This window comes from Extibacter sp. GGCC_0201 (assembly GCF_017566055.1).
Taxonomy (GTDB): Bacteria; Bacillota; Clostridia; order Lachnospirales; family Lachnospiraceae; genus Extibacter.
On the sequence record NZ_JABFCH010000008.1, the window covers coordinates 115,343 to 160,329 of the forward strand.

Here is a 44,987-nt window from a genome sequence, read left to right on the forward strand (position 1 = left end):
AGCTTTGTCTGGAACCGTCCGTCCCACTTATAATATGCTCCCGCTATGGCAGGTGCCGTTGGAATCGAGGTAATCTCCCCGATGCCGATAGCCCCGTACGCAGCGGGCACCCCCGGCTTTTCAATAATGATGGATTTTATGTCCGGTACCTTGTCGGCCTTAAGAAGTCCGAGTGTTCCAAACTTTGACTTTGGCTCGCCGCCATCCAGCACGTATTGTTCTGTCAGAGCATATCCCATCCCCATGACGACTCCGCCTTCCATCTGTCCTTCCACGCTGATTGGATTGACTGCTTTCCCCACATCATGGGCAGCCGCCAGCAGCTTCACCGTACCGTCTTCGTTGAGGGCACAAAGTTGAGCCGCATAGCCATAAGCCACATGGGAGACCGGATGAGGAAGATCGCTTCCCATCTTATCGGTCCTTGCCAGATACTCTCCGTAATACTCTCTTCCTTCCAGTTCTTCCAATCCATATCGCCCTATGTCTGCGCGCAGCTCTTCTGCGGCTCTCCTTGCCGCCTCGCCGGTCACGAGCGTCTGCCGGGAGCCGGAAGTCGTCCCGGAGTCCGGTGCTTTGGACGTATTCGGCTGCTGATAAGAGATGTCGGCAAGCGGGAGACCCGATGCCTCTGAGACAATCTGGGTCAGTACCGTTCCAAGCCCCTGGCCGATGCAGGAAGCCCCGGAATGAATCTCCACCTTCCGGTTGTTGACAAACAGGCGGCACCGGCCCCAATCGGGAAGGCCGACGCCTACACCGGCATTTTTCATGGCACAGGCAACTCCCGCATATGGCTCCCTGTCATATATATCCTTTACCGCTTCCAGCGCTTCTGCCATCCCCGCAGACGCATCGGCAATCTGTCCGTTCGGCAGTACCTGCCCCGGCCTTATGGCATTCCTGTACCGGATTTCCCAAGGCGTGATTCCTACCAATTCTGCAAGCTGGTTCAGGTTCATCTCTGACGCGAAGCACGTCTGCGTCACTCCAAAGCCTCGAAATGCACCCGCCGGCGGATTGTTCGTGTAGACGGCCTTACCGTCGATGTCTATCGTCTGGAAGTTATAAGGCCCGGCCGCATGAGTACAGGCCCTTTGAAGCACCGGACCGCCAAGGGACGCGTATGCGCCTGTGTCCGATACGACGACCGCCTTCATCGCAGTCAGATATCCGTCTTTGTCACAGGCCGTCGTCACATCCATCCACATCGGATGCCGCTTCGGATGTATCAGGATACTTTCCTTCCTCGTCAGCTTCACCTTTACCGCACGCTTTGTCAGATAGGCGACCAAAGCGGCGTGATGCTGCACGGTCACATCTTCTTTGCCTCCAAACCCTCCCCCTACCAGCTTATTTTCTACAATTACCTTATCCCGCGGGATGCCGAGCATCGTCGCGCATTCATGCTGCGTATCATACGTACCCTGGTCCGAGGAATAGATGAACACTCCTCCGTCAAACGGCAGCGCTACTGCTGCCTCAGGCTCCAGAAACGCATGCTCTGTCCACGGCGTCTCATAATGGTTCGTCACCTTGTGGCAGGAAGCGGCAATCACTTCATCCGCATTCCCCCGCACGAGATGCTCATGGGCAAGTATATTGCCGTCATGATGCACCTTCGGTGCCTCCTCTTCCATTGCCGCGAAGGGGTCCAGCACTGGTACGAGCTTCTCGTATTCCACCTTCACAAGCCGCTTGCCCTCTTCTACGAGTTCCGGTGTCTCTGCCGCCACGATGCATACCGCGTCTCCGAGGTAATGCGTCTCTTTCCCGACCGGTATCATCGTGTCCCAGTCCTGCTTCAGATGGCCTACCTTTATACTCCCCGGTATATCTGCCGCCGTAAATACCCCGACAACGCCCGGAATTGCCTTTGCCGCTTCCGTATGTACCGCCAGCACTCTGGCCCTGGGATAAGCGGAACGCACCGCACTGGCATATATCATGCCATCCAGATACATATCATCTACATATTCTCCAGTTCCGAGAACTTTTTCCCTCGCATCAATCCTCTGTATCGCTCTGCCTGTCGGAACGCTCCCCTCCTCTTCCATCACGTCCAGACGGTTTCTCAGAATGTCTGCACTAAGCAGGATAGCATCGATAATCTTTTTATATCCTGTACAGCGGCATACGTTGTTCTTTATAGCCGAGACCGCTGCCAGCCGGGAAGGTCTTGGGTTCTCATCAATGAGCGCCTTGGCACACATGACCATACCCGGGATACAGAAGCCGCACTGCACTGCGCCTGCTTTTGCAAATGCATATCCGTACACTTTTTTTTCTCTTTCGCTTAAGCCCTCCACTGTTACTATCTCTTTCCCATCCATTCTGGACACGAGCGGGATGCATGCACGGGCCGTCTTTCCATCTATGATTACCGTGCACGTCCCGCAGGCCCCCTCGCTGCACCCGTCTTTGACGGAGACCAGGTGCAGGTCGTCCCGCAGGAACCGTATCAGTTTCTTATCTTCCTTGACCTTATACGTCTGTCCGTTGACCACTAATGTGTACATACGGCACCTCCCTACTGCCTGGCAGTCATTCTGTCAGGTCAGCTTTCCTGTCAATATCCCGCAACTCTTTCTTTTCTATATCTATCAAAATAATTTCTTCTGCATGTTTTTCCATTACAGGCCGACCGCCCTTATCTCCGTCCAGCGCAAGCAGCTCCTGTGCGTATCTTAAGTCCCACACGACAGGATTGCCACCCTGGCCGCCGTTTGCCGCCCGCACGACCCGGCCGGAGTTTCTCCTGGCCGCCTCAAGAAGCTTTAAGAAGGTACCGGCAGTCAGTCCAGGCTGGTCGCAGACTGTAAACAGGACTCCTCTCAGACAGGGGAGGGTGTCCAGACATCTTTTCAGCCCAAGCTGCATGGAATGGGAGCTGCCTTTTTCCGGCTCCCTGTTTTCCACTATGGCGAAGCCGCATTCTGCAGCGTACTGAGCCACAGGCTCATACCCCGTCACGACTGCTTTCCACACGTTTGGAAGCTTGACAAGCGTACCGAGCAGATGCGCATACAAAGGCCGGCCTTCTATCTCCTCCAGCAATTTGTTGCCGCCGAACCGGGTGCCCTGCCCTGCTGCCAGTACGACAATTGCGTATGCTCCGTAATACTGTTCGATGGCGTGCACAGCTCCGGCCCCGACACATCTTGCCTTGTCGGATACGGTGACACAGAAGCGGTAATCCGTTCGGGCATCGATATCACCGATCTTCATACCCTTCCGGACCTGCACGCCGTGCTGCAGCATACCTCTTACCATTCCGGACATCTTCGCATATACCGGTTCTCCTCCGGTCACTGCCACAATCTGCCCCTTTTCCACCTTGTCACCAATCGCCGCCTTCGGCTCCATCACTCCATCTTCCGCAGCCTGTATGAGCCGCTCTCTCGAGTAGCCGCCCACTTCTCCAGGAATTCCTGTGTTCGGGATAGCATTTCCTTCCCATATGACTCGCCCAAGCGTATCCCCCCGTTTTGTCTCTATGACACAATGACAGTCCACACCTGCCGTAAACCCCGGACCTGCTGCTATGACAAGCGGCGCGTCCTCCACAGATGTACCGGTGTTCCTCTTGGCAAGGATGGCATCGACAAGCACATCCGGACTGTATTCATTCCGAATGTCCGCGGCTTCATCCACTATCACTGCCACATCACCGTTGTCCATGACACCTGCCGCCTCTTTCATATTCCTGACAAGCACACCTGTCATGCCTTCCACCGTGGCCCTGCCATCATATACGGCACGGGACATGGCCACCGACCTTCTCACGGTGAGAGGCACAGATTTCTCCGTCATCAAGATTCTGTGTCCCTGCAGATGCAGTTCATACGCAATTCCTGTCGCCAGGTCTCCCGCCCCTTTAATCAGTACATTCATAGCTGCCTCCCAGTCCCGATGTAAGGACTACATTGTAGAACCCTTTCCCGGCAAACAGGCCGGCAATTCTTTCACCTATGCAGATGCGCTGCGCATCGTCCGCCTTGTTCAGGACGACATAAAACTTCATGAACGGATCCATAGACTTCTTCATACCCATGTCGCTCAACCCTATCTTGACGATATCTTCGCACTCCAGAATGTCTTCCACGCACTTGCCAAGAAATCTCGAAGCCTGTTCCGGGTGGTGGCAGACATCTTTGATCTGTCCGCCCACCGCATCAAGCCCCGCAACACCAAGCAGTACCATCGTCTTGCCCCAGAGTACAGGCTCATGCGCTACGGGCACTTTGACCGGAAGTCCTTTTGCCCCGTCCGCTTCTATGATGACCGGCACGGCAAGCATCCGGACCGCCTCGAGAAACGCTTCGGGAAATGCGCTCATCTTACCGTCCTGCTCCGGATATCCTGCCCACACCTGCCGTTTGTGTTTCAGCATCTGGTACAAAAGCTCCAAATCTGGAGACCTGAGATAAAACCCTCCGTCCGGCTGCCACATATGGGTCGTCGTCGTGACGATAACCGGCTGCCCCTCTTCTTCATATTCCCGGGCCAGCTTACGGATGACTGTCGTCTTGCCTCCTGCGCCTACAACTGATATGATGGGTGCATCAAATCTGGCCAGCGTAAGCGCTGACTTCAGGCTCTCCGTCTCGATTAGTCTGCTGTTTTCGTAACTTCGTATCATAATCCTGCCTCACATTATCTGATGTCTGTTCATTCCTGCGCGGTCACGTATCGTCCGCAATATTCTTTTATAACCTCTCCGTTTTCCGCAGCCAGTTCGCCCCGAAGATATACCTGCTCCGCACGTCCTCTGAGCACCGTGCCCTCCAGCGGGCAAAAGTCTGTATCCGACTTCTGCGTCTCTGCCGACAAGGTCCACTCGGTATCCGGGTTCCAGACGACGATATCCGCGTCACAACCAGGTGCAATCGCCCCTTTCTTCGGATACAGATGATATAGCTTCGCCGGATTGTACGCCAGATATCTGCACATCTGCTCCGGCGTCAGACGCCCCTGCCCCACGCCGAAATGGTACAGAAGCCCGGGCCGTTCCTCCGCTCCCGGCATCCCGCACGGCACGAGGGAAAAATCTTTCTCCCCCATCTTTTTCTGCTCAGTCGTAAAGCTGCAGTGGTCCGTGCAGACCGTCTGAATCTCTCCTTCCCGGAGCGCCTGCCAGAGTTCCTCCTGGTCTTCCTTCGACCGAAGCGGCGGCGCTATCATATAATTCCTGCCCTCATTATCCGGCAGGCAGTATCTGCTTTCGTCCATGACAAGGTACTGGGGGCACGTCTCTACATATACGGTCTGTCCGGCTTCCCTTGCCCTTCTGACTTCCATAAGCCCTTCCTTCGAGCTCAGATGCACTACGATAACCGGCGTGTCCACACATCTGGCTATCTTGAGAAGCCTTCCCACGGCCTCCGCCTCCGTTGCCGGAGGGCGCGTACCCGGATAATCCGATACGTCTTCCCGGTGTCCCTTCTCCTTCATCACCTCTGCCACCCGGGCATCTATAATGCCCTTGTTCTCGCAGTGCACCCCGGCAATAGCGCCAAGCTCTTTCAGCCTGGCCAGTATCTCGTAGATGGTCCTGTCATCCACCACCATAGCATCATAGGTCATATACAGCTTAAAGGAATAAATACCGGCTGCCGTTACTTGCGCCAGCTCTTCCGATACCTGTTCATTCCAGTCCGACATGGCAAGATGGAACGCATAATCGCAGGACGATCTGCCATCCGCCTTTCCATGCCAGCGCTCAAGCGCATATGCAAGGCTTTCGCCTTTGTTCTGCGTGGCAAAGTCCACGATACACGTAGTGCCCCCTGAAAGCTCAGCTTTCGTCCCCGTGTCAAACCCATCTGCGGTCACCGTGCCGGACACTTCCAGATCCATATGTGTATGGGCATCGATAAAGCCGGGAAACAGAAGCTTCCCCTCCACATCGATGACTTCCGCATCGGGGAAGTCAAGATTCTCGCCCATGGCCAGAATCTTTTCCCCCTTCACCAGAACATCTGTCTTCTTTGAACTCTCTGGGCCGACTACCGTACCGCCCCGGAATAAACGTTTCATACTGCCTGCCTTCTTTCTACTTGGCCGGAACCAGATATGGGTAATCTCTGCGTACCGTCTCCATGAGACGTACTACCCCTTCCGGAACCTCTCCCGCATCCTCCGCGTCCATCTTATGTATCTCGCCGAGATAACGCACGCAGCACAGGCCGGTCTCCATATCTGTTACCGTAAATCCATCGTTACTGCTTTCTTCCATGTCTGCTTCTGTTGCAAACAGGGTGAATTTATCAAGGTACGGCGCACTGTCATACGGGCAGAAGCACCTGCAGTTGCCGCATTCATTACACATATAGTCTACATGGATGACCTGTTCTTTTTCCATTCCGGGCACGTGCAACGAGATGTTGGCCCGGTTCGGACAGACATCCACACAGTTTTCACACACGGTAGAACAGCCCAGGCAGCGTTCTGCCTCCGGCTCTTCTGACGGCTCTTTCAGTATCCCTTTTCTGGCATAGATTCCGGCTTTCTCTGCCGGACTTCCCATGCTGCCGGTCACTGGCCCTCCGATGACTGCCTCTGCCGCTGTCATCGCCTGCGCCATACCCTTGACAACAAGAGAAGGGCCATACAGTCCGTCCCCGATGACGTACACACCAGGTACATTTGTCCCCAGACGGCTGTCTACCCTGGGCCGGCCTTTCTCATCCAAAGAGATGCCATTTGCCTCATAATATTCCGTCGGCACATTTTCCCCTACTGCGGCTATCACCGTATCCGCAGGTATCTTCTCTGTCTCCTCTGTCTCTGTCACGCCGGCACGTCCGGACGCGTCTGGTGCTCCGAGAACCGTCTTTTTACAGACCAGCATTCCCTCTTCCATGCGCTCAGGTGCCAGCAGCTCTCTGAACTCTACACCGTCTTCCACTGCCTGAAGAAGCTCATGTTCATCCGCAGGCATATAGCGTTTCGTCCTCCTGTATACAAGATAGACGTGCTCCACGCCCGGGCAGCGCATGGCAGCTCTTGCCGTGTCCATAGCCGTATTGCCGCCGCCGATCACCACGACATTTCTTCCGATTGGCAGCTTGCCCTTCTGTTCATTGAACCTTTCCAGGAACGCAAGCGCATTGACCGGCTCTCCTCCCGGAAGCGCGAGGCTGCTTCTCTTATATGCCCCGACTGCCAGAATCACCGAGTCATAACCCATGTCTTTTAATTCGCTGACAGACGGCGCCTCCGTATCGCATCTGATATCCACGCCAAGCTTCTTAAGAAATGACGCATCCTTTGCTATCACCGCGTCATCGATACGGAAATCCGGTATCACGCTGCTGACAATACCGCCAAGCACCGGGCGCTTCTCGAATATCGTCACTTCCGCACCGGCTCTCGCCAGGTAATATGCCGCCGCCATACCGGAAGGACCTCCACCAACGACAGCCGTCTTTATACCGCTGCTTCCCCTCCGCTCAAGTGTTGAGAGCGCATGTTCATAAGCGTTCTCCGCACATAACAGCTTCGTATTTCTTATCTGTACCGGCGATTCATAGAAGTTTCTCGTGCAGCGGCTCATACAGCCGTGTGCGCAGATGGTGCCCGTGATAAACGGCAGTGCGTTCTTATTGAGGATGACCTGCATTGCCTCCTCATATTTTCCTTCCCCGGACAGTTTCATATATGCCGGCACTTCCTGATGAATCGGACAGGCATCTTCGCATGGAGCGGTGTAACAGTCCAGAAGCGGTACTTTCTCGGCTGACTTCCTGGAAACCGGCATCTTCGCCGGCTTGATATGATGTCTGTCACAGACTGCATCCTTAGCCGCATCATCAAGCGCTGCCACATCGATTCCGTCAAACGGCTTCACTTGCCCGTCAAGCGCTTCCGCCATCTGAAGAAGCCTCTGGTAGCCGCCTGGCTTCAAAATGGTCGTAGCCACCGTCACCGGCCATACGCCGCATCCTGCGATGCGTCCTATATTAAATGCGTCCGCCCCTCCGGAATACGCAATCCTCAATCTGCCATCAAACGCTCCGGAAAGCTTTGCCGCCAGAGAGATGGACAGCGGATACAGCGATTTCCCTGACATATACATCTCATCGCTTGGCAGTTCGCCTGCCTTGACATCTACCGGGAACGTGTTCGTAATCTTGACGCCGAATTCAAGCCCTAGCCCTTCCGACAGCTCCATGAGCCTTTCAAGCATCGGTACCGCGTCTTCATACTGAAGGTCATCTTCAAAATGGAACCTCCCGAAAGCCACATAATCATACCCCATCTTATCCAGCGTCTGTCTCGCAAAATCATAGCCAAGAAGTGTCGGATTGCACTTGATGAAGGTGTGCATCCCCTTTTCTTTCAACAGATAGTCCGCTATGCTCTCAATCTCCTGGGGCGGACAGCCGTGCAGCGTGGAGATTGTCGCGCTGTTGCATATATACGGGGATATGTTACAGATATCCTCTTCTGTCATGCAGGTGAACTCATCGGCATGCTCCAGCAGATACTGCCTGCATTCCCGGAACGTATCTGTCTGTCCCGCATGTTTCATGTTCTCGATAAAGCTGTCGATCTTCGGGGACTTGATTCCTGCAAGGTCATATCCCACGCTGATGTTGAACTGGAAGCCATCCATGCCCCCGAGCCCATATTCCCTGGCCATAAAGGACAGAAGGAACCAAGCCTTAATATATTCATCCTGTGCCTGCGGCACATAGAGCTCCGTGGACCATTCGCAGTTATAGCACTCATCATCTGCTTTGATACACGGTTTGTTTACACAGGCGGCCAGCTCATCTCCGTCCATAATCTGCACGGTCTTAAGCTCAAAGAAGCGGGCCCCGGCATAGTAAGATGCCGCGATGTTCTGCGCCAGCTGGCTGTTCGGCCCCGCCGCGGGTCCGATAGGCGTCTCCAGCTTCCTTCCGAATATCATAAGAGAACGGTCAGCATCAGCCTGATAAGGGCGGTGGACGCCGAACACGGTTCCCGACTTGTCATGCTCTGACCGTATCCATTCCATCAGTTGGGAAAATGGCATACATGTCATCTTATCACTCATATCATTACCTCCTCATTATACATCACCCGTTAATGCTCTTCCATAGCTTATCGGACTGTTCCCGACACTTTTCCATCGCTTCTTCCACATCGATGACCTTTACCTCCCGGTCTTTCATAAGGATGCGTCCGTTTCCGACCGTCGTTACGACATCCCTGCCTGTCATGCCGAACAGTATGTGGCCGTATATGTTATCCTTCGTCAGCCGGGTAGGAGGATCATAATCCACGATAATCACATCGGCTGCCGCTCCCTCCTTCAGCACGCCGAGCGGTGCCTTGAAATAGCGGTTCGCTATGGCGGCGTTGTTTTCAAAGAGCATCTTCGGCACCTCGCTCCACGCCGCGTTCGGGTCGCACAGGTGATGCTTGTGCAGTACATTTGCAACTTTATACGACTCAGTCATATCGTGGGTATATCCGTCGGTGCCAAGTCCGGTCAGTATGCCTCTGCGAACGAGCTCCATCGTCGGAGGGCATCCGCAGGCATTGCCCATATTGGATTCCGGGTTATGTACGACCATCGTGTCTGTCTCCTTGATTAGATCCATCTCATGCTTATTGATGTAGATGCAGTGGCCAAGCAGCGTCTTCGGGCCAAGCACGTCATGATCCATAAGGCGGTCCACGATGCGTTTCCCATATTTCTTCAGACAGTCGTGCAGATCTTCTATCCCTTCCGCCACATGGATGTGGTAGCCGGCTTCATCGGGTATGCTCTTTGCCGCCAGTTCGAACGTCTCATCCGAAATCGTGAACTGGGCGTGCATCCCCATCATTCCCGCCAGCATATCCGTATCGTCCTTTTGCGCATATCGGATAAAGTCCGCATTTTCCTTCACGGCGGCCTTAGCCTTGTCAATGCCGTCCCTGTCAGACACCTCGTAGCAGAGGCAGGCCCGTATGCCCAGCTCCTTAGCCACATCGGCTATCGTAAACAAGCTGTCCGTAATATGTCCATAGCTGGCGTGATGGTCGAAGATTGTAGTCACCCCGTTCCTGATACAGGATATCATCGTGTCCACCGCGCTGTACTTCGTCTGTTCCAGCGTAAGATGGCGGTCAATCGTCCACCACTGTCCGTCCAGGATATCCAGGAATCCCTTCGGATTGTATCCTTTGATGCTCAGTCCCCTTGCCATGGCGCTGTAGATATGCTCGTGGGTATTGATGAATGCAGGCATGATTACCTTCCCCCCTGCATCTATGTACTCCGCATCCGGCCAGCTTTTCCTTATATCCTGCGTCGGTCCGACGGCGATGATACGGTTACCGTCTATGGCAGCCGCACCGTCTTCGATATAAGGATTCCCTGCATCTAATGTAATAGTCTTTCCGTTGCCTATTACCAACATAATGTCGCCTCCTCTTTTCGTTCCGTTCCAGAACTCTCAGCCGTTCCCATGGCGCCTGCCGATATTCCGGAACCTGTCTTTCTATAATTATGCTGCTCCTGCACCACGCCTGACAGGGAGACAGATCGTCCTGCGCGGTATCTTCTCACATCGGTTCTCCCATGTATGTCAATGTATTCCATGCAATTCTTGTATTTGAACATATTTCACATTCACAGGAGTCCATGCAACCGAATTTTTTCGTAAATTTTTAACAATCTATATGTGCGTTTTCTTTATTCTACCATCAATATATATAAATTGCAATGCTGCATACAAAATTATTTTTGTATGCTAAATATTTTTGTATTTTTATATTGCTTTTATTTTTTTCTGTGCTATGATGAGTGTAGGGAGACAGTTTTAAGTATAGGAGGAGGCACAGAAGAAAATGGCAGATTCCAGACTCGAAATGTTAAAACAGATAGCCGCAGGGATGGCCGCCCAGTTCGGCAGCAACTGCGAAGTCGTCGTGCATGATCTGACCAGAAGTTCCATCGACAGCTCTATCGTACATATAGAAAACGGGCACATCACAGGCCGCAGTCTCGGGGACGGACCGTCCGCCGCCGTCCTGAACGCGGTAAAGCACCAGGACGGACCGTTGAAAGATCATCTGGCCTATCTGATCAGGACAGAAAATGGGCGTGTTTTAAAATGCAGCACAATCTACATCAATGATGACCAGGGAAGGCCACGTTATATCCTTTCCATCAATTATGATATAACGAATCTGCTGGCACTGGAGGGTAGCATCCACTCTCTTACCAGCTGCCCGCAGAATGAGGCGTGTTCTGAAGCCGGTAATCCGCCGAAGAAAATCACCCATGACGTAAGTGAGCTTCTTGATGAGCTCATCGCAGAGTCTGTCGAGCTCGTAGGGGTACCCGCAGCACTTATGACAAAAGAGGATAAGATTAGAGCTATCAAATTTCTGAACGATGCCGGGGCGTTCCTCATTACCAAGTCAGGAGACAAAGTAGCCAAATACTTCGGCATCTCCAAATATACTCTATACAGTTACGTTGAAATCAACAAATAAGCAATTATGAAATGGAGGGTACGATACCGTGTGTAACTCAAGTGCAAATGGAATAAGATGGACATTGAACAACATGCCGAAAAGCGAGGACCTTCAGCTCGCCAACATGTCGGAGGAAGAGATGCGCAAAGCACGCAGCTTCCACGAGAGCTTTCCGCAGTACGGCATAACGCCGCTTACGAAGCTTCCCGGGCTGGCAGAATATCTCGGCCTTAACAGCCTGTACGTGAAAGACGAATCCTATCGCTTCGGGCTGAACGCCTTCAAAGTGCTTGGCGGCTCCTATGCCATCGCCAGATACATAGCGAAACAGCTCGGGAAAGACGTAAGCGAGGTGCCTTACAGCGTGCTCACCTCGGAAAAGCTGCGGGAGGAGTTCGGGCAGGCCACCTTCTTCACTGCTACAGACGGCAATCACGGACGCGGTATTGCCTGGGCTGCCAACAGGCTCGGGCAGAAATGTGTCGTACGGATGCCAAAAGGCACCACCCGGACAAGATTAGAGAATATCGCCAGGGAAAATGCGACGGTGACGATAGAGGACCTCAACTATGACGACTGTGTGCGCAAGGCAGCGAGGGAAGCCGAAGAGACCGAACACGGCATCATGGTACAGGATACTGCCTGGGAGGGGTATGAGGAGATTCCGACCTGGATTATGCAGGGGTATGGAACACTCGCGACTGAGGCCGCGGAGCAGCTTGAAGAGGACGGCGTGAAACGGCCGACGCATCTGTTCATCCAGGCAGGCGTAGGTTCCCTCGCAGGCGCTGTCATCGGCTATTTCGCCAACCGCTATAAAGAGAATCCCCCGGTGATGGTCGTCGTGGAGGCGAAAGCTGCCGACTGCCTCTACCGCTCTGCTTCCAAAGGAGACGGCAGCTGTATCGACGTGGACGGCGACATGCTCACCATCATGGCCGGCCTCGCCTGCGGGGAGGCCAACACCGTATCCTGGGATATCTTAAGGAACCATGCCGACGCCTTCGTCTCATGCCCCGACTGGGTAAGCGCCAACGGCTGCCGCATCTGTGCCGCCCCGCTGCGCGGCGACAAGCAGGTCATATCCGGCGAATCCGGTTCCGTGAGCATGGGCCTCTTAGCCGCACTCATGACCCGGCCGGAATACAACGAATTAAAAGAAGCACTGAAGCTTGATGAACACTCCGACGTGCTGCTCGTGTCATCCGAAGGCGACACAGACCCTGAGCGGTACCACGAGATAGTATGGGAAGGAATGTGCGGAACAGACAGAGCGCCATTTTCAGAATAGTCTTAAAATTAGCATAGGGGTCAGACCCCTGTCGTTAAAGGGGTCTGACCCCTATGAAAAAGGAGGAACTTTCATGGATTTTAATAAAATTAAAGAAACTGCGAAAAATTATGAAGCCGACATGAGTGCTTTTCTGCGGGATATCGTCAGGTACCCCGGTGAGAGCTGTGACGAGAAGGCGCACATCGAACGGATTGCACAGGAAATGCGTAAGCTTGCATTTGACAAGGTGGAGATTGACCCGCAGGGGAACGTCCTCGGCTATATGGGTACGGGCTCGACTTTGATTGGCTTCGACGCCCACATCGACAACGTTGGCATCGGAAATATAGACAACTGGGACTTTGACCCGTATGAAGGGTACGAGACGGAGACGGAAATCGGGGGCCGCGGCGTCTCGGATCAGTTAGGCGGCATCGTCTCCGCCGTGTACGGCGCCAGAATCATGAAGGATCTCGGCCTTCTCTCCGACAGGTACCAGGTGCTCGTGACCGGAACTGTGCAGGAAGAAGACTGTGACGGCCTCTGCTGGCAGTATATCATCAACGAAGACAAGGTGCGTCCTGAGTTCGTCGTCTCTACAGAGCCGACCGACGGCGGCATCTACCGGGGACAGCGGGGACGCATGGAAATCCGCGTGGATGTCCAGGGGGTATCCTGCCACGGCTCCGCACCGGAACGCGGCGACAACGCCATCTATAAGATGGCGGATATCCTGCAGGATGTACGTGCCCTGAACGAAAATGACGATGCGGACGAGTCAGAGGTCAAAGGGCTCGTGAAGATGCTGAACGAGAAGTACAATCCGCAGTGGAAGGAAGCTATCTTCCTCGGGCGGGGCACCGTCACGGTATCCGAAATCTTCTTCACCTCGCCGAGCCGCTGCGCGGTGGCAGACTCCTGCGCCGTCTCACTCGACCGCCGCATGACCGCCGGTGAGACGTGGGAAAGCTGTCTGGATGAAATCCGCGCGCTCCCGAGCGTGAAAAAGTACGGAGACGACGTAAAGGTATCCATGTACACCTATGACCGGCCTTCCTATACCGGCTGCGTCTACCCAATCGAATGCTACTTCCCGACCTGGGTCATCCCGGAGGACCACAAAGTGACAAAAGCATTGGAAGAAGCCTACAAAGGGCTCTACGGCGAACGCCGCCTTGGAAATCCGGAGACAGAGGCGCTGAGAAAAGACCGGCCGCTCACCGACAAGTGGACCTTCTCCACGAACGGCGTCTCCATCATGGGCCGCAACGGTATTCCATGCATTGGATTCGGCCCCGGTGCAGAAGCACAGGCACACGCCCCGAATGAAAAGACATGGAAAGACGATCTTGTCAGATGCGCTGCGGTATATGCCGCTCTCCCATCTGTATACTGCAAATAAAATATAAAAACGAGGAGGTAATAGATGATGAAATCATTACAGGATTACATAGACAGATTAAATGCACTGAACTTTAAAGAGATGTACAATGGGGACTTCTTCCTCACCTGGGAAAAGACGGACGACGAGCTGGAGGCCGTGTTCATACTGGCTGACGCGCTCCGCTTCATGCGTGAGAACAATATCTCCACGAAAGTCTTTGAAAGTGGGCTCGGCATCTCCTTGTTCCGTGACAATTCCACACGCACCCGGTTCTCCTTTGCTTCCGCCTGCAACCTGCTCGGTCTGGAAGTACAGGACCTAGATGAGGGGAAATCCCAGATCGCCCACGGGGAGACCGTCCGCGAGACGGCCAATATGATCTCCTTCATGGCCGACGTCATCGGAATCCGTGACGATATGTACATCGGAAAGGGGAATGCCTACATGCACGACGTCGTAGATGCCGTGACAGAAGGTAACAAAGCCGGTATCCTGGCGCAGAAGCCGACGCTCGTAAACCTGCAGTGCGATATCGACCACCCGACCCAGGTGATGGCAGATATGCTGCACATTATCCATGAGTTCGGCGGCGTGGAGAACTTAAAAGGCAAGAAGCTTGCCATGACATGGGCCTACTCTCCGTCCTACGGGAAACCGCTCTCTGTACCACAGGGCGTCATCGGCCTTATGACCCGTTTCGGGATGGATGTCGTTCTCGCGCACCCGGAAGGGTATGAAGTATTCCCCGAAGTAGAGGCCGTCGCCACAGAAAACGCAAAGAAATCTGGTGGTTCCTACACGAAGACGAATGACATGAAGGAAGCCTTCCGGGATGCGGACATCGTATATCCAAAGAGCTGGGCCCCGTTCGCAGCCATGGAAAAGAGAACGGACCTCTACGCCAAAGGCGACCAGGCCGGAATTGATGCCCTCGAAAAGGAACTTCTGGCACAGAACGCACAGCACAAAGACTGGGCATGTACGGAAGAGCTCATGCAGACGACAAAGGACGGCAAAGCGCTGTACCTGCACTGCCTGCCTGCGGACATTACAGGTGTCAGCTGCGACGAAGGCGAAGTGGACGCGAGCGTATTTGACCGTTACCGGGATCCGTTATATAAAGAAGCCAGCTTTAAACCGTATATTATTGCCGCCATGATATTTCTGGCCAAATTCGCAGATCCTGCCGACATCCTGAAGAAGCTTGAAGAAAAAGGAACTCCGAGAGTATTCAAGTAAGGGATGAGGAGGCATCATTATGACAAAAAAGAAAAGGGTAGTGATTGCTCTCGGCGGCAACGCCCTCGGCAATACGCTCCCGGAACAGATGGCTGCGGTCAAGATTACGGCCCGTGCAATCGTGGATCTGATTGAGGAAGGATGCGAAGTCGTCGTCGCCCACGGCAATGGGCCCCAAGTAGGCATGGTCAACAATGCCATGCTCGCCCTGACCCATGAAGACAAAGACCAGCCCAACACCCCTTTATCCGTCTGCGTGGCCATGAGCCAGGCTTATATCGGGTATGACCTCCAGAACGCTCTTCGTGAAGAGCTGCTGGACCGGGGAATCGACAATATACCGGTTGCCACAATGATTACGCAGGTACGGGTCGATCCAGAGGATCCTGCCTTTGGCAATCCTTCCAAGCCAATCGGCAAATTCGTGTCTGAAGAACAGGCCAAAGAGATGGCATTGAAATATGACTACGTTATGATGGAGGATGCAGGGCGCGGCTTCCGCCGTGTCGTCGCCTCTCCGAAACCGGTAGAAATCATCGAAATCGGCACGATAAAAGCTATGGTCGATTCCGGCGAGCTCGTCATTGCATGTGGGGGCGGCGGTATCCCCGTCACACGCCAGGGCAACCACCTGAAAGGCGCAAGCGCTGTCATTGACAAGGATTTCGCCAGCTGCCTGCTGGCAAAGGAGCTGGATGCTGATTTTCTGATTATCCTGACCGCTGTCGAGAAAGCTGCCATCCACTACGGACAGCCCGGAGAACGGTGGCTCGATCACGTATCTGTGTCCGAGATGAGGCAGTACATGGAAGAAGGACATTTTGCTCCCGGCTCCATGCTCCCTAAGGTTCAGGCCGCTGTAGACTTCGCCGCCTCCAAACCGGGACGCAGAGCGCTCATCACTTTACTGGAAAAGGCAAAGGATGGAATCAATGGTACGACCGGAACGCTCATCACCTTAGACTAAAGGAGGGGACGCATATGACAGACAAAGGGCGGACCCGCTCTTCCATATTTGATCTGAACGGCGTACCTGATATAAAGCAGGCTCTGCCGCTTGCCCTCCAGCATGTAGTAGCCATGATCGTAGGCTGTGTCACGCCCGCGATTATCGTTGCCGGTGTGGCCGGCCTGTCTGAAAAGGATTCTGTCATCCTCATTCAGGCGGCCCTGATCGTGTCCGGCATCTCTACCCTCATACAGCTGTTTCCATTTATAAGGACGCGATGGCTTACGATAGGCTCCGGGCTTCCAATCATCATGGGTATCAGCTTTGCCTATCTGCCCAGCATGCAGAACATCGCCGAAGATTTTGATATACCGACAATACTAGGGGCCCAGATAGTGGGCGGATGCGTAGCAGTATTGGCAGGCTTGTTTATTAAGAAGATCCGCCGGTTCTTTCCGCCGCTCATCGCAGGAACCGTCGTATTCACGATTGGACTCTCTCTCTATCCTACCGCTATCAACTACATGGCAGGAGGAGTGGGGAGCCCTGATTACGGATCTGCGAAGAACTGGATGATAGCAGTGGTCACGCTCGTAATCGTGACACTTTTAAATCACTTTGGCAGAGGTATCTTTAAACTGGCATCCATCCTGATTGGTATCATGGGCGGATATGCGGCGGCCCTGTGCATGGGTATGGTGGATTTCTCCCCCATCGCCCAGGCCTCTGTATTCCAGTTGCCGATGCCGCTTCACTTTGGCATCCGATTCGAGATATCGTCCTGTGTTGCCATCGGGCTGCTCTTTGCCATCAACTCTATACAGGCAATCGGGGACTTCTCCGCGACGACAAGCGGGGGGCTCGACAGGATGCCGACAGACAGCGAGCTCCAGGGCGGCATCGTCGGATACGGAATCACCAATATCCTATGCGCTTTCGCGGGAGGGCTGCCGACAGCTACGTACAGCCAGAATGTAGGCATCGTCGCCACGACCAAAGTAGTGAACCGCTGCGTCCTTGGACTTGCCGCTGCCCTGCTGCTGGCCGCGGGATTCATACCAAAGTTTTCTTCCCTCCTGACGACGATTCCTTACGCGGTGCTCGGCGGGGCTACGGTATCCGTATTCGCGTCGATCGCCATGACCGGGATGAAGCTGATCACTTCAGAAAACATGTCCTATCGGAATACATCCATCGTCGGCCTGGCGGCAGCGCTCGGCATGGGAATCTCCCAGGCAACAGACGCGCTTAACAGCTTTCCAGACTGGTTCGTGATGATCTTCGGCAAATCCCCGGTCGTCATTGCAACATTGATTGCGGTACTGCTGAATATCATACTTCCGAAGGATCTGGAGGCACGTTCCTGAGACAATAGCGCTCCGGGCGTCCTGAGAATCATGTTTCTGCCATGATTCCCAGGACGCCTGGAGCCTTCTTTATCACAGCCGGCAGCCACACAAGGCTATCATAATCAGATATTCTCTTTCAGCGAAGCAATCCATGTTTCAATAGTCTGGACGAGTATATACTGCTGCTGCAGCACTGCTTTCCCCGTCTCTGGAATCTTCGCACTGTTTTCTTTGATATCAATATTCTCTTCCAGGTACGTTTTCAGACTTTTCACATTCTCTTCTATCTGCGTCAGGCACAGGTTCCTGTTCTGTACCGGAAGCTTGTCAAGATTTACGACGACCGCATTAAAGTCCAGAAAGATGCGGACCGGTTTTGAAGATATATCCGACATAAGTCTGACAAATTCCTTCTCTCCCGCCTCAGTAAGAGAATAGATTGCCTTTTCCGGCATCTTCCCCTCTTTGACGATACTGCTCTTAACATATCCCTTCTCCTCAAGCTGGATTACTTTTTTATATATGGAAGGTGTGCTGATTTTGACCCACTTGGATATGTTGCGGTACTCTACCAGCTTCTGGATATCATAGGCGCTCAAAGCATCATCTTTCAGCATCCCAAGTACAATCAGATCTATCGTTGCCATAATCTTCTCCTTTTTGCATTTGACATTTACTATAATTTATAGTAGTATAATCGATGCACCTCTGTTATACTATAATTTATAGTATAACATCACATGGCTAATGTCAAGAAATGAAGGAGAATCAAGTATGAATAGTCAAAACAAGAAAATGGAACTGCTCGGAAGCGCACCGGTATCAAAGGCTCTTTTGGCACTCGGCCTTCCAACTATGATTGGTATGATGATTAATGCATTGTACAATCTGGCTGATGCATATTTTGTCGGGGGCCTTGGAACAAGGCAGATGGGCGCGATTACAGTCGCATATCCGCTCGGGCAGGTTGTCGTAGGGCTTGGCCTGCTGTTCGGCAACGGAGCGGCTTCTTATCTGTCCAGACTGCTCGGGCACGGCGATAAGGAAACAGCCGATAAAGTTGCCAGCACCGCCATATACAGCAGTGTCGGAGTGGGGGCCGTGGCCATCCTATGCTCTCTCATGTTCCTGAAGCCAATCTTAAGACAGCTTGGCGCGACGGAAAGCGTCATGCCCTATGCCATTACGTATACAGGTATTTACGTAGCTTCGTCCATCTTCAATGTATTCAACGTGACGATGAACAATATCGTATCGAGCGAAGGGGCCGCCAGGACGACAATGGGCGTATTGATGGCAGGCGCTCTGATCAATGTCATCCTGGACCCGGTCTTCATCTACTGCCTGGACCTTGGCGTAGCGGGTGCCGCGGCAGCCACCGCCGTCTCCCAGTTTGCTTCAACATTGATATATCTGGGATATATAGCCCGAAAAAAAAGCATATTCAGCTTCCATATCAAAGCATGCCGATTCACGAAAGCAATCATGTCCGAAATATTGAAAATAGGCATTCCCACATTAATATTCCAGCTGCTTACAAGCCTCTCCATCACTATGGTCAACGGGACCGCCAAAGCCTATGGTGATTCGGCACTTGCCGCTATGGGGCCTGTAACCAAGATCATGTCCGTAGGAAGCCTGATGGTATTTGGCTTTCTAAAAGGCCTGCAGCCGATTGCCGGCTATAGCTGGGGCGCAAAAAGATACGGCCGCCTGCGGGAAGCAGTCAGAACCTCCATCATCTGGTCTACGGTGTTCTGCACGGTCTTCGGACTGGCGGCCGCCATATTCTCTTCCTATATCATAGCTCAATTTACGAAAAACGATCTGGAGATGGTACGTATCGGCACGACAGCGCTGAGGGCAAATGGTCTCTCGTTCTTGTGTTTTGGTTTTTATACCGTATATTCCTCTCTTTTCCTTGCCATGGGCAAGGCAAAAGAAGGCTGCCTTCTCGGGGCATGCAGACAGGGGCTCTGCTTCGTCCCTGCCATCCTCATCCTGCCGGCTCTCTGGGGGCTGCAAGGGGTCCTTTATGCACAGCCGGCTGCCGATATCGTATCTGCCGCAGCTGCATTATACATGGCCATACGTCTTCATAAAGAATTGGAATCTGCGATGCCGTAAGGGTACCGCTTACTGCCGCCTCCTATTGCGCCAGCGCCTTATCCCTTTTACCACTTCCACCTGGGCGACCGTCAGCAGGGACAGTCCGGCGGTAACCCCCCACTGCAAGCCCGAGAGCGTAGTGAGCCTGAATGCGCTTTGCAGCCCAGGAATGAAAAGTATGCAGGCCATAAGCGCCGCAGAGACAGCGAAGGTGATAAACAGCCATGGATTCAGCCCTTCCGCCCTCACCCAGACAGGCTCCGTGTTGGACCGCTGGTTAAATGCACGAAGCATCTGGGAAAACGCCAGCGTGCAGAAAGCCATCGTCTGCCCTGCGGCATGAGTGCCTGTCGTCACCCCAATCCAATATGCCGCGGTCGTCATAGCTGCAACGAATACGCCCTGTGTCACAACCCGGCTGACAAGGTCCTTCTCAAACAGGGTACCCGATTTTACCGGATGGTGCTTCATGATATTCCTGCTGGCGGGATCCACTCCGAGCGCCAGCGCCGGCAGTGTGGCCGTAGCCAGATTCACCCAGAGGATATGCACCGCAAGCAGCGGAGCATCAAAGTTAAAGACAGTTGCCGCTAATAAGGTCAGAATCTCCGCAATATTGCCGGCAAGCAGGAACTGGATCACCTTCTGTATATTCCGGTAAACCCTTCTTCCTTCCTTGATGGCATATGCAATCGTAGTAAAGCTGTCATCGAGCAGAATCATGTCGGAAGCCTCCTTGGCCACATCCGTGCCTGCCTCTCCCATCGCCACGCCGATATCCGCCGCTTTCAGCGCAGGTGAATCGTTCACTCCGTCACCAGTCATGGCTACTACCTCTCCGGCACTCTTTAAGGCCTTAATGATGCGCAGCTTATCCGCCGGCGACACACGGGCATATACAGAAGCAGTCCGCACAGATTCCTTCAGCGCCGCGTCGTCCATAGCATCCAGCTCATCGCCGGATATGACCGTATCCCCGCTTTCATATATGCCAAGCTCCTTTGCTATGGCAAGGGCAGTCTCTTTATGGTCACCGGTAATCATGACCGTACGTATGCCTGCTTCCCTGCAGACGCGTACCGATTCCGCTACTTCTTTGCGCGGCGGGTCAATCATGCCAAGCGCGCCGACAAAGGTCATATTTTCCTCTACATTTACGTCGTCATCCGATGGTATGGAAGATAGTGTCCTCAGACAGATTCCGAGCACCCGCAGGGCTTCTTCTGACATTCCGTGGCAGAGCTCTGCTATGTTGTCCCTGTCGGCCTTCGTCATGGGCCGTATCCCACGGGACGTCAGCATATGGCTGCACAGCGGAAGCATCTCATCCACCGCTCCTTTCGTGTAGGCGATGCAGGAGCCGTCTATCTCGTGGACGGTCGTCATCCGCTTGCGCTCAGAATCGAACGGCTGCTCAAACAGACGGGGATATGCGTCCTCCAGCAATTCATGGTCAATGCCGAACTCCTGCGCCATATATATGAGTGCACCTTCCGTAGGGTCGCCGATGATCTCTCCGCTTCTGTCAGGATCGATGCTTGCGTCATTGCAGAGCGCAGCTGCGTACACCATCTCCCGGTACACTTCCGGATGCTGCCCTACAGCTTCCCTGATTGGAGTAGCCCTGCCGGACTCAAAGTCCCCGTTCACAGCGATATGGGTCACTGTCATCTTATTGAGCGTAAGCGTACCTGTCTTATCACTGCAGATAACGGTCGCGCTGCCAAGCGTCTCAACAGCGGGCAGCCTCCGTATAAGTGCATTCTTCTTTGCCATACGCTGTACGCCAAGCGCCATCACGATAGTAGCTGTAGCCGGCAGCCCTTCCGGAATGATAGATATGGCAAGAGAGATCGCCACGAGGAACTGCGGTATGAGCGGCCGCTCATATAGCGCACCGATGATAAATATGAGCACGCAGACGATAAGCCCCGCCACCGTAAGCGTCTTACCTGCGGCATTCAGCTTGCGCTTCAGCGGAGTATCCAGCTCATCCTCATTGTCGAGCATGCCTGCGATACCTCCGACTTCCGTATCCATGCCTGTTGCGACCACTACTCCACAGGCCCGGCCGTAAGTGACAATGGAGGAATGATAAGCCATATTGCAGCGGTCTCCGAGTACAGTTGCCTCCGGCAGAATAATATGTGCCTCTTTCTCCGATGGTACAGACTCACCGGTCAGCGAAGCCTCCTGCACTTTCAGATTGGCGGATTCTATCAGCCTTATGTCCGCCGGTACCTTGTCGCCGTCTCCCAGATGCACCACGTCCCCTATTACGAGCTCCGTCGCAGGGACGATGCTTTCCTCACCCTGCCGCAGGGCTTTAGCGGTGAGCGCGCTCATATTGCGGAGCGCTTCCATGGAAGACTGCGCCTTCTTCTCCTGCACGATACCGATGGCTGCGTTGATTACTACAATTGTGAAGATTACAACCGCCTCCGTCCACTCTCTGAGAACGGCTGAACATGACGCTGCCCCTATGAGTATGAGTACCATAGGGTCCATAATCTGCGCTTTGAGCATCTGCGCAATCGTCTTCGGCGGTTTCTGGCGCAGTACATTGCGCCCGTTCTTTCTTAACCTTTCGGCCGCCTCGGCATCGCTCAGGCCATCTGCTGAGGTATCAAGCTTTCTGTAAACCTCTTCCATCTGTTCTGAATGCCAAGGCATCTGTCTGTGATTATCCATATCGGATATACCACTCCCTTCTTTTTTTATTTATCTGATTGCCTTTACAGGCAGAATCAGCTGAAAAAAACACAAAAAGGCATAACCTGCCACTCCCGGTTAAGAAGCGCAGATTATGCCTGTTATCTCAGTCCATTTTTGAATCAAGCTATTATGATTAATACATTGTTCACCGTCGCTACTGTCAGCGTCGTCCATAGTATTGGCTCTATCCTTTCCCTGTAACATCACTCATAAAATTATATGTGCTTTATTATATGAGAAGAACACAGCAATGTCAACTACTTTTTACCTTTCTTTAGACGGACTTTTTCGCTTGCCTTTGGTTATACGCCGCTGGCATCGTTCAGTTCAAACAGATTGCCTTCCGGGTCTCTGAAATAGGTGCAGCGCATCCCCCATGCTTCGATATATTGAGGTTCGCCAAGAAACGGCACGCCTGCCTCTTTCAGGCGTAAGTAGTCTCCGTCCAGGTCGGTCGTAGGGATAACCGCTGTGACAGTGTCAGGCTGCGTTCCCGACTCCGGCTGTTCATATCCCTGGAACAGCGGCATCGCTTCTCCTGCAAATATAGCAAAGCACGGCGCTGCATCCTTGCTTGCCGCAAAAGAAGTGTAAGGTCCGTTCCTATCGCCCCATACCGGGATCAGGCCGATTTTCTCCGTGTAGAAGTCAAAACATGCCCCATAATCTTTCCGCACGAGGATGCGGATTGTCGTCTCATTAAATTTCATCTCTGTAGATCCTCTCTTTCTGTGATTCATTACAGAACTATTATAGATTTAATATTTGGCAATTTCACTGTAAAAATCGGACATGTTCGACCTGTATTCCTGCGGCGTTATGCCGCATACGAGCCTGAAGTCCTTTACTAAATGGGACACGTCATAATAGCCCAGCTTGTCACTTATGTATGCCAGGGCATAGCCCTCTTCATTCAGAAGCCGGATAGCTCTGTTTATTCTTACCAATCTGGAAAAGGATTTCATGCTCATACCGAGATATAGATTAAACAGCCTGTTCAGATGTCTGGGCGAATAATTAACCTTATCTGATATCTCTACAGAAGTCAGGATGCCTTCCATCCGGATGATGTCCCCAATCGCACGTGCAAGCTCCTCCGGGTATGGAAACCGGACACTCTGAATCAGCCTCTCTTCCATTCCACACAATAACCCTTCTACCGTCACAGATGTTCTGAAAATGTCCCTCATCTCCTTATCCATAGAGCTATCTACCTCTTTGAAGGGCACGATCTTGTCAGTCAGTTCATTTTGATTCCTCTTTTTAAAAGCGGAAAATCCTGCAGGCTGAAATTCAACGATGAATATGACGTCACATCTATTTGCAATGTCACCTACTCGGACCGGCTTCGTCGCCGGCCCGAATATAAAACTGTGAAGCTCAGTATGATAGTCAAAGAGCACAAGTGTAACGCTGCCATGGGGCATGACCGTATATGCGTCTGATATGGCCTGCCGGTCAGGAAAAGTGACCGTGAAATTGGATATCAGATTCCTGAGCTGCCCACATGGGAGCATGTATGCGAAATTTTCTTCGCGTATCAGAATCTCTCTCTTTTCATTTATATGCTGTAAACTGCTTTTATCTATCATGATTATCCTTTTTATGTCATCTCTGTCAGGTAGAAGAAAGCCGCTTTTTCATCGTCTTTTCCACTGCATTCAGTATATTTTCATAACCGGTACACCTGCACAGATGTCCCGACAGCTGCTTCTTAAGCTCCTCTCTCGTATATTCCCTGCCTGATTCGAGTATCTCGACAGCGCTCATAATGAATCCCGGCGTGCAGAAGCCGCACTGGACGGCAGCTTCGTCGATAAATGCCTGCTGGATATCAGACAGCTCTCCGCCCGGCCCCATAAGCCCTTCCAGCGTGCGGATATCCTTCCCGTCCGCCCACACTGCAAGATAGATGCATGAATTATAACACTCGCCGTCTATCATTACATTACAGGCGCCGCACTCGCCGACCTCGCAGCCTTTTTTTACGCTCGTCAGATGATAGTCGTTCCTCAACATATCCGTAAGAGACGCACGAACGTCTACCATGCTCTCCACTACTTTCCCATTGATCGTACAAGTCACAAGTTTGTACTGCTTGCCCGGAACGGCCCTGCTTTCGTTTCTGCTCATAACGCCTCACCTCCTGCCCGGTCTACCGCCTCTTCAATCGCTCTCCTTGCAAGCACCTGGGAGATATGCTCCCGGAACGCCCTGCTTGCCCTCCAGCTGTCTCTCGGGTGGATATCCTGCCGCACTTCCTGCGCAAACCGGCGGTATGTCTCATCAATGGCCTTCTTTCCTTTTGCCGCACGTTCTGCGGCCGGACAGCGAAGCGGCACAGGACCGGCCACGCCGAAGGCTATCCTCACATCTACAAGCTGTTTCTTATCTTCTGAAAGCTTTACGTTCACGGAACAGCCAAGCGTCGCGATATCCATGGCATTTCTCATGGCGTATTTGATATAATGTCCTGCATATCCATCGTAGGAGGCTTTTGGTATCAATACTGCCGTCTCAATCTCCCCCTGTCTGAGATCCACGCATCCGGCCTTGAGGTAGAATTCGTGAATCGGAACGGTGCGTACACCGTCCGGTCCGGCCAGCTCCACAAGCGCGTCATATGCAAATAAGGTAGACGCGGAGTCGGCCGAGGTAACGCCGTTGCAAGTATTTCCTCCGATGGTTCCGATGTTGCGTATCTGGGGGCCTCCGACTTTATCTACTGCTTCGCCGAGCACGCGTATATGTCTTTGGATGAGGGGATGCTTCGTGACATGGGAAAAGCTCGTGAGGGACCCGATTCTCAGCGCCCCGTCCTCTTCGAGCATAACCCCGCGCAGCTCATCCAGCCCGTATATGCTTATAAGCTCCACATCTTTAAGCTTTCCTTCCCGTATCTTAATCAGGATATCACTGCCTCCTGCAATTATTTTTGCATCCGGGTGCTCCTCCAGCAATCGTATTGCATGCGATACGCTTTCCGCCTCATACAGTGCCTTTATATCATACATCAAGCAGCCCTCCCTTCTTAAATTCTTCAAACAGCGTATGCGGGTTCAGGGGAATCTGGCTGATGCCGATACCTGTAGCCTGAAGCACCGCGTTGCGTATGGCAGGCGCCACCGAACAGACCGGTGGCTCACCGAGCGCCTTGGTCCCGAATGCACTCGAAGGTTCATAATTCTCCACGAACTGTCCTTCCAGATGAGGGTGGTCCATCGCCGTAGACAGCTTATAATCGAGCAGATTGCCGTTCAGCGTCCTGCCCGTCTCCGCATCGAACTTCTCCATCTCAGACAGTGCATATCCGATGCCCATGCTCATACCGCCGTGTACCTGTGCCTTCGCCAGCGCCGGATTGATCAGCCGGCCACAGTCGTGGACATTCACGATATCGATAAGGCTTACTTTGCATGCCTCGATATCTACTTCGACTTCCGCCATCGTACAGCCGAAGGAATATGCATTGCTTTTAATCTGATAGGTGCTCTCCGCCGTCAGATGTTCACTGTGGCTGAGGCTGTACAGTGCTTCTGTTGCCAATTCTCCCAGCGTCATCATCGAACGGCCGTCACTCTTTCGCACGATTACGCCTTCCTCCAGGTCGAGCTGGCTGACAGGCATCCGCGTAATTTCCTGTGCATAGGCCAGTATCCGCTCCTTCAAAAGGCCGGCGGTCTGTTCTATGGAAAAGCCGGCGGTATAGGTCTGCCTGGAGGCATAGGCTCCCGTACCGAAGGGGGTCACATCTGTATCCTGTGATGATATGATATGTACATCTTCAAACGGAATGCCGAGCGCATCCGCTGCCATCTGGGAGAATGCCGTGTCCGCTCCCTGCCCGATCTCCGTCTCACCGACCTGCACCTGTACAGATCCATCCTGATTCATCACCATCCTGCACGAAGATGTCTCCAGAGAGATGGGCCAGACAGCCGTATTATACCAGAATACGGCCAGGCCTACCCCTCTTCGGATATTCCCGGTCTGCGAGGCATATTCCCTGGCCTTCCTGTCATAATCCATATATGCCGAGGCCTTATCCATGCATTCATGGAACGTGTCATAATAGTTTTCGTTCTTGGAAAATGCATCCACATATCCCTGTGGCATCACGTTCTTTCTTCTGAATTCCATCGGTGACATGCCGATTGCCCTTGCCACATCATCTGTATGGCTCTCTACCGCGAACATGGCCTGTGGTATTCCATAGCCTCTCATGGCTCCGGCCACCGGTCTGTTAGTAAATACGGTATAACAGTCCGCTTCCACATTCGGGCACGGGTAGAGCTGGGGAAAAGCTCCCATCCCTTTTGCCACGACTCCATGGCCGTGGGAGGCATAGGCGCCCTGGTTGGAGTATGCCGTAAGCTTGCGTGCCGCATACGTGCCGTCCGGCCTGACCCACGATATGATGTGGCTTCTGATCGCGTGCCGCACCCTCGTGCAGTTGAACGCCTCTTCCCTGCTTATGTCAAGCTTCACGAGATGCCCCCCGCACTGCATGCTCAGATACGCACAGAGAGGTTCATAGAGGACGTCCTGCTTGTTGCCGAACCCGCCCCCGATATACGGCTTGATGACACGCACCTTGCCCCACGGTATTCCAAGCGCCTGCCCTACGACCCTGCGCACGATGTGGGGAATCTGGGTGGAGGCCGTGACATTGATCTTATGATCCGCCTCATAGGCATAACAGACGAAGTTCTCTATATGGCAGTGCTGCACGGAAGGAGTGTCGTACCACCCCTCTACCTTCATAAGCCCCGGTTCCTTTATGGCTGCTTCATAATCGCCGTTTCGGATACTCGTATGGTTCAGCACATTGCCCGGATAGCCGTCATGCAGCTGTGGCGCTTCTGCCTTCATGGCATCCTCTACATCCAGAACGAACGGATATTCTTCATACTCCACCTTAATAAGCCCCGCCGCCCTGGCCGCAGTCACTTCATCTTCCGCCACGACCGCCGCCACGTCATCCCCATAGAACCGCACACGATCCGTCAGCATGAGCCGGTCCGACACATCTTGATGGGCTTCATCTGTCGACCACGGATGTCCTGCTGTAGGGTAATAATTCTTCGGCACGTCAAAGCAGGTCAGTACCCGGACTACGCCCGGCAGCTTCTCTGCTTCTTCGGTATCTACGGACAGCACTCTGCCGTTCGCCACGGTAGAATGTACAATCCGGGCGGTATACGCCTCCCTGCCGCAGAGGTCATCCGTGTACCTGGCTCTCCCAGTCACCTTGTCATACGCGTCCACCCGGTTTACGCTCATACCCACTGCTCTCTTACGCTTCTCCATCTGCTCACCTCCTGAACACTTCTTCGCCGGCTGCATATTTGCCGGTAATCTCAGCCTCACCGCTTACGTATATGAGTCGTTCGAGCCGATCAGTAATGTTCGTGCTCTCACGGTCTGATACCGCGCTGTCATCTATGATAACTGCATCAAATTCATAACCTTGCTCAAAACTCCCCACTTTTCCGAAGAATGCACCGCCGCCCTTTGTCGCCAGATAAAAACTTTCCGCCGCCGTCAGAGGCTGTAAGCTCTCGTCCACAAGCCTCCACCGGAGCTTAGATGCCTGTATCGCATGTGCCATGGCCGCAAAGAGGTTCTCCGTCGTACCCCCCGCCACGTCGCTTCCAAGCCCCGTCGGGATTCCTTCTTCGAGAAAAGCCCGCACCGGAGCTATCCCGGACGACAGGTTCATATTGGATTCCGGACAGTGGGCGACAAACACATTGTTCTCCTTCATCCTCCTGCGCTCCCGCTCATCCGAGTGTACGCAGTGGGCCATAACCGTCGGTGCATCCGCTCCGAACAGGCCGAACCTGTCATAGGCATCCCCATAGAATTCCGACTCCGGACAGAGCTCCTGTACCCACTTCACCTCGCTTACGTTTTCCGACAGATGTGACTGTACCGGAAGGCCATACCGCATCTGTATCTTTTTTAGATTTTCCATCAACACATCCGTACAGGTAGGAATAAATCTGGGTGTCAGTATGGGCTTCGTATTCCTGTACCGTTTCCGGCAGTCCTTGATCCATTCCACCGTATCTTCCGCAGAGGCGTCAGCACTTGCTTCAGTCAGGTAATCCGGAGCATTGCGGTCCATGTTCACCTTCCCCACCAGAGTACGAAGGCCGGACTTCTCCAGCATATCCATCAAAAGCTCCGTGGCCGGCACATGTACCGTTCCGAAGATACATGCCCGCGTCGTGGCACTGAATTTCAGCCTCTGCGTAAATCTCTCGTACGTTTCCGCCGCATACCCGGTATCCGAATACTTTGCTTCTTCCGGAAATGTATGTGCATTCAGCCAGTCCAGAAGCTCCAGGTCCATTCCAAGTCCCCGGAACGTATACTGCGGCGCATGTATGTGCAGATCCACAAGCCCGGGCACGATGAGCGCCCCTTTCGTATCCTGCACCGGACAGTTCTCATATGCATCCGGGAGCCTCTCATATACACCTTCCGATGTTCCGTCCCTGCATACTACATACCCGTCCTTTTGTACCGCAAGCTCTGACGGAGTCCTGCTGTAGCAGATATCTCCTTTTAATATAAAAATAGATCCATTCACCGGTCATACCTCCTTCTTCCGTAGCAGTCCGCAGATATCCGCAGACTGTTACATCCTGCGGATTCTTATAGACAACTATTTACGGTAGTTGGTAGAAACGTTCAACCGATTATGAACCTATATAAGTCTCCATGTTTTTTGTTGTTTCTTATTTTATCGTATCACAGGAAAAGCAGCCAGTCAATGCTTAACTCTGGCTGTTTATCCTGTCATTGAGATCATTCAGATATACCCACCGCTCCATCTTATTCTCCAGCATCTGTTCCGTATCTTTCTTCTCCTGCATCAATTCATTCAAGGCGGCAGAGTTGGTGGCATTCTCAAGCATGCGTTCCTCCAGGTTCTTAACCTGCTCTTCAAGCGCCGCAATCTCTCCGTCAATCGCTTCAAATTCCTGCTTTTCTTTGTAAGTGAACTTCAGCTTCTTCTCACCCGTTTTCCATGATTTCGCCGTCTTTTCCTTCTGCCCTTTCTCCCGTTCAGGTTCACTGTGCCCACTTTGGCCCTTCTTAAGCAGATAGTCCGAGTATCCGCCTTCATATTGGGCTATCCTGCCTTCTCCTTCAAATGCGAAGATTCTGTTGACGATACGATCCAGAAAATAACGGTCATGTGATACGGCTATCACTATTCCGTCAAACTCGTCCAGATAGTCCTCCAACACGTTCAGCGTCTGGATGTCGAGGTCGTTCGTCGGCTCATCCAATACCAGTACATTGGGCGCCTCCATAAGGATACGCAGCAGATACAGCCTTCGTTTCTCCCCGCCGGACAGCTTCCCTATCCGGCTCCACTGAAGCGTGCCGTCAAACAGGAAGCGTTCCAGCATCTGGGATGCGCTTATCGTCCCTTCCGGTATGGTGACATACTCTCCTGCTTCCTTCGCGTAATCGATGACGCGCATGGAATCATCCATATACTCATTTTCCTGAGAAAAATAACCCATCTTAATCGTCTCGCCTATCTCCACGCTGCCAAAATCCGGTTCCAGGTTCCCGGTGATGATCTTTAGCAGCGTACTCTTGCCACACCCGTTTTCACCAACGATGCCGATGCGGTCATTCCGGAGAAAGGTATAGGAATAATCCGCTATTACAGTCTGTCCGCCGTATGATTTTGCTATGTGCGCAGCCTCCACCGTCTTCTTTCCCATTCTGGAAGACAGAGAACTCATCGACACGCTTTTCTCCTGTTCCGGAGCGCTCTGTTCCTGAAGCGCCTCGATTCTGCCGATGTGGGCTTTCTGTTTCGTGGACCTGGCCCGCGCCCCCCGTGCCAGCCACTTGAGCTCCGTCCGAAGCAGGCTCTGCCTCTTCCTCTCGGCCGCGCTCTCCATGTCCTGGCGCTGCATCTTCAGATTCACATAATCGGAATAGCGGCCGGGATAATTGTAGAGCGACGCCCTCTCAATCTCAACGATTCTGGTTGCCACCCTGTCCAGAAAGTAACGGTCATGGGTCACCATCACGATAGCCCCCCGGAACTTAACAAGATATTGTTCCAGCCACTCTGCCATAGCACCGTCGAGATGGTTGGTCGGCTCATCGAGCACAAGTATATCCACAGGTGCCAGAAGCGCTCCTGCCAGCGCTGTCCGCTTCTTCTGGCCTCCGGACAGCGTATCTGCTTTCGTGTCATAAGAAGGAAGGCCAAGGCGGTTGATCATCGCCTTGGCTTCACTTTCCATCGTCCATTCATTGCCCTTGTCCACATTGTCCTTCAGAACCGCTTCTAAAATAGTTGCTGCTTCATCAAATACGGGATTCTGGGGCAGATAGCGCAGCTTCACATTATTACCCGCGCTTATGATGCCGCTGTCCGCCTTCTCTATGCCTGCCACAACTTTGAGCAGGGTACTCTTGCCGGTTCCGTTGACGCCGACGATGCCGATTTTATCATTGTCATTGATACTGAAATCCACACCGTCCAGCAGGAGCTTATCTGTATAGGACTTTGTGATACCTTCCATTGTCAGTAAGTTCATCTTTTATTCCTCATTTTCTTCTGCAAACGGGTCTTTCCCTTCCGGAATTGCTATATTCAGCACCATGGCTACCAATGCCGCAGGGACGATGCCGGAACCTCCGAAGACATAGCCCACCCACTCCGGGAGCTGGTTCAGCACGTCTGCCGTAGAGCCGAGCCCGTAGCCGAAACCGAGTGCCACCGCCACAATCGTGACAACCCTGTTATTGACGCCTCCCTTTGTCACAAGCTGGATCCCGCTGACTACGATAGACGAGAACATCATGACCGCAGCGCCGCCAAGCACGGACTGCGGCATCATCTCGAACAGAGCGGCAATCTTGGGAAAGAATCCACAGAGCACGAGGATGCCCGCGCCCATGGACAGCGCGAACAGATTGACAATCTTCGTCATCCCCACAAGCCCCACATTCTGGCTGAAGGAAGTGTTAGGCAGCACTCCGAAAAATGAAGCAAATGAAGATCCAAGACCGTCACATATGACTCCGCCTGACAGCTCCTTATCCGTAGCTTCTCTGCCGAGACCGCCTTCTGTAATGCCGGAGATATCTCCTATGGTCTCAACTGCCGTGACAATGAACATAATCAGTATCGGTACGACCGCCTTGACATCGAAGACAAACTTGACCGGCATGAACTTAGGCAGTGCGAACCAGTCCGCTCCTGCCACCTTCCCCCAGTCCAGTACCCAGGAGCATGTAGCGGTGACCGCCTTCTGCGTCCCGGCATCCACATACTCATATGTGGTCGGAAGGAACAGTGCCAGCACCGCACATACGATATATCCGATGATAATGCCGAACAAGATAGATGCCGCGCTGCTGATTCCTTTTGTAAAGTGCTTAAGCAGGATGATGCTTACCAGCACGACGGCACCTACGAGCAGATTCACCGGAGATCCGAAGTCGCCGTTCGTATTGCCGCCGCCGAAGGAATTGATGCCGACAGATATGAGCGAAAGCCCGATGGCCATCACTACCGTGCCGGTCACGACCGGCGGGAAGAACCGTCTCAGAGGTTTCAGAAAGAAACCGAGCACCCCCTCGAACAGCCCTCCAATCAGGCTTGCACCAAGTATAGCACCGTAGGCAATCACACCGCCGCCCATGGATGCGCATATCCCCTTGCTCACTCCGATGAATCCGGAGCTCGTCCCCATGATAATCGGCAGCCTCGCGCCGACAGGCCCTATGGTGAAGAGCTGGACAAGCGATACCACCCCAGCTATGAGCATAGCGCTCTGCAGCACATCTCTCAACACTCCCGCATCTCCAAGTCCGCACATCCCTCCGATAATCAGCAGCGGCGTCAGGTTCCCTACAAACATGGCGAGCACATGCTGCAGCCCAAGTACAACCGCCTGTCCGAACGGAATCCTCCCTTCCAGTTCATAAGGGCTTGCATATGTCTTAGCTTTCTCATTTCCCATTCTCTCTTCCTCCTGTGTAAAACTCATACTTCAAAAGAGTACCATCGATGTCATGCCTTGTCAATGGTCTGGGATTCCATCATGGAGGGGCATCGTTGCAAACCTCCTTTTATACTCCGTCTCAATCCAGATAAGTCTTCTTGTATTCCTCCCGGACGTCTTCCGGCACGAGCCTGCCCCCTGTAGCCCATGCGATATGTACCGCGTCTTTCATCTTGTCTTCCAGCCCGTGCTCCCGGATATAGGCGCGTGTCTCCTCATACTTAAGCAGTCTCGCAGGTCCATCAAACGCCGCACATGCGCTCGGCTCCAGGAAGATGTCCTCCGTCTCAAGAAGATTACGCATGTACTCGTACAGCCACTTGTCTTTCAATGTAAATTCCCCGCTTAGGAGCGGTTCCATCACCTTGCCGACAAAACCTGACGGACGCCCTACGGCCAGCCCGTCTGCATGAGTCAGGCCGGTCAGTCCGACATCCTGTACAGAGATGTCGTTGTGCAGCCCTGTAGCCATGCCGAGCAGCATGCACGGGGCCTGTACCGGCTCTACGAAGAAGCAGTGTACATTGTCCCCCCACAGTTCCTTGAGCCCGAACGTAACCCCGCCCGGAGCTCCGCCGACGCCGCACGGGATGTAGACGAACAGCGGATGGGCTTCATCTACCTTGACGTCCAGCTCTTCCAGCTGGCTTCTGAGACGCTTTGCAGCTACCGCGTAGCCCATAAATAGATTCTTTGAATTCTCATCATCGATAAAGTAGCTCTTCGGATTGGCGTCTGATTCCCGTCTGCCGTTTTTAACCGCCTCGCTGTAGTCGGATGCATATTCGACCACTTTCACCCCGTGGCTTCTCAGCATGTCCTTCTTCCACTGCCTTGCATCCGCGGACATATGGACGATGACTTCGTAGCCCACGGCCGCGCTGGCGATTCCGATACTTAGGCCCAGATTTCCTGTGGAACCGACCTGTATCGTATACTGGCTGAAGAATTTCCTGCACGAATCAGACGCAAGGACGGAGTAGTCATCCCCTAGCGTTATCAGACCTGCTTCCAGCGCCAGATCCTCCGTGTGCTTCAGCACTTCATAGATGCCGCCTCTCGCCTTTACGGAACCGGCGATCGCGAGATGGCTGTCCTGCTTTACCATCAGGCGTCCCCGGATGCCACTTCCATATGCCTTGTCCAGATACGCCTGCATCTTCGGCACCGGAGTCAGCACGGACTCGATGAGCCCGCCCCGGTCAGCGGTCTCTGGAAAGCATTTCACGATGAACGGGGCGAAACGGGCCAGTCTGTCCTCCGCGTCTTCGATATCTTCCATCGTCACCTCCAGGCTGACTTCCCCGTAGGGCCTGAGCCCGGGATTGACCCATGCGGTCTCCTCCGCAGCTGCAATCTTCTTTACAAGGGGTATCTCCATAATCTTCTTATCCATAAGGCACATCCTCCTCTACTTATTTTATACATTTTAACACAACTGCATAATTATTACTATCATGACAGATACGTATTATAACTGTTTGACAACCCGGACTTTCAGTGTTATAATACACGAAAATCAAAAAACCGATGATGAGGAAGTTATGCTGCCAAACGGTCTTAAGCGAATCCGGGATGGTGTAAGCCGGACAGACGCCAGTGACAGCAAGTGGGCCTCAGAGGGCAAGGTGAACGTATTCCAAGTAGCCGAGACGCAGAGGCCGGCGTTAAAGGGCCGGGGATGTTGTCATGCATCCTGCTGAGAGGGTATGTCCATACCAAGCAAGGTGGCACCGCAGGAGTTCAGCCTGTCCTTGAAAACAATTGTTTTCAAGGACTTTTTTTATTGCATGCGCAGCCGCGCTTCCTGATAATAACTAACAGAAAGGACGATGTCAATGAATGATGAATTTACACTGTACGATCTAAAGGTAGAAGTCATCGGCTCAGATAAGCCGATGGTATGCAGCCATGAGGTGGGGGACTATTTTCTCGTAAAAGGGGAGAATCTCGTATTTCCACAGAACTCCTCTTTCTCCATGTATTCTCTTGCGGCCCTTCTCCCACTTCTCCCTGCGAAGCAGAGAGAGCTGCACGAAAATGACTGGATGCTCTCCGACTCTGTCATCGCCTGCCCGGATCCCAATTGCGGGGCCAGGTTCAAAATCACACGAATCGGGACCCGGACGCTGCGGCATTCTGAATGTACTGTTGAAAGCATACGTTCAAAAAACGATGACCTTATAAATCAGACGGAGGAACACGAGAATGAATGAGAGAATTGAACTGACCAAAGACTATACCATCAGCCGGGTACTGAACGGCTGCTGGCAGCTGTCGGAAGGACACAGCCTGCAGGCCCGCCTTGATTTCAAGGATGTGATGCATGCATTCCATATGCTGGTGGAACAAGGCTTCACTACCTTTGACTGTGCGGATATCTATACCGGGGTGGAAGAATTTATCGGTACATTCATTACGGAGTTGAAGGCCGGGCACGGAGTCTCTGCAGACGACATCCAGATCCACACGAAATACGTGCCGGATATCAATTATCTGAGCCAGGTGGATTATGCATTTACCGAGCGTATTATCGACCGCAGCCTGAAGAGGCTGAACCGTGACACTCTGGACCTTGTACAGTTCCACTGGTGGGACTATGACGTGCCGGGCTGTGTGGAGACGGCAGGCAGCCTGCTGCGGCTGAAGGAAAAGGGGAAGATACGCAATATCGGGGTCACGAACTTTGATACGGCCCATCTGGAGGAGCTGGTAGATGCCGGAATACCGGTCGTGTCCATGCAGGCCCAGTATTCCCTGTTCGACAGGCGTCCGGAACGCACGCTTCTCGAATACTGCAGGGCAAATGATATCAAAATGCTCTGCTACGGTACGTTGTCCGGCGGATTCCTGTCAGAGAGATGGATCGGGGAAGCCGCCGCCGAGCCTGAGACACGCTCTCAGGTCAAGTATCTCCAGATTATTGAAGATACCCTTGGATGGGAGGGCTATCAGGACCTGCTCCGGCTGCTGGCCGGCATTGCGGAAAAATATCATGTAAGCATATCCAACGTGGCATCCAAATATATCCTGTGCCAGGACGGCGTGGCGGGAGCCATCATCGGAATACGCAACAGCCGCCATGTACGGTCTAATGCCAGAATCTTCGGATTTGAACTGACGGAAGCTGAAATCTGCAAGATAAGGGACTTCCTGCGGGAATATCCCGCGCCGGAAGGAGAGCCCTTTGAGCTGGAACGTACCGTCGGTTCCAAATACCGCAGCATCATGCACATGAATATCAATGAAAAGGAACAAAGTTAACTGCACAATAGGAGAATCAATGACATGGAAAAGAAAAAACTTGAATTCAGAGGAGGGTGTGGCGTGGCATTCCTCCCGGTATGCATCTTCTTATTCTTCTGTATCTTATACTTTGTAGTGTTTAAGACGTTCGAGATGTATGCCCTTGCAATGGGAGCTTTCGTCGCGCTTCTGATCAGCGCCCTGTTTACGAGAAGAGGGGATTACGAGCGGTTTTGGGAAGCCGTGTATGCCGGCGCCAGAGAGGCAGTTCCGGTGACGGTACTATTACTTATCATCGGCATGTTTTCGGCCATGATCAAAGCGACCAATATCTCAACCGGTTTTGTGTGGCTTGCAGACAGCCTGAACGTGGACGGAGGCCTGTTTACAGCATTTACATTCTTTGCCGTATGCGTCATCGCCTCTGCCACCGGATCCTCCCTCGGGACGATGTTCACCTGCTTTCCCATCTTCTATGCAGCCGGCATCCTACTCGGCAGCAATCCGTCCGCCCTTGCGGGCGCTATCGTATGCGGCGGAATCTTCGGTGACAATGTGGCCCCGATATCAGATACGACTATCATCTCAGCCGGCACGCAGGAATATACGAAGAAATCCGGGTTTGCAGATGTAGGCGGGTGCGTTGCCAGCCGCCTGAAGTATTCGCTTGCAGCCGGCGCCATCTCCTTTGCCTTATTCTGGATCTTCGGCGGCGGCGGAACTTCCGGAAGCGGAGCAAAAGAGATTCTCGCTGAAAATAAGAATCCTGTCACCCTGGTAATGCTCGTTCCAGTGGCGCTTATGCTGATTACCGCCGTAAAGACACGGAACATCTATAAGGCGATTACGGTGGGGCTGATTCTTGGAACGATTATCGGGCTGGCCTTCCGTCTTCTCACCCCGGACAGCATCCTTTCTGTCAAAGACGGTGCCCCCGCCGGATTCCTCACGGATGGCATCAATGGCATGATTGCCACCATAACCCTCGTAATCTCCGTGTACGGCATCATGGGCGTACTTACGGCAGCCGGGGCTCTGGAAAGGATTACAGACATGATTCTCGGGAGCAGGCTTGGCAAGAGCGCCTGCGGTGCGGAGATTGCCATGATGCTCGGCATCTCTGTCACTACGATGTTCTTCGGCGGCGTGACGAGCGCCTCTATGGCGACCTTCGGAAAGATTCAGAACGAGATTGGAAAGCGTGCCGGCCTGCACCCTTACCGCCGCGCCAACCTCCTTGACGGTTTTGCCAATTCTATCGTCCTTGCCGTCCCTTTCCTGAGCGTCTTCGTATTCATCGGCTCCTCCCTCACAGCCGGATATGAATACGCCCAAGCACTGTCTGTCACCCAGGTGGGGGGATTCATGTTCTACTGCTTCTCTCTGTTCCTCGTATTGCTCTTCTCCGTGATTACCGGATGGGGGCGGACGTATGAAGGAGACGGCGGACGTCCCGTGAAAAAAGCCGACGGTGAGATATCGTTCTAGTCATAAATTATGCGTTACATAAGAATTTCCAATAGAATAAAAAGGAGCCAGAATCGGCCTTACCGGCCTGATTCTGGCTCTTCTTGCATGCAAAGCCCATTACAGGAATATGTATTTTAGGATAAACAATATGGCCAGTATGTACATGAGCAGACTGATCTTCTTCTCCTTCGCCTTTCCTGTGAGCAGATTCAGCGCTACGAAAGAGATGACTCCCATGGAGATACCTTCGGAAATGCTGTAGAAGAACGGCATCGCCAGAATACAGATATAACATGGAATCGACTCGGCATAATCTTCAAAATCGATATTCACTACGTTCGTCAGCATATAGAAGCCTACGACTACAAGAGCCGGAGCTGTGGCAAATGAAGGAATCGCCAGGAAGATTGGTGACAGGAACAGCGCAAGTCCGAATAGAATCGCCGTCGTTACCGCGGTAAGTCCTGTCCTTCCTCCCTCTGATACGCCGGATGCACTCTCTACATATGTAGTAGTTGTCGTCGTTCCCAATACCGCGCCTGCCGTCGTCGCTACGGCATCCGCCAGCAGGGCACCCTTGATACGCGGAAGTTTTCCCTCTTCGTTAAGCATGTTTGCTTTGGAAGATACGCCAATCAAGGTCCCAATCGTATCAAACATATCTACAAACAGGAACGCAAATATGACTACGACAAAGTTAACGGTAAAAATTCCTGAAAAGTCCAGCTTCATAAATACCGGCGCCAGGCTTGGTATGGACAGTCCTCCGCTAAAATCCGGGAGCAGCCCGTAGAATCCAAGTTCCGGGTTCGGTACATAGAGTCCGGCAAACTGGCAGATAATACCGAGCACCCAGGTAATCAGGATACCCCAGAGAATATTACCCTTTATGTTCTTGATGACAAGTATACCGGTAATGATGATGCCGATGACCGCCAGAAGCACGGTGATACCCACATCATTAAAGGATGCCTCCACTCCTTTGGCCGCATTGTATCCGTCCAGCGTAAACAGCTGGAGCAGTGTAGATCCTCCCGTGACTACATTGGCATTCTGAAGGCCGATGAAAGCGATGAAGAGGCCGATGCCAACGCTTACTGCCGCTTTCAGGTTCTTTGGAATAGCGTTGAAGATGGCCTCACGCACATTTGTAAGGGAAAGGATGATAAAGATGATACCTTCCACGAACACTGCGGTGAGCGCTACCTCCCACTTATACCCCATTCCCAGTACGACCGTGTACGCAAAATATGCGTTCAGCCCCATACCAGGCGCAAGAGCAAATGGATAGTTGGCGCAGATAGCCATAAGCAGCGTACCAACGAGAGCGGCAAGAGCAGTCGCTGTAAAGATTGCCCCAGAATCCATGCCGGTAGCGGACAGGATGCTCGGATTGACAGCCAGAATATACGCCATCGTCATGAATGTCGTGATTCCGGCCAGAATCTCTGTCTTCACATCTGTACCGTTATCACTGAGTTTGAATAGCTTTTCTAACATTGAATTCCCTCCTTTGTAGTATTTGTTCTCTCTTTCCTACATGAATAGTATAGCATATTTTAGTGTAACAAAACAGACCCGTAATGTAAACGGGTCTGCTTAATTTTATGACTCCCGGATTTTTTTTCTGAGCGGAAGCACCATGCCGGGAGATACCGACAGTTCATCGATTCCCATAGACAGGAAGGTACCGGTCAGCGCCAGGTCGGAGGCCAGCTCTCCGCATATGCCGATCCATCTGCCTTCTGCGTGTGCGCTCTCTGCCGCCATACGAATCATGGCGAGTACGGCGGGATGATGGGCGTCATAGAATTCATCCAGCTTCTCATTCTGCCTGTCGATCGCCAGCGTATACTGGGTCAGGTCGTTCGTTCCTACGCTGAAGAAATCAACCTCTTTTGCCAGTTCACGGCTCACCATGACAGCGGCCGGCGTCTCTATCATGATTCCGATTTCCACGTCTTCCCGGAAGCTGATGCCTTCTTCTTGCAGTTCCGCTTTCACCTCTTCGATGATTTCTTTGATCTTCTTTACCTCTGCTACCGAAATGATCATCGGGAACATGATGGCTATCTGCCCGAAGGCGGAAGCCCGGTACAACGCCCTAAGCTGCGTCTTGAAGATGTCGGTCTGCGTGAGGCAGATACGAATCGCCCGGTATCCGAGCGCGGGATTCTCCTCCTTGTCAAGACCGAAATACTCTGCCTGCTTGTCTGCGCCGATGTCGAGCGTCCGGATAATCACTTTCCTACCCGCCATATTCTCTGCTACCGTCTTATATACTCCAAACTGCTGCTCTTCCGTCGGGTACGTGCTGCTCTCCAGATAGAGGAACTCGCTTCGGAACAGCCCGATACCGCCTGCGTCATTCTTAAGTACAGCTCCGACGTCGGCCATATTGCCTATATTGGCATATACGTCTATCTTCTGCCCTCCCGCCGTGATATTATCCTTCCCTTTGAGCTGCAGCAGAAGTTCTTTCTGTGCCATATCTTCCTGCTGCTTCTTCTTCATCCGTTCCATCGTCGGCGCATCGGGCTCGATGTATATCTTGCCTTCAAAGCCGTCTACAACCGCAGTCCTGCCGTCATACTCCGGCCTGAGGCCTTCTCCCGCCCCAATGACTGCCGGAATATTCATCGTCCTGGCAAGAATCGCCGTATGGGAATTGGACGATCCATACATCGTCACAAATGACAGCACCTTTTCCTTGTCCAGCTGCACCGTCTCGCTCGGCACGAGATCGTCGGCCGCGATGATGACCGGCCCGTCGATTGACATCGGGCTCCCCTGGCTTTTGCACAGCACATGGAGAAGCCGTTCGGACACATCTCTGACGTCAGCGGCACGTCCTTGCATATACGCGTCATCCATCGCCTGGAACATAGCCTCATAATTGTCGGCTGTAGTGCCGATGGCGTACTCGGCGTTCACTTCCTGGGTCGTAATTATATTGACGACGGACTCTACATAATCCAGATCCTCTAGCATCATCTGATGTATTTCGAAGATCATGGCGTTCGCCTCGCCCACATCTTCCATCGCCTTGTCATGCAGTTCCTGAAGCTCCAAGGAGGCTTTGGCCCTGGCTTCTTCAAACCGTTTCACTTCCTGATCCGTATCCTTCACATGGCATCTCTTGATAGTAATCTCATCTCTTTTATAAAATGCAATCTTACCGATTGCGATACCGCCGTATACACTTTTACCTTCTAACGTAATCATCTCGAACCATTCCCTTTTTTGCAGTGAATTATAAGTTTTCCTTCATAAATGCTTCCAGCTCGCTGACAGCCTTCTCTTCGTCATCACCTTCAGCCGTCATGAATACTTCCTCGCCGCACTTGGCACCAAGCCCCATCACGCCAAAGATTCTCTTGGCATCCGCGCTCTTCTCGCCTTTTCCAATCTTTATCTCAGACTGGAATCCATTCGCCTTCTTGACGAGAAGTCCTGCTGGCCTTGCGTGGATTCCTTCCTTGTCCGTGAGTACATACCTAAATTCTTTCATAATCTTCTCTCCTTTTCTTCCTTAATATGATACTGTCAGGTTCCAAACAGATTACAGAACCATGTGCCTGATGCTGCTACCGTTTTTCTTCCGGAAGCGGCCGTTTCAAAAGTACGATTCCGGCCATGGACACAACAGCGCCTGCTGCCATCGCCAGTAAGAACATCGGTGCATTTTCGATAATCCCGATGACAAAGATGCCGCCATGAGGTGCTCTGGATCCACAGCCGAAGGCCATGGAGAGCGCCCCAGCCACCGCGGAGCCTAGCACGCACGGAGGAATGATACGAAGTGGATCCGCTGCTGCGAACGGAATCGCACCTTCTGTTATAAAAGACAGCCCCATGATATAGTTCGTTATGGTCGTCTGCTTCTCGTTCTTCGTGAACCGGTTCCTGAAGAATGTCGTCGCAAGCGCGATTGCCAGTGGAGGCGTCATGCCTCCTATCATGACCGCCGCCATGATATCGATCTGGCCGCTCGCGATTGCTGCCGTACCGAACACATAGGCGGCCTTGTTGAACGGACCTCCGAAATCAATGGACATCATGCCGCCAAGCACTGCTCCGAGCAGAATCTTACTGGATTCTCCCATCCCTGCCAGCATGTCATTCAGCCACGTATTGAATGCTCCTATCGGCGGATTCACGATATATATCATGATGATACCCATAAACAGGATACCTAAGAAAGGAAACAGCAGCACCGGTTTCGTACCCTCCAGCGACTTTGGCAGCCTGCCAAGCAGCTTCTTGATGAGCACCATGAGGTATCCGGCCACAAAACCGGCGATAAGTGCTCCGAAGAAGCCCGATGAGATCCATTCCTCCTCCGGAAGCATGACAGAAGTTCCTGCCTTGGCCAGAAGGCCGCCCACGATACCTGGCATGAGTGCCGGCCTGTCACCGATAGCCATAGCGATATAACCTGCAAGTATCGGGAACATCATTCCAAATGCCGTATTGCCGACTGTGTTGAAGAACAGCGCCAGAGGGCTCCCCTTGCCAAAGTCCGCTCCTCCGGCATTGGCCCCGTCCACGAGGAAGGATAAGGCAATCAGGATACCGCCGCCGATGACGAACGGAAGCATGTGGGACACGCCGTTCATCAGGCTCTTATATATCTTGCGTCCGAGGCTTTCCCCATCATCAGACATGCTCTCTTCTTCGCCGCCTTTGCTGTGGTAGACAGGAACATTGCCGCTGACAGCTTCTGTAATCAGCTGTTCCGCTTTGCTGATGCCATTTGCCACCTTAGTCATAAGGACCGGCTTACCGTCAAACCGTGCCATCTTGACATCCTTGTCCGCGGCGATGATGATGCAGTCACATGCGGCTATCTCGGCAGCTGTCAGAACATTCTTATCTCCACCTGAACCATTCGTCTCTACCTTAATCGTATATCCCATCTCTGCAGCTTTGTTCTCCAGGCTCTCCGCCGCCATATACGTATGGGCGATTCCGGTCGGACACGCGGTGACTGCCAGTATGCGGAAGGCTTCCCCTGCCGGCTTTTCTTCTTTTTTTTCTACTTTACTTTCTTCTTCCTGATCTTCCGGAAACTTGGCACGCTCGGCCTCATCTATTACTTTCAGGAATTCATCTGCGGATCCTGCCATCATAAGATGCTCCCGGAAGCTGTCATCCATAAGCAGCATAGACAGCCTGCTAAGTACCTCCAGATGTATATTGTCTTCCGTATCCGGTGCCGCAATCAGGAAGATAAGGTGTACCGGCTGTCCATCCAGCGAGTCATAATCTACGCCGTCTTTTACCACCATGGCTGCAAGCCCCGGGGCCTTGACCGCATTCGTCTTGGCATGTGGTATGGCGATTCCTTCTCCGATACCTGTCGTACCTTCTTCTTCCCTTTTATAGACGCCTGCCCTGTACGCATCTATGTCGGAGATATTGCCCCCTGCCGCCATGAGTTCCACCATCCGGTCAATGGTCTCACCCTTCGTGTTCACTGCACCATCCAGTTCAATGCTTGCCTTTTTGAGCAAGTCTACGATTTTCATGATATACATTCCTCCTATAATCTATACTCTGACGGTTCTTCCCCGAGCAGCTCCACTATCTCTTCTTTGCCGGCCAGCCAGCTCGTGAAGGCCGTGGCGCTTCCCGCCGCAATGCCCAGCTTAAATGCTTTTTCGTAGTCTCCCGTATTCATCCACCCGGTTAGAAATCCTGCTACCATAGAGTCTCCGGCACCTACCGAATTTTTAACCTCGCCTTTGGGCGGCCGGCCTTTGCATATCGTCTGTTCTTCCGTTAAGAGGATAGCTCCGTCCCCCGCCATAGACACGAGCACATTCCGGGCCCCTTTCTCCTGTAGCATGCGGGCATGCCGTATGATATCTTCTTCTGAATCCAGCACTGTGCCAAACATCTCGCCCAGTTCATGGTTATTCGGCTTTATTAGAAATGGATGATACTTCAGTACGTTCAGCAGCAGCTCCTTCGTCGCGTCTACCGCGATGTGAATCTCACGTCCATCTAGCCTCGCCATAATCTTCTCGTAGATATCCGGCGGCATCGTATCGGGAATGCTTCCTGCCAATACAAGAAAGTCGCCTGCTTCCAGACTGTCCAGCCGCCCATACAGCTCTTGCAGCGCCTCTTCCGTAATGGAAGGGCCCTGTCCGTTAATCTCTGTTTCCTGTCCGTCATTAATCTTGACGTTGATTCTCGTAAACCCCTGCCCAAGCCTGATAAAATCTGTATCGCAGCCGCAGCCGTTCAGCATCTGTTCCAGCGCATCCCCGGTAAAGCCGGCTACGAATCCAAGCGCCCTGCTCTTGCGCCCAAGATTCGAGAGCATGACAGAGACATTGTTGCCTTTGCCGCCCGGATAGATATGCTCGCCTGCCGTCCGGTTAATCTCACCCGGGGTAAGCTTCTCCGTCTGGATTACATAATCCAGCGACGGGTTGAAAGTTACCGTATAAATCATCCTTCTACCTCCACTACATTCCTGCAAGCCCTGTATGAATCGTCATGCAGCCTTGTCGTCACCACCGTGCAACCGTCAAAATCTGCAAATGTCACGGATGAGACCTGATTGATTTTGCTTGAATCTGACAGTATATAACTTTTCCGGCACTGCGAGACTGCTTTCTCCTTCACGAGCGCCTCAGTGATATCCGGTGTCGTGAAGCCTTTGTCCCTGCTCACGCCGTTCGTCCCAAAAAACCCCTTCGTGAAGTTGTATTTCTTCAGGCTCTCTATAGCCTCTGCCCCGACTATCGCTTCTGTCGCCTCTTTCAGCTCTCCCCCGAGGAGATAGACACTGCATCCTTTTTTCAGCAGCTTCTGCGCATGCCCAATGGCATTGGTCACATATACCGCATCCAGCTCTGTAACATAGTCAATCAGCAAATCCACGCTGCTCCCCGCGTCCATATAGACAAAATCATCTTTTTCTATGAGCGCGGCGGCATGCTTTGCAATCGCCACCTTCTCTTCAATATTCAGGTCTCTTCTTACCGACAGCGATGCGTCCTTCGTCATAACCTCCAGATTCACCGCCGTCGCCCCGCCGTGCACCTTGATAAGGCTGCCTTTCCGGTGCAGCGCGGTCAGGTCTCTCCTTATGGTGGATTCCGATGTGTCAAGCTGCTCGGTCAGTTCCTGGACCGTAACCGTCTTTTTGTCATTTACAAGCTTAAGTATCTCGTTGTAACGTTCCTCCGCCAGCATATTAGTACCTCCAGTCTTTAAGATAGTCATTATCATTCATATTCTTCCAATTTCGTTCACTTCTGTTATTATAATATAATCATTTTCAGTCATTGTCAATTAAATTCCGCCAATAATAACCACCAAAAAGAACTTTATTTTATTATGCACATTTGACAAAGAGATTATCAGAATAGTTTTTCTTTTTAAAATGTTCTATACTGTTATTCAGTGGCATTACTATATGGCTCGAATCTGGAGAATAGATGATATGAGATATGTAAAAATTATATTAGAAAATATTCTGATAACATGGGCATATGCGTTCCTGACCGTTCCCCATAAGATAATAAATGGCGGCGTGACGAGCTTTTCCATGATCGCTGCCTCGTTCCTCCACTCGGACACCGCATTGATTGCCAACGTTATCACGCTCCTGCTGCTTGCATCCCGCAGGATAAGGGCTACGGAAAGGATTCTCCGCCTCTCCCGCTTACACCTGCGCATCTCCCACCCGGCTCCCCGCCCGCTATCTACTTCACTT

The 44,987-nt window shown here is 52.6% G+C and carries 35 protein-coding genes and 1 riboswitch (1 of these 36 cut by a window edge); of the genes, 11 read left to right on the plus strand and 24 right to left on the minus strand.

Going from position 1 to position 44,987, the window contains the following annotated elements; genetic code table 11:
- The 7 genes in view from xdh to HJV72_RS07535 are tightly spaced (at most 29 nt apart) and all read right to left on the minus strand, a layout consistent with a single transcriptional unit that may run on beyond the window.
- A protein-coding gene (xdh, locus tag HJV72_RS07505) for a selenium-dependent xanthine dehydrogenase (protein ID WP_208070000.1) crosses the window boundary here: on the minus strand, window positions 1–2,519 show its 5' portion. Its footprint begins 37 nt before the window's first position; 2,519 of the gene's 2,556 nt are visible here — the first part of the coding sequence; its start codon is at window positions 2,517–2,519; its stop codon lies beyond the left edge, outside the window.
- A gap of 25 nt (window positions 2,520–2,544) precedes the next feature.
- Window positions 2,545–3,894 (minus strand): selenium-dependent molybdenum cofactor biosynthesis protein YqeB, encoded by a 1,350-nt coding sequence (gene yqeB / locus HJV72_RS07510; protein WP_208070002.1) that lies wholly within the window; start codon window positions 3,892–3,894, stop codon window positions 2,545–2,547.
- A complete protein-coding gene (gene yqeC / locus HJV72_RS07515; RefSeq protein ID WP_208070003.1) occupies window positions 3,878–4,642 on the minus strand; it encodes a selenium cofactor biosynthesis protein YqeC in 765 nt (254 codons plus the stop codon). Before yqeC ends, yqeB begins: the two co-directional genes overlap by 17 nt.
- A 29-nt stretch (window positions 4,643–4,671) precedes the next feature.
- The gene (hydA, locus tag HJV72_RS07520; protein WP_208070004.1) at window positions 4,672–6,039 is read right to left on the minus strand and encodes a dihydropyrimidinase; all 1,368 of its coding nucleotides are present in this window, start codon (window positions 6,037–6,039) and stop codon (window positions 4,672–4,674) included.
- Between the two features lie 16 nt (window positions 6,040–6,055).
- A complete protein-coding gene (gene ygfK / locus HJV72_RS07525; RefSeq protein WP_208070005.1) occupies window positions 6,056–9,046 on the minus strand; it encodes a putative selenate reductase subunit YgfK in 2,991 nt (996 codons plus the stop codon).
- Between the two features lie 22 nt (window positions 9,047–9,068).
- Window positions 9,069–10,400, minus strand: a complete 1,332-nt coding sequence (gene ssnA, locus HJV72_RS07530) for a putative aminohydrolase SsnA (protein ID WP_208070006.1) — start codon at window positions 10,398–10,400, stop codon at window positions 9,069–9,071.
- On the minus strand, window positions 10,391–10,549 hold the full coding sequence (locus HJV72_RS07535) for a hypothetical protein (RefSeq protein WP_208070007.1): 159 nt from the start codon (window positions 10,547–10,549) through the stop codon (window positions 10,391–10,393). The genes ssnA and HJV72_RS07535 overlap by 10 nt, the downstream gene beginning before the upstream one ends.
- Before the next feature lie 281 nt (window positions 10,550–10,830).
- Between HJV72_RS07535 and HJV72_RS07540 the strand changes: the two genes are divergently transcribed.
- The 6 genes from HJV72_RS07540 (at window position 10,831) to HJV72_RS07565 (ending at window position 17,675) form a co-directional block, all read left to right on the plus strand.
- A complete protein-coding gene (locus tag HJV72_RS07540) occupies window positions 10,831–11,481 on the plus strand; it encodes a helix-turn-helix transcriptional regulator (protein ID WP_208070008.1) in 651 nt (216 codons plus the stop codon).
- 28 nt (window positions 11,482–11,509) lie between these two features.
- Entirely contained in the window at window positions 11,510–12,754 is a 1,245-nt protein-coding gene (dpaL, locus tag HJV72_RS07545) for a diaminopropionate ammonia-lyase (protein ID WP_208070009.1), read from the plus strand.
- 73 nt (window positions 12,755–12,827) lie between these two features.
- Entirely contained in the window at window positions 12,828–14,138 is a 1,311-nt protein-coding gene (locus tag HJV72_RS07550) for a YgeY family selenium metabolism-linked hydrolase (RefSeq protein ID WP_208070010.1), read from the plus strand.
- Between the two features lie 27 nt (window positions 14,139–14,165).
- Window positions 14,166–15,359 carry a knotted carbamoyltransferase YgeW gene (ygeW, locus tag HJV72_RS07555; RefSeq protein WP_208070055.1) on the plus strand — a complete coding sequence of 398 codons (1,194 nt, stop codon included), beginning with the start codon at window positions 14,166–14,168 and terminating at the stop codon, window positions 15,357–15,359.
- A 19-nt stretch (window positions 15,360–15,378) separates the two neighbouring features.
- A complete protein-coding gene (gene arcC / locus HJV72_RS07560) occupies window positions 15,379–16,326 on the plus strand; it encodes a carbamate kinase (protein ID WP_208070011.1) in 948 nt (315 codons plus the stop codon).
- Between the two features lie 14 nt (window positions 16,327–16,340).
- The gene (locus HJV72_RS07565) at window positions 16,341–17,675 is read left to right on the plus strand and encodes a uracil-xanthine permease family protein (RefSeq protein WP_208070012.1); all 1,335 of its coding nucleotides are present in this window, start codon (window positions 16,341–16,343) and stop codon (window positions 17,673–17,675) included.
- 104 nt (window positions 17,676–17,779) lie between these two features.
- Here the strand turns inward: HJV72_RS07565 and HJV72_RS07570 are convergent, their stop codons facing one another.
- Window positions 17,780–18,304, minus strand: a complete 525-nt coding sequence (locus HJV72_RS07570) for a PadR family transcriptional regulator (RefSeq protein ID WP_208070013.1) — start codon at window positions 18,302–18,304, stop codon at window positions 17,780–17,782.
- A 127-nt stretch (window positions 18,305–18,431) separates the two neighbouring features.
- Here HJV72_RS07570 and HJV72_RS07575 point away from each other — a divergent pair, with 127 nt between their 5' ends.
- Window positions 18,432–19,784 (plus strand): MATE family efflux transporter, encoded by a 1,353-nt coding sequence (locus HJV72_RS07575; protein WP_208070015.1) that lies wholly within the window; start codon window positions 18,432–18,434, stop codon window positions 19,782–19,784.
- 9 nt (window positions 19,785–19,793) lie between these two features.
- Here HJV72_RS07575 and HJV72_RS07580 read toward each other — a convergent pair whose 3' ends face one another.
- The 10 genes from HJV72_RS07580 to dsdA all read right to left on the minus strand — a co-directional run bounded on the left by HJV72_RS07580 (window position 19,794) and on the right by dsdA (window position 33,932).
- Window positions 19,794–22,457 carry a cation-translocating P-type ATPase gene (locus tag HJV72_RS07580; RefSeq protein WP_208070017.1) on the minus strand — a complete coding sequence of 888 codons (2,664 nt, stop codon included), beginning with the start codon at window positions 22,455–22,457 and terminating at the stop codon, window positions 19,794–19,796.
- Window positions 22,458–22,783: 326 nt separating this feature from the next.
- A complete protein-coding gene (locus HJV72_RS07585; RefSeq protein WP_208070019.1) occupies window positions 22,784–23,191 on the minus strand; it encodes a VOC family protein in 408 nt (135 codons plus the stop codon).
- Window positions 23,192–23,239: 48 nt separating this feature from the next.
- Entirely contained in the window at window positions 23,240–24,073 is an 834-nt protein-coding gene (locus HJV72_RS07590) for a helix-turn-helix domain-containing protein (RefSeq protein WP_208070021.1), read from the minus strand.
- Window positions 24,074–24,098: 25 nt separating this feature from the next.
- Entirely contained in the window at window positions 24,099–24,614 is a 516-nt protein-coding gene (gene xdhC / locus HJV72_RS07595) for a xanthine dehydrogenase subunit XdhC (protein WP_208070023.1), read from the minus strand.
- A complete protein-coding gene (gene xdhB / locus HJV72_RS07600; RefSeq protein ID WP_208070025.1) occupies window positions 24,611–25,495 on the minus strand; it encodes a xanthine dehydrogenase subunit XdhB in 885 nt (294 codons plus the stop codon). Before xdhB ends, xdhC begins: the two co-directional genes overlap by 4 nt.
- Window positions 25,488–27,791 (minus strand): xanthine dehydrogenase subunit XdhA, encoded by a 2,304-nt coding sequence (xdhA, locus tag HJV72_RS07605; protein WP_208070026.1) that lies wholly within the window; start codon window positions 27,789–27,791, stop codon window positions 25,488–25,490. Before xdhA ends, xdhB begins: the two co-directional genes overlap by 8 nt.
- 4 nt (window positions 27,792–27,795) lie before the next feature.
- Window positions 27,796–29,079 (minus strand): amidohydrolase family protein, encoded by a 1,284-nt coding sequence (locus HJV72_RS07610; protein WP_208070027.1) that lies wholly within the window; start codon window positions 29,077–29,079, stop codon window positions 27,796–27,798.
- A gap of 48 nt (window positions 29,080–29,127) precedes the next feature.
- Window positions 29,128–29,224: riboswitch (purine riboswitch) on the minus strand.
- Between the two features lie 42 nt (window positions 29,225–29,266).
- On the minus strand, window positions 29,267–31,063 hold the full coding sequence (locus tag HJV72_RS07615) for an ABC-F family ATP-binding cassette domain-containing protein (protein WP_208070028.1): 1,797 nt from the start codon (window positions 31,061–31,063) through the stop codon (window positions 29,267–29,269).
- Window positions 31,064–31,066: 3 nt separating this feature from the next.
- On the minus strand, window positions 31,067–32,494 hold the full coding sequence (locus HJV72_RS07620; protein ID WP_208070029.1) for a uracil-xanthine permease family protein: 1,428 nt from the start codon (window positions 32,492–32,494) through the stop codon (window positions 31,067–31,069).
- Between the two features lie 121 nt (window positions 32,495–32,615).
- A complete protein-coding gene (gene dsdA, locus HJV72_RS07625) occupies window positions 32,616–33,932 on the minus strand; it encodes a D-serine ammonia-lyase (RefSeq protein WP_305798497.1) in 1,317 nt (438 codons plus the stop codon).
- A 442-nt stretch (window positions 33,933–34,374) separates the two neighbouring features.
- Here dsdA and HJV72_RS07630 point away from each other — a divergent pair, with 442 nt between their 5' ends.
- The 3 genes from HJV72_RS07630 to HJV72_RS07640 are packed head-to-tail and all read left to right on the plus strand — an operon-like array spanning window position 34,375 to window position 37,270.
- Complete coding sequence (locus tag HJV72_RS07630) at window positions 34,375–34,752, plus strand: TIGR04076 family protein (RefSeq protein WP_208070032.1); 378 nt, start codon at window positions 34,375–34,377, stop codon at window positions 34,750–34,752.
- Window positions 34,745–35,800 (plus strand): aldo/keto reductase, encoded by a 1,056-nt coding sequence (locus HJV72_RS07635; RefSeq protein ID WP_208070034.1) that lies wholly within the window; start codon window positions 34,745–34,747, stop codon window positions 35,798–35,800. Before HJV72_RS07630 ends, HJV72_RS07635 begins: the two co-directional genes overlap by 8 nt.
- Before the next feature lie 24 nt (window positions 35,801–35,824).
- Window positions 35,825–37,270 carry a Na+/H+ antiporter NhaC family protein gene (locus HJV72_RS07640; RefSeq protein ID WP_208070036.1) on the plus strand — a complete coding sequence of 482 codons (1,446 nt, stop codon included), beginning with the start codon at window positions 35,825–35,827 and terminating at the stop codon, window positions 37,268–37,270.
- A 99-nt stretch (window positions 37,271–37,369) separates the two neighbouring features.
- Here the strand turns inward: HJV72_RS07640 and HJV72_RS07645 are convergent, their stop codons facing one another.
- The 6 genes from HJV72_RS07645 to HJV72_RS07670 form a co-directional block, all read right to left on the minus strand.
- Complete coding sequence (locus HJV72_RS07645; protein ID WP_208070038.1) at window positions 37,370–38,752, minus strand: NCS2 family permease; 1,383 nt, start codon at window positions 38,750–38,752, stop codon at window positions 37,370–37,372.
- 105 nt (window positions 38,753–38,857) lie between these two features.
- On the minus strand, window positions 38,858–40,477 hold the full coding sequence (ptsP, locus tag HJV72_RS07650) for a phosphoenolpyruvate--protein phosphotransferase (RefSeq protein ID WP_208070040.1): 1,620 nt from the start codon (window positions 40,475–40,477) through the stop codon (window positions 38,858–38,860).
- A 28-nt stretch (window positions 40,478–40,505) separates the two neighbouring features.
- Window positions 40,506–40,763: an HPr family phosphocarrier protein gene (locus HJV72_RS07655; protein WP_208070042.1), complete on the minus strand. Its 258-nt coding sequence runs from the start codon at window positions 40,761–40,763 to the stop codon at window positions 40,506–40,508.
- 76 nt (window positions 40,764–40,839) lie between these two features.
- Window positions 40,840–42,783, minus strand: a complete 1,944-nt coding sequence (locus HJV72_RS07660; RefSeq protein ID WP_208070044.1) for a PTS fructose transporter subunit IIABC — start codon at window positions 42,781–42,783, stop codon at window positions 40,840–40,842.
- A 14-nt stretch (window positions 42,784–42,797) separates the two neighbouring features.
- Window positions 42,798–43,718, minus strand: coding sequence for a 1-phosphofructokinase (gene pfkB / locus HJV72_RS07665; protein WP_208070046.1), 921 nt, complete (start codon window positions 43,716–43,718; stop codon window positions 42,798–42,800).
- Window positions 43,715–44,464 (minus strand): DeoR/GlpR family DNA-binding transcription regulator, encoded by a 750-nt coding sequence (locus HJV72_RS07670; RefSeq protein WP_208070048.1) that lies wholly within the window; start codon window positions 44,462–44,464, stop codon window positions 43,715–43,717. Before HJV72_RS07670 ends, pfkB begins: the two co-directional genes overlap by 4 nt.
- A gap of 250 nt (window positions 44,465–44,714) precedes the next feature.
- Between HJV72_RS07670 and HJV72_RS07675 the strand changes: the two genes are divergently transcribed.
- On the plus strand, window positions 44,715–44,987 hold a 273-nt coding region (locus HJV72_RS07675), incomplete at its 3' end, for a YitT family protein (RefSeq protein ID WP_208070049.1).

What these genes read in the sequence shown, in the direction of transcription:
- HJV72_RS07585 (WP_208070019.1), bottom strand. Translation starts at nt 23,191, where the DNA reads ATGAAATTTAATGAGACGACAATCCGCATCCTCGTGCGGAAAGATTAT.
- arcC (WP_208070011.1), top strand. Translation starts at nt 15,379, where the DNA reads ATGACAAAAAAGAAAAGGGTAGTGATTGCTCTCGGCGGCAACGCCCTC.
- ssnA (WP_208070006.1), bottom strand. Translation starts at nt 10,400, where the DNA reads ATGTTGGTAATAGGCAACGGAAAGACTATTACATTAGATGCAGGGAAT.
- HJV72_RS07590 (WP_208070021.1), bottom strand. Translation starts at nt 24,073, where the DNA reads ATGATAGATAAAAGCAGTTTACAGCATATAAATGAAAAGAGAGAGATT.
- ptsP (WP_208070040.1), bottom strand. Translation starts at nt 40,477, where the DNA reads ATGATTACGTTAGAAGGTAAAAGTGTATACGGCGGTATCGCAATCGGT.
- ygfK (WP_208070005.1), bottom strand. Translation starts at nt 9,046, where the DNA reads ATGAGTGATAAGATGACATGTATGCCATTTTCCCAACTGATGGAATGG.
- yqeB (WP_208070002.1), bottom strand. Translation starts at nt 3,894, where the DNA reads ATGAATGTACTGATTAAAGGGGCGGGAGACCTGGCGACAGGAATTGCG.
- yqeC (WP_208070003.1), bottom strand. Translation starts at nt 4,642, where the DNA reads ATGATACGAAGTTACGAAAACAGCAGACTAATCGAGACGGAGAGCCTG.
- HJV72_RS07655 (WP_208070042.1), bottom strand. Translation starts at nt 40,763, where the DNA reads ATGAAAGAATTTAGGTATGTACTCACGGACAAGGAAGGAATCCACGCA.
- HJV72_RS07660 (WP_208070044.1), bottom strand. Translation starts at nt 42,783, where the DNA reads ATGAAAATCGTAGACTTGCTCAAAAAGGCAAGCATTGAACTGGATGGT.
- xdhC (WP_208070023.1), bottom strand. Translation starts at nt 24,614, where the DNA reads ATGAGCAGAAACGAAAGCAGGGCCGTTCCGGGCAAGCAGTACAAACTT.
- HJV72_RS07580 (WP_208070017.1), bottom strand. Translation starts at nt 22,457, where the DNA reads ATGGATAATCACAGACAGATGCCTTGGCATTCAGAACAGATGGAAGAG.
- HJV72_RS07620 (WP_208070029.1), bottom strand. Translation starts at nt 32,494, where the DNA reads ATGGGAAATGAGAAAGCTAAGACATATGCAAGCCCTTATGAACTGGAA.
- ygeW (WP_208070055.1), top strand. Translation starts at nt 14,166, where the DNA reads ATGAAATCATTACAGGATTACATAGACAGATTAAATGCACTGAACTTT.
- HJV72_RS07640 (WP_208070036.1), top strand. Translation starts at nt 35,825, where the DNA reads ATGGAAAAGAAAAAACTTGAATTCAGAGGAGGGTGTGGCGTGGCATTC.
- xdhA (WP_208070026.1), bottom strand. Translation starts at nt 27,791, where the DNA reads ATGGAGAAGCGTAAGAGAGCAGTGGGTATGAGCGTAAACCGGGTGGAC.
- dsdA (WP_305798497.1), bottom strand. Translation starts at nt 33,932, where the DNA reads ATGGATAAGAAGATTATGGAGATACCCCTTGTAAAGAAGATTGCAGCT.
- HJV72_RS07670 (WP_208070048.1), bottom strand. Translation starts at nt 44,464, where the DNA reads ATGCTGGCGGAGGAACGTTACAACGAGATACTTAAGCTTGTAAATGAC.
- HJV72_RS07570 (WP_208070013.1), bottom strand. Translation starts at nt 18,304, where the DNA reads ATGGCAACGATAGATCTGATTGTACTTGGGATGCTGAAAGATGATGCT.
- HJV72_RS07540 (WP_208070008.1), top strand. Translation starts at nt 10,831, where the DNA reads ATGGCAGATTCCAGACTCGAAATGTTAAAACAGATAGCCGCAGGGATG.
- pfkB (WP_208070046.1), bottom strand. Translation starts at nt 43,718, where the DNA reads ATGATTTATACGGTAACTTTCAACCCGTCGCTGGATTATGTAATCCAG.
- HJV72_RS07645 (WP_208070038.1), bottom strand. Translation starts at nt 38,752, where the DNA reads ATGTTAGAAAAGCTATTCAAACTCAGTGATAACGGTACAGATGTGAAG.
- hydA (WP_208070004.1), bottom strand. Translation starts at nt 6,039, where the DNA reads ATGAAACGTTTATTCCGGGGCGGTACGGTAGTCGGCCCAGAGAGTTCA.
- HJV72_RS07615 (WP_208070028.1), bottom strand. Translation starts at nt 31,063, where the DNA reads ATGAACTTACTGACAATGGAAGGTATCACAAAGTCCTATACAGATAAG.
- HJV72_RS07575 (WP_208070015.1), top strand. Translation starts at nt 18,432, where the DNA reads ATGAATAGTCAAAACAAGAAAATGGAACTGCTCGGAAGCGCACCGGTA.
- HJV72_RS07635 (WP_208070034.1), top strand. Translation starts at nt 34,745, where the DNA reads ATGAATGAGAGAATTGAACTGACCAAAGACTATACCATCAGCCGGGTA.
- HJV72_RS07550 (WP_208070010.1), top strand. Translation starts at nt 12,828, where the DNA reads ATGGATTTTAATAAAATTAAAGAAACTGCGAAAAATTATGAAGCCGAC.
- HJV72_RS07630 (WP_208070032.1), top strand. Translation starts at nt 34,375, where the DNA reads ATGAATGATGAATTTACACTGTACGATCTAAAGGTAGAAGTCATCGGC.
- HJV72_RS07565 (WP_208070012.1), top strand. Translation starts at nt 16,341, where the DNA reads ATGACAGACAAAGGGCGGACCCGCTCTTCCATATTTGATCTGAACGGC.
- xdhB (WP_208070025.1), bottom strand. Translation starts at nt 25,495, where the DNA reads ATGTATGATATAAAGGCACTGTATGAGGCGGAAAGCGTATCGCATGCA.